This window comes from Saccharopolyspora sp. 6M, from assembly GCF_020176775.1.
In the GTDB taxonomy this organism is placed as follows: Bacteria; Actinomycetota; Actinomycetes; order Mycobacteriales; family Pseudonocardiaceae; genus Saccharopolyspora_C; species Saccharopolyspora_C gregorii.
The window spans coordinates 1-50,692 of record NZ_JAIUJZ010000043.1 but is presented as its reverse complement, the minus strand read 5'-3'; the positions used below and the strand labels follow the sequence as shown (position 1 = coordinate 50,692).

At 72.0% G+C, this 50,692-nt stretch carries 46 protein-coding genes and 3 tRNA genes; 38 read left to right on the top strand and 11 right to left on the bottom strand.

Annotation, left to right across the window (positions count from 1 at the left end):
• Positions 1 to 276 precede the first annotated feature (276 nt).
• Positions 277 to 1,200, bottom strand: coding sequence for a 1,4-dihydroxy-2-naphthoyl-CoA synthase (locus tag LCD31_RS07895; RefSeq protein WP_224956957.1), 924 nt, complete (start codon positions 1,198 to 1,200; stop codon positions 277 to 279).
• Between the two features lie 171 nt (positions 1,201 to 1,371).
• Here LCD31_RS07895 and menD point away from each other — a divergent pair, with 171 nt between their 5' ends.
• Complete coding sequence (menD, locus tag LCD31_RS07890) at positions 1,372 to 3,048, top strand: 2-succinyl-5-enolpyruvyl-6-hydroxy-3-cyclohexene-1-carboxylic-acid synthase (RefSeq protein ID WP_224956956.1); 1,677 nt, start codon at positions 1,372 to 1,374, stop codon at positions 3,046 to 3,048.
• Between the two features lie 483 nt (positions 3,049 to 3,531).
• A complete protein-coding gene (locus tag LCD31_RS07885; protein WP_224956955.1) occupies positions 3,532 to 5,034 on the top strand; it encodes a M1 family metallopeptidase in 1,503 nt (500 codons plus the stop codon).
• A gap of 81 nt (positions 5,035 to 5,115) precedes the next feature.
• Here the strand turns inward: LCD31_RS07885 and LCD31_RS07880 are convergent, their stop codons facing one another.
• Positions 5,116 to 6,405 carry an isochorismate synthase MenF gene (locus LCD31_RS07880; RefSeq protein ID WP_224956954.1) on the bottom strand — a complete coding sequence of 430 codons (1,290 nt, stop codon included), beginning with the start codon at positions 6,403 to 6,405 and terminating at the stop codon, positions 5,116 to 5,118.
• A 61-nt stretch (positions 6,406 to 6,466) separates the two neighbouring features.
• Between LCD31_RS07880 and LCD31_RS07875 the strand changes: the two genes are divergently transcribed.
• The 3 genes from LCD31_RS07875 to LCD31_RS07865 all read left to right on the top strand — a co-directional run bounded on the left by LCD31_RS07875 (position 6,467) and on the right by LCD31_RS07865 (position 8,842).
• Positions 6,467 to 6,955 (top strand): DUF3592 domain-containing protein, encoded by a 489-nt coding sequence (locus tag LCD31_RS07875; RefSeq protein WP_224956953.1) that lies wholly within the window; start codon positions 6,467 to 6,469, stop codon positions 6,953 to 6,955.
• Between the two features lie 150 nt (positions 6,956 to 7,105).
• Entirely contained in the window at positions 7,106 to 8,068 is a 963-nt protein-coding gene (gene paaC / locus LCD31_RS07870; RefSeq protein WP_224956952.1) for a 1,2-phenylacetyl-CoA epoxidase subunit PaaC, read from the top strand.
• A 69-nt stretch (positions 8,069 to 8,137) separates the two neighbouring features.
• Complete coding sequence (locus LCD31_RS07865) at positions 8,138 to 8,842, top strand: hypothetical protein (RefSeq protein ID WP_224956950.1); 705 nt, start codon at positions 8,138 to 8,140, stop codon at positions 8,840 to 8,842.
• A gap of 38 nt (positions 8,843 to 8,880) precedes the next feature.
• On the opposite strand, the gene LCD31_RS07860 is transcribed toward LCD31_RS07865, so the two are convergent.
• A complete protein-coding gene (locus LCD31_RS07860; protein ID WP_224956949.1) occupies positions 8,881 to 9,747 on the bottom strand; it encodes an inositol monophosphatase family protein in 867 nt (288 codons plus the stop codon).
• A gap of 203 nt (positions 9,748 to 9,950) precedes the next feature.
• Here LCD31_RS07860 and LCD31_RS07855 point away from each other — a divergent pair, with 203 nt between their 5' ends.
• From LCD31_RS07855 to LCD31_RS07765, 19 genes are all read left to right on the top strand, one after another.
• Positions 9,951 to 11,066 carry a glycosyltransferase family 1 protein gene (locus tag LCD31_RS07855; RefSeq protein WP_308011214.1) on the top strand — a complete coding sequence of 372 codons (1,116 nt, stop codon included), beginning with the start codon at positions 9,951 to 9,953 and terminating at the stop codon, positions 11,064 to 11,066.
• Between the two features lie 26 nt (positions 11,067 to 11,092).
• Entirely contained in the window at positions 11,093 to 11,779 is a 687-nt protein-coding gene (locus LCD31_RS07850) for a demethylmenaquinone methyltransferase (RefSeq protein WP_224956947.1), read from the top strand.
• Positions 11,780 to 12,456: 677 nt separating this feature from the next.
• Positions 12,457 to 13,755 carry a geranylgeranyl reductase family protein gene (locus LCD31_RS07845; RefSeq protein WP_224956946.1) on the top strand — a complete coding sequence of 433 codons (1,299 nt, stop codon included), beginning with the start codon at positions 12,457 to 12,459 and terminating at the stop codon, positions 13,753 to 13,755.
• 158 nt (positions 13,756 to 13,913) lie between these two features.
• Positions 13,914 to 14,303: an NADH-quinone oxidoreductase subunit A gene (locus tag LCD31_RS07840; RefSeq protein WP_224956945.1), complete on the top strand. Its 390-nt coding sequence runs from the start codon at positions 13,914 to 13,916 to the stop codon at positions 14,301 to 14,303.
• A gap of 70 nt (positions 14,304 to 14,373) precedes the next feature.
• On the top strand, positions 14,374 to 15,054 hold the full coding sequence (locus LCD31_RS07835; RefSeq protein WP_224956944.1) for an NADH-quinone oxidoreductase subunit B family protein: 681 nt from the start codon (positions 14,374 to 14,376) through the stop codon (positions 15,052 to 15,054).
• Positions 15,055 to 15,059: 5 nt separating this feature from the next.
• The gene (locus tag LCD31_RS07830; protein WP_224956943.1) at positions 15,060 to 15,836 is read left to right on the top strand and encodes an NADH-quinone oxidoreductase subunit C; all 777 of its coding nucleotides are present in this window, start codon (positions 15,060 to 15,062) and stop codon (positions 15,834 to 15,836) included.
• Positions 15,837 to 15,888: 52 nt separating this feature from the next.
• The gene (locus LCD31_RS07825) at positions 15,889 to 17,232 is read left to right on the top strand and encodes an NADH-quinone oxidoreductase subunit D (RefSeq protein ID WP_224956941.1); all 1,344 of its coding nucleotides are present in this window, start codon (positions 15,889 to 15,891) and stop codon (positions 17,230 to 17,232) included.
• The gene (gene nuoE / locus LCD31_RS07820) at positions 17,229 to 17,996 is read left to right on the top strand and encodes an NADH-quinone oxidoreductase subunit NuoE (RefSeq protein WP_224956940.1); all 768 of its coding nucleotides are present in this window, start codon (positions 17,229 to 17,231) and stop codon (positions 17,994 to 17,996) included. The genes LCD31_RS07825 and nuoE overlap by 4 nt, the downstream gene beginning before the upstream one ends.
• 6 nt (positions 17,997 to 18,002) lie before the next feature.
• Positions 18,003 to 19,325: an NADH-quinone oxidoreductase subunit NuoF gene (nuoF, locus tag LCD31_RS07815; protein ID WP_224956938.1), complete on the top strand. Its 1,323-nt coding sequence runs from the start codon at positions 18,003 to 18,005 to the stop codon at positions 19,323 to 19,325.
• Complete coding sequence (locus LCD31_RS07810) at positions 19,322 to 21,892, top strand: NADH-quinone oxidoreductase subunit G (RefSeq protein ID WP_224956936.1); 2,571 nt, start codon at positions 19,322 to 19,324, stop codon at positions 21,890 to 21,892. The genes nuoF and LCD31_RS07810 overlap by 4 nt, the downstream gene beginning before the upstream one ends.
• Entirely contained in the window at positions 21,889 to 23,181 is a 1,293-nt protein-coding gene (nuoH, locus tag LCD31_RS07805; RefSeq protein WP_224956934.1) for an NADH-quinone oxidoreductase subunit NuoH, read from the top strand. The genes LCD31_RS07810 and nuoH overlap by 4 nt, the downstream gene beginning before the upstream one ends.
• Positions 23,174 to 23,734, top strand: coding sequence for an NADH-quinone oxidoreductase subunit NuoI (nuoI, locus tag LCD31_RS07800; protein ID WP_224956932.1), 561 nt, complete (start codon positions 23,174 to 23,176; stop codon positions 23,732 to 23,734). Before nuoH ends, nuoI begins: the two co-directional genes overlap by 8 nt.
• Positions 23,734 to 24,687 carry an NADH-quinone oxidoreductase subunit J gene (locus tag LCD31_RS07795; RefSeq protein ID WP_224956931.1) on the top strand — a complete coding sequence of 318 codons (954 nt, stop codon included), beginning with the start codon at positions 23,734 to 23,736 and terminating at the stop codon, positions 24,685 to 24,687. The genes nuoI and LCD31_RS07795 overlap by 1 nt, the downstream gene beginning before the upstream one ends.
• Entirely contained in the window at positions 24,684 to 24,983 is a 300-nt protein-coding gene (gene nuoK / locus LCD31_RS07790) for an NADH-quinone oxidoreductase subunit NuoK (RefSeq protein ID WP_184476123.1), read from the top strand. The genes LCD31_RS07795 and nuoK overlap by 4 nt, the downstream gene beginning before the upstream one ends.
• A 135-nt stretch (positions 24,984 to 25,118) precedes the next feature.
• A complete protein-coding gene (gene nuoL, locus LCD31_RS07785; RefSeq protein WP_224956964.1) occupies positions 25,119 to 27,050 on the top strand; it encodes an NADH-quinone oxidoreductase subunit L in 1,932 nt (643 codons plus the stop codon).
• A gap of 49 nt (positions 27,051 to 27,099) precedes the next feature.
• Positions 27,100 to 28,677, top strand: a complete 1,578-nt coding sequence (locus LCD31_RS07780) for a NuoM family protein (protein WP_224956930.1) — start codon at positions 27,100 to 27,102, stop codon at positions 28,675 to 28,677.
• 3 nt (positions 28,678 to 28,680) lie between these two features.
• Positions 28,681 to 30,243: an NADH-quinone oxidoreductase subunit NuoN gene (gene nuoN, locus LCD31_RS07775; RefSeq protein WP_224956929.1), complete on the top strand. Its 1,563-nt coding sequence runs from the start codon at positions 28,681 to 28,683 to the stop codon at positions 30,241 to 30,243.
• A gap of 49 nt (positions 30,244 to 30,292) precedes the next feature.
• Positions 30,293 to 31,324, top strand: a complete 1,032-nt coding sequence (locus tag LCD31_RS07770) for a polyprenyl synthetase family protein (protein WP_373689989.1) — start codon at positions 30,293 to 30,295, stop codon at positions 31,322 to 31,324.
• Between the two features lie 211 nt (positions 31,325 to 31,535).
• Positions 31,536 to 33,110, top strand: a complete 1,575-nt coding sequence (locus tag LCD31_RS07765; protein WP_224956928.1) for a hypothetical protein — start codon at positions 31,536 to 31,538, stop codon at positions 33,108 to 33,110.
• A 54-nt stretch (positions 33,111 to 33,164) separates the two neighbouring features.
• Here LCD31_RS07765 and LCD31_RS07760 read toward each other — a convergent pair whose 3' ends face one another.
• Positions 33,165 to 33,605, bottom strand: a complete 441-nt coding sequence (locus LCD31_RS07760) for an Lrp/AsnC family transcriptional regulator (protein ID WP_224956927.1) — start codon at positions 33,603 to 33,605, stop codon at positions 33,165 to 33,167.
• A 74-nt stretch (positions 33,606 to 33,679) separates the two neighbouring features.
• Between LCD31_RS07760 and ddaH the strand changes: the two genes are divergently transcribed.
• Entirely contained in the window at positions 33,680 to 34,540 is an 861-nt protein-coding gene (ddaH, locus tag LCD31_RS07755) for a dimethylargininase (RefSeq protein WP_224956925.1), read from the top strand.
• A gap of 55 nt (positions 34,541 to 34,595) precedes the next feature.
• On the opposite strand, the gene LCD31_RS07750 is transcribed toward ddaH, so the two are convergent.
• Complete coding sequence (locus LCD31_RS07750) at positions 34,596 to 35,504, bottom strand: YceI family protein (protein WP_224956923.1); 909 nt, start codon at positions 35,502 to 35,504, stop codon at positions 34,596 to 34,598.
• Positions 35,505 to 35,837: 333 nt separating this feature from the next.
• Here LCD31_RS07750 and htpX point away from each other — a divergent pair, with 333 nt between their 5' ends.
• Complete coding sequence (htpX, locus tag LCD31_RS07745; protein WP_224956922.1) at positions 35,838 to 36,707, top strand: zinc metalloprotease HtpX; 870 nt, start codon at positions 35,838 to 35,840, stop codon at positions 36,705 to 36,707.
• A 4-nt stretch (positions 36,708 to 36,711) separates the two neighbouring features.
• Here the strand turns inward: htpX and rfbA are convergent, their stop codons facing one another.
• Entirely contained in the window at positions 36,712 to 37,593 is an 882-nt protein-coding gene (gene rfbA, locus LCD31_RS07740) for a glucose-1-phosphate thymidylyltransferase RfbA (RefSeq protein WP_224956921.1), read from the bottom strand.
• Positions 37,594 to 37,915: 322 nt separating this feature from the next.
• The gene (locus LCD31_RS07735) at positions 37,916 to 38,407 is read right to left on the bottom strand and encodes a YajQ family cyclic di-GMP-binding protein (RefSeq protein ID WP_224956920.1); all 492 of its coding nucleotides are present in this window, start codon (positions 38,405 to 38,407) and stop codon (positions 37,916 to 37,918) included.
• A 125-nt stretch (positions 38,408 to 38,532) separates the two neighbouring features.
• Here LCD31_RS07735 and LCD31_RS07730 point away from each other — a divergent pair.
• Together LCD31_RS07730 and LCD31_RS07725 are read left to right on the top strand one after the other, a co-directional pair.
• A tRNA-Tyr gene (locus LCD31_RS07730) sits at positions 38,533 to 38,613 on the top strand.
• A gap of 397 nt (positions 38,614 to 39,010) precedes the next feature.
• On the top strand, positions 39,011 to 39,436 hold the full coding sequence (locus LCD31_RS07725; RefSeq protein WP_224956919.1) for an SH3 domain-containing protein: 426 nt from the start codon (positions 39,011 to 39,013) through the stop codon (positions 39,434 to 39,436).
• Positions 39,437 to 39,938: 502 nt separating this feature from the next.
• On the opposite strand, the gene LCD31_RS07720 is transcribed toward LCD31_RS07725, so the two are convergent.
• Entirely contained in the window at positions 39,939 to 40,763 is an 825-nt protein-coding gene (locus LCD31_RS07720) for an SAM-dependent methyltransferase (RefSeq protein ID WP_224956918.1), read from the bottom strand.
• 75 nt (positions 40,764 to 40,838) lie between these two features.
• Between LCD31_RS07720 and LCD31_RS07715 the strand changes: the two genes are divergently transcribed.
• Entirely contained in the window at positions 40,839 to 41,396 is a 558-nt protein-coding gene (locus LCD31_RS07715) for an alpha/beta fold hydrolase (RefSeq protein ID WP_224956959.1), read from the top strand.
• A 125-nt stretch (positions 41,397 to 41,521) separates the two neighbouring features.
• Here LCD31_RS07715 and LCD31_RS07710 read toward each other — a convergent pair whose 3' ends face one another.
• The gene (locus tag LCD31_RS07710; protein WP_224956917.1) at positions 41,522 to 41,842 is read right to left on the bottom strand and encodes a hypothetical protein; all 321 of its coding nucleotides are present in this window, start codon (positions 41,840 to 41,842) and stop codon (positions 41,522 to 41,524) included.
• A gap of 451 nt (positions 41,843 to 42,293) precedes the next feature.
• Positions 42,294 to 42,584 carry a hypothetical protein gene (locus tag LCD31_RS07705; RefSeq protein ID WP_224956916.1) on the bottom strand — a complete coding sequence of 97 codons (291 nt, stop codon included), beginning with the start codon at positions 42,582 to 42,584 and terminating at the stop codon, positions 42,294 to 42,296.
• 165 nt (positions 42,585 to 42,749) lie between these two features.
• Here LCD31_RS07705 and LCD31_RS07700 point away from each other — a divergent pair, with 165 nt between their 5' ends.
• Positions 42,750 to 43,250 (top strand): sigma-70 family RNA polymerase sigma factor, encoded by a 501-nt coding sequence (locus tag LCD31_RS07700; RefSeq protein ID WP_255614190.1) that lies wholly within the window; start codon positions 42,750 to 42,752, stop codon positions 43,248 to 43,250.
• Positions 43,247 to 44,191, top strand: a complete 945-nt coding sequence (locus tag LCD31_RS07695; protein ID WP_224956912.1) for a VOC family protein — start codon at positions 43,247 to 43,249, stop codon at positions 44,189 to 44,191. Before LCD31_RS07700 ends, LCD31_RS07695 begins: the two co-directional genes overlap by 4 nt.
• A gap of 269 nt (positions 44,192 to 44,460) precedes the next feature.
• Here LCD31_RS07695 and LCD31_RS07690 read toward each other — a convergent pair whose 3' ends face one another.
• Complete coding sequence (locus tag LCD31_RS07690; protein WP_224956958.1) at positions 44,461 to 44,892, bottom strand: TIGR03668 family PPOX class F420-dependent oxidoreductase; 432 nt, start codon at positions 44,890 to 44,892, stop codon at positions 44,461 to 44,463.
• Between the two features lie 28 nt (positions 44,893 to 44,920).
• Here LCD31_RS07690 and LCD31_RS07685 point away from each other — a divergent pair, with 28 nt between their 5' ends.
• The 7 genes from LCD31_RS07685 (at position 44,921) to LCD31_RS07655 (ending at position 50,583) form a co-directional block, all read left to right on the top strand.
• On the top strand, positions 44,921 to 46,018 hold the full coding sequence (locus tag LCD31_RS07685; RefSeq protein ID WP_224956911.1) for an alpha/beta hydrolase: 1,098 nt from the start codon (positions 44,921 to 44,923) through the stop codon (positions 46,016 to 46,018).
• Positions 46,019 to 46,357: 339 nt separating this feature from the next.
• Positions 46,358 to 48,988: a bifunctional diguanylate cyclase/phosphodiesterase gene (locus tag LCD31_RS07680; protein ID WP_224956910.1), complete on the top strand. Its 2,631-nt coding sequence runs from the start codon at positions 46,358 to 46,360 to the stop codon at positions 48,986 to 48,988.
• Between the two features lie 133 nt (positions 48,989 to 49,121).
• Positions 49,122 to 49,194: transfer RNA gene (locus LCD31_RS07675), tRNA-Thr, on the top strand.
• 88 nt (positions 49,195 to 49,282) lie between these two features.
• Positions 49,283 to 49,358, top strand: a tRNA-Met gene (locus LCD31_RS07670).
• A gap of 67 nt (positions 49,359 to 49,425) precedes the next feature.
• Positions 49,426 to 49,590 carry a 50S ribosomal protein L33 gene (gene rpmG, locus LCD31_RS07665; RefSeq protein ID WP_224956909.1) on the top strand — a complete coding sequence of 55 codons (165 nt, stop codon included), beginning with the start codon at positions 49,426 to 49,428 and terminating at the stop codon, positions 49,588 to 49,590.
• 106 nt (positions 49,591 to 49,696) lie between these two features.
• Entirely contained in the window at positions 49,697 to 50,161 is a 465-nt protein-coding gene (locus LCD31_RS07660) for a MaoC family dehydratase N-terminal domain-containing protein (protein ID WP_224956908.1), read from the top strand.
• The gene (locus tag LCD31_RS07655; protein ID WP_224956907.1) at positions 50,158 to 50,583 is read left to right on the top strand and encodes a MaoC family dehydratase; all 426 of its coding nucleotides are present in this window, start codon (positions 50,158 to 50,160) and stop codon (positions 50,581 to 50,583) included. Before LCD31_RS07660 ends, LCD31_RS07655 begins: the two co-directional genes overlap by 4 nt.
• The last annotated feature ends 109 nt before the right edge of the window (positions 50,584 to 50,692 follow it).

Below are 50,692 nucleotides of genomic sequence, written 5' to 3'. Positions count from 1 at the left end.
GGGCCCCACGGGGGGCCCCGGCGCGCGGGGGTCCCGGGCCGGGGGCGGGTTTCCGGGGGGGGGGGGCCCCCCCCCCATCGGCCCCCCCCCCCCGCGGGGGGGGGGGGGGGGGGGGGCGGCGGAGTGCGATCGCTCACCAGTTCGGATGAGATCGCTCAACTGTTCGACTGCCGGGGTCGATGTTGGGGGAGTAGCGACCTGCGAGCGAAGGCGGTGCGGACGATGAACTCCTGCGGTTTCCCGATCGGCGGGCGGACCACGGCGGCCCGGGGCCGGTCAGTAGTACCAGGGGAACGGCGTCCAGTCCGGGTCCCGGCGCTCCAGGAACGAGTCCCTGCCCTCGACGGCCTCGTCGGTCATGTAGGCCAGCCGGGTGGTCTCACCGGCGAACAACTGCTGTCCGACCAGGCCGTCGTCGATCGCGTTGAACGCGTACTTCAGCATGCGCTGCGCGGTGGGCGACTTGCCGTTGATCTCCCGTGCCCACTGCAGGGCGGTCGCCTCCAGTTCCGCGTGCGGCACGACCTCGTTGACCATCCCCATCCGGTGCGCCTGCTCGGCGTCGTAGGCGCGGCCGAGGGCGAAGATCTCGCGGGCGAACTTCTGCCCGACCTGCCGGGCGAGGTAGGCGCTGCCGAAGCCGCCGTCGAAGCTGCCGACGTCGGCGTCGGTCTGCTTGAAGCGGGCGTGCTCGGCGCTGGCGAGGGTGAGGTCGCACACCACGTGCAGGCTGTGCCCGCCCCCGGCGGCCCAGCCCGGCACGACCGCGACCACCAGCTTCGGCATGAACCGGATCAGCCGCTGCACCTCGAGGATGTGCAGCCGGCCGGCCCGCGCGGGGTCCACGGTCTCGGCGGTCTCACCGGCGGCGTACTGGTAGCCGGAACGGCCGCGGATCCGCTGGTCCCCGCCGGAGCAGAACGCCCAGCCGCCGTCCTTCGGCGAGGGCCCGTTCCCGGTCAGCAGGACGCAGCCGACATCGCTGCTCATCCGGGCGTGGTCGAGCGCGCGGTACAGCTCGTCGACGGTGTGCGGGCGGAAGGCGTTGCGCACCTCGGGGCGGTCGAAGGCGACGCGCACGGTGCCGCGCCCGGGACCGTCCTCCACGCACCGGTGGTACGTGATGTCGGTGAAGTCGAACCCGCTGACGGGTTCCCACGCGGCCGGGTCGAACAGCTCGGAGACAGGCGAGTTCAGCACGCCTGGGACAATAGGTGCCGCCTCGGCGTGATGAACACCAGGAGGGCGCCGACCGGTGTGAGCGGCTGCACTTCGCTCGTCCGGGGGGCCACCGGGTCGAAGGGGCTCGGCGGTTGCGGCGACACTGGAAGCGGTCGGCAGGCAGCGTGCGAGGGAGTCCGGGGTGATGGGTTGAATCCGTCCACGGCACAGGCCGAGGTCATTGTCGACGAGCTGATCCGCAACCAGGTCCGGCACGTGGTGCTCTCCCCGGGGTCGCGCAACGCGCCGCTCTCGTTCGCGCTGCACCGCGCCGCGCAGGAGCGCCGGATCCGGTTGCACGTCCGCATCGACGAGCGCAGCGCCGGATTCCTGGCCCTGGGGATCGCGGCGCGCAGCGGTCGGCCGGTGGTGGTGGCCGGGACCTCGGGCACCGCTGCGGCGAACCTGCACCCGGCGGTCAGCGAGGCGGCGCAGGCGGGCATCCCGCTGATCGTGCTCACCGCGGACCGCCCGCCGGAGCTGCGCGCGGCCGGGGCCAACCAGACCATCGACCAGCACCGGATGTTCGGACCGCAGGTGCGGATGTTCGACGAGCTCGGCGTGGCCGAGAACCGGCCCGGGCAGCAGGCGTACTGGCGCAGCCAGGTCTGCCGCGCCTGGCACGCCTCGCTCGGGTCGGCCCGCTCCGGACCGGTGCACCTGAACCTGCCGTTCCGCGAACCGCTGGTGCCCACCGGGGACACCACGTGGTGCGAGCCGCTGTCCGGGCGCGACGACGGGGCGCCGTGGATCGAGATCTGCGGCGACGGCGCCCACCCGAGCAGCCTGCACGCGCCGGCCGCCCGGCGGGGACTGGTGCTCGCCGCGGACGGCAGCGCCGACGCCGCGGGGGAGTGGGGCGAGCGGTACGGCTGGCCCGTCGTCTCCGAGACCGGCGGGGTCGGGCTCGCCGGTGGTGCGGCCATCAGCACCGGGATGTGGTTGCTGAACCAGCCCGAGTTCGTGCGCGAGCACCGCCCCGAGCAGGTGCTCTGCGTCGGCAGGCCGACCGTGTTCCGCCAGGTGCAGTCGCTGCTGACCGACGCCGGGGTGGAGGTGCTGCTGGCGCACGGCGGGGACGTGGACTGGCCGTCGCCGGGGCACGCGGTGCGCGAGATCGCGCACACCTTCGGCGCCGGGCCCGTCCGCGAGGCCGACCCGCACTGGCTCACCGCCTGGCAGCAGGCCGACCACAAGGTCGCCGCCGCGCTGCACGCGGCGCTGGACCTGGAGCGCTGGCCGAACGGGCCGGTGCTCGCCCGCGACCTGGTCGACGAACTGCCGGAGCGGTCGTTGCTGGTGCTCGGTTCGTCGAACCCGAGCCGGGACGTGGCGCTGGCCGCACGACACCGGCCGGACGTGGCGGTGCACCGCAACCGCGGGGTGGCGGGGATCGACGGCACGGTGTCCACCGCGATCGGCGCGGCGCTGGCGCACGACGGACCGACCTACGCGCTGCTGGGCGACCTCACGTTCCTGCACGACGGCAACGGCCTGCTGCTGGGGCCGCAGGAGCAGCGCCCGGACCTCACCATCGTGGTGCTCAACGACGACGGCGGCGGCATCTTCTCGCTGCTGGAGCAGGGCGGCCCGGAGCACCGCGACTCGTTCGAGCGGGTCTTCGGCACCCCGCACGGCACCGACCTCGCGCAGCTGTGCGCGGCGCACGGCGTGGAGCACGTGCGGGTGCGGCAGCGCTCGGAGTTCCCGGCGGCGCTGCACGGGCCACCGGGGCTGCGGGTGGTGGAGATCCAGGCCGACCGCTCGCAGACCAGGAGCCTGCACGCGCGGTTGCAGGCCGCGGTGCACTCGGCGCTGATCGGCTGACCCGTTCGGGGCCGTTCGCGGTCCGATATCCGTTCCGGAACCGGTGCCCGGTCGCGATCCGTACACCCGCGATCCGGTGTCTCCCGGCCCGGTACCCGCTGCGGTCCCGTGCCCCTGCGGGTCCCGTGCCCGCTGTGGGCGCGACACCCCCCCGGCCTCGCACGGGCACTTCTGGACCGGTTCCTCCCACCTGGTGAGAGGGCGCGGGAGTGCTTCCGGCCACCGGTCGACCGCGCGGAACCTGCCGGGTCTCGGGCCCGGGCTCGGCTGCTCGCCGAACACTCGCACCCCCGATGAGCTGGGCGGGAGCCGCGCGGGCGGGGTCCGGCCACCACCCGTCGGGCGGGCGGCTGGGACGAAAGCCGGCGCCGGCTGCGCGCCGTTCACCCAGAACTGGTGAAAAGCCCCGCGTTCGGGTGCTCGCGCCGCCCTGATCACGTTCGTACGCTGCTGGAAAACAGCTGATCTTGCCGGAGGTGCTCTGTGTTCAAGCGAACCGGTCTGCGGGCGGCGGTGGCCGCGTGCTGCGCGGCGGCCTTCGTGGCGACCCCCGCCTTCGCCGGAGCCGGCAGTCCCGGCGCGCCCGGCGCGGGCGACCCGTACTTCCCCGAGTACGGCAACGGCGGCTACGACGTGGCGCACTACGACGTGCGGCTGCGCTACGAACCGAAGGACGACCACCTCGCCGGGACCACGACGATCGTGGCGAACCCGACCCAGGACCTCACCGCGTTCAACCTGGACTTCGCACTGCCGGTGAAGTCGATCCGGGTCAACGGCGCCCCGTCGACCTTCGAGCAGCGGGGCACCGAGCTCACCGTCACCCCGCCCGAGGAGCTGCCCGCCGGGCGCCAGTCCACGTTCGTCGTCGAGTACGAGGGCGTGCCGTCCGCCGTCGAGGTCGACGGCCTCAACCCGTGGATCCGCACCGCCGACGGCGCCCTCGCGGTCGGCGAACCGGAGATCTCCGCGTGGTGGTTCCCCGGCAACGACCACCCGCGGGACAAGGCCACCTTCGACATCGCCGTGGACGTGCCGGAAGGCACCGAGGTGCTGTCGAACGGCGTGAACACCGACACCTCCACGCTGGCCGGCCGGACCACCTGGAAGTGGCGGACCACCAAGCCGACCGCGACGTACCTGGCTTTCCTCGGCATCGGGCAGTACGAGATCAACACCAAGCCCGGCGCTTTCGGCCAGCCCTTCGTCACCGCCTACGCCGACGGGCTCGGCGACGTCGAAGGCGCGGCCAAGGCCAGCGTCGAACGCACCCCGGAAGTGCTGGAATTCCTCTCCGGGCTGCTCGGCGAGTACCCGTTCGAGGCCCAGGGCGGCGTGGTCCCGGCAGAAGGCCTCAGCTTCGCGCTGGAGAACCAGACCCGGCCGACCTACAGCCCCAAGTTCTTCGCGAAGGGCGCGAACACGTCCGTCGTCGTGCACGAGAACGCCCACCAGTGGTTCGGCGACTCCGTGTCCGTCGACACCTGGCGCGACATCTGGCTGAACGAGGGCTTCGCCAGCTACGCCGAGTGGCTGTGGTCGGAGCAGCAGGGCACCGGCACCGCGCAGGAGCTGTTCGACCACTACTACTCCTCGCTGCCCGCCGACGACCCGTTCTGGCAGATCGCCCCCGGTGAACCCGGGCCGGAGAACATCTTCAGCGACGCCGTCTACGACCGCGGGGCGCTCACCGTGCACGCGCTGAGCAACGTCATCGGCCCGGACGCGCTGCTCGACGTGGTGCGCACCTGGGTGCAGGACAACCGGTACTCCACCGGCACCGTGGAGGAGTTCATCGAGCTGGCCGAGCAGCGCTCCGGCCGACAGCTCGACGAGTTCTTCCAGAACTGGCTGTTCACCCCCGGCAAGCCCGCGGCCACCCCGGAGAACGGGATCCCGGCCTCGGCGACCAGGGCAGCGGTGGTGCCGCCGAAGTCGGTCGCCGAGATCGACGCGACCCACGCGCTCGTGCACGACCACCACTGATCGTGTGACGGCGCAGGCCGGCCGGGACGGGTCGGGCGGCGGAACCTAGCGGTCCGCCGCCCGAGCCACCCGGGCCGGCCGTCAGTCGTCGGCGAGCGCGTCTCGGATCGGCCGGAGCTTCGCCGCCGCCTCCAGCACCTCCGCGTCCGGATCGGACCCGGCGACGATGCCGCACCCGGCGAACAGCCGGGCCCGGCGGCCCCCGGTCGCGCCGTCCGCGGTCTCCAGCTGCGCGCAGCGCAGCGCGATGCCGAGCTCCCCGTTGCCGGCGCCGTCGACCCAGCCGACCGGGCCGCTGTAGCGGCCGCGGTCCATGGCCTCCAGGCGCTCGATCAGCCGCACCGCGGCGGGAGTCGGCGTGCCCCCGACGGCCGCGCTCGGGTGCACCGCGGCGGCCAGCCGCAGCAGCGCCGCGACCCCGTTGTCCGCGGCGTGCTCGTGCAATTCACCCGTGATGTGCGAGGCCAGGTGCAACACGTTGCGCAGCCGGAGCACCTCGGGGTGCTCCGGGACCGACAGGGCCGCGCAGAACGGGCGCAGTTCCGCGGCCAGCGACTCGGCGGCGAACGCGTGCTCGGAGAGGTCCTTCACCGAGGCCAGCAGGCCGGACGCCAGCTCGTCGGCGCCGACCCCGGGCCGCGGCCAGCTCGTCCCGGCCAGCACCCGGGACCGGACGTGCCGCCCGGTGCGCTCCAGCAGCAGCTCCGGCGTCGCCCCGACCAGCCCGTCCACCGCGAAGGTCCAGCACCCCGGGTAGCGCGCGGCGAGGTTGCGCAGCAGGTAGCGGGCGTCCAGCGGCTCCGCCGCGGTGGCGAGCAGGTCGTGCGCCAGCACCACCTTGCGCACCCCGTCCGGATCGCCGGCCCCGGCCGGTTCCAGGATCCGCACCGCCTCCGCCACCGACCGCCGGTAGTCCGCCGCCGACACCGCGCCCGGCTCGTACCGCACCGCGCCGGGCTCGCGAACCGGCCGGACCGGTTGCCGGGCCGGATCGCCGACGGTGGTGATCCAGCGGACGCCGTCCCGGCAGCCCACCACGACCTCCGGCACCACCACGACCGAGTCCCCCGGCCGGTCCGCGAACGCGAAGCTGGTGAACGCGACCGGGCCGCTGCCCGGCAGCCGCACCTCGTCCCGCACGTCCGCGGCCGCGCACAGCGCGTGCCACCACTCGTCGGCGGCGGCGAACCGCTCCGGCCCGGACGTCGTCAACCGCGCCGCGCAGCCCCAGCCGACCAGACCCGCCCCGTCGCGCACCCAGCTCAGCGGGGCCTCGTCCGGCAGCAGCTCCAGCAGCGGCGCGGTGCGCCGGGGGTCGTCGTCGGGGAGCACCGAGGTGCGGACGGTCAGCGGAGTCGGGGAGGGCGCCACGCGACGAGCCTAGGTGCGGCGGCCCGTGGTGGTCACCGCGCGGCTCCTACAATCGGCGATCGTGGCGAGCGAACAGGAGTTCCCGGGCGAGTCCGAGCAGACCGCGGAGAGCGGTCCGGGCACCCGGTGGCCAGCGCGGCGCATCCGCCGCACCGCCGCCCGCGGCGTCCTGGTACTCGGCGTGCTGCTGACCGTGCTGGGCCTGTCCGTGATCGGCGCTTGCGCGATCGACGACCGGACCATCACCGAGTCCCGCGGCGACGGGGTGGCCGAAGTGGTCAGCACGTCGCTGACCCGCACCGTCATCCGCTTCACCACGCCCGAAGGCCGGGTGCACATCCCGCAGGACGGCGTGCTGTACCCCGGCGGCCTGCAGCAGGGCCAGTTCGTCCGCGTCGAGTACGACACCCGCAACCCCGACCTGGTCCGGGTGGCCGGGCGCGGCATGGTGCTGTCGCTGCTGCCGGTCGCGGCGTCCCTCGCCGGGACGTGGCTGGTCCTCGGCGCCGCGCACTGGTTGCTGCGCCGGGAGCGCCCGGCCGCGGCCTGAACCGGGAATTCCGCCCCTTCCGCTCCGCCCGGCACCGCGGTCACAGTGGGCCCGGGTGATCCCGCCGCGGCGGGTGGTCCCACGAGTGGTCTCGCGACCAGCGGTCCAGCCCGCACTCCGGTGCGGCCCCCGCGAGGTGGGTGAGCGCGTATGGGCACGGTGAACTTCGGAACCGGCGGGCGACCGCCGCGTCCTTCCGCAGGTGGTCCCGAGTGGTGGCCCGCGGCGGCGGTCGAGCCGGGAGGACCGGGCCGGTCGGCGCCGGAGTCGTACCGGCCGGACTGGGTCCTCGCGGCTCCCGTCACCGCGGCGGTGACCCGGACCGTCCCGGCCGGGGCGGATCCGGCCGATCTCGCCGGGTACTGCTTGATGCTGGGCGACGACGCGCTGCTGCTGGCGCACCGCCTGTCCGGCTGGGGGGTGCGCGGGCCGGACCTGGAGGAGGGCGCCGCGCTGGCCGCGATCACGGCGGACCTGCTCGGCCAGGCGCGGGCGCTGCTGGAGCGGGCCGCGGAGCTGGAGGGCGCGGGCCGGGACGCGGACCTGCTGGCCTACCACCGCGACAGCGGGGACTTCCGCAACGTGCGGCTCGCCGAGATCGATTGCGGGCCGGGGCCCGGTGGTGACTTCGCGACCAGCACGGCCCGGTTGCTGCTGTTCGCGGCCTGGCGGCACGCGGTGTTCGCCCGGCTCGCCGCGACCCGCGATCCGGTGCTCTCGGCGATCGCGGCGCGCACCTGGCGGGTGCTGCTGCGGCACCGCGAGCACGCCGAGCAGTGGATGATCCGGCTCGGGGACCGCGCTCCCGAGTCGCGGCTGCGGATGCAGGAGGCGTTGCACCGGGTGTGGCCGCTGTCGGGGGAGCTGTTCGCGGTGCACCCGGTGGAGCGCAGGCTCGCCGAGGCCGGGTGCGCGGTGCGTCCGGACGCGGTGCGCGGTGAGGTCGCCGCGGCGTTGGACGAGGCGGCGTCGGTCGCCCGGCTGGAGCTGCCGCCCCTCGGCGAAGCACCGCCGGAGGGCACCGGTGGGCGGTGGGGCGCGCACACCGAGTCGATGCCGTTCGTCGTCGCCGACATGCAGTACCTGGTGCGCGCCGACCCGGTCGAGCCGTGATCGTTCCGTTTCCGCGGTTGAGTACTTTCCCCGAGGCCCCGCGCCGACCCGGCGGGCAAGGTGGGTGTGATGCCGGGACGAACCCGGTGGGTCCGCCGGATCGCCTTGGGGGCGAGCGCTGGTCCGACGGGAACCGAGCGGAAGGCGCGGCTGGAGATGAACGGTTTCTGGTGGGCAGTGCTGGCGGGAACGGTCGCGGGATCCCTGGGCGCCGCGGTCACCCTGCTGGCGTGGGCCGGGCCGTGGACGCGACGTGCTCGCCCCGAGGTGCCGGAGCCCGCACCGGCGGCTCCGCAGGAGCGGACGGCGCCGCCGCGGGGGTTCGGCGAACCGGGCCACGTGGACGGCTGGGTGCGCGACCTGCACCGCTGCGAGCAGGCGGTGGCGCGCGCCCGGCGCGCGGTGGAGTCGGTGTCCTCGGCGCGGGCGCGGGAGGCGCTGCTGGTGGTGGTCCGCCGGATGGACGCGGAGCTGCCGAGCGTGCAGGCGCTCGTCGAGGTGGGCCGCGGCTCGGACCTGGATCCGAGGTCGGCGGACCGGCGGGACCAGGAGGTGCTGCGGCGGGTGCGGGACCAGGTCGCCGAGGCCGCCGCGCGCTTCGCATCGATCACCGAGGACGTGCTGCACGTGGTGGTCGACCTGGTCGCGGCGCCGGATCTGCCGCGGGTGCACCACGAGGTGGCGGTCCTGCGCGACCGGTTCCCGCTGCTGCACCCGATGTCCGAGGTGTTCGCCCGCGAGGACGCCCCGCCGCCCGCGCTCGCCGCTCCCTGACAGCGCGACCCGCGCCGCGGGTGACCGCGCCCGGCCGGTCACGGCGTCGCTCGGCGCCACCAGTCGAGGACGTCCCCGGCGACGGCGGGTCCGGCCACGAGCAGCCCGCCGACGGGCAGCGTCGCCGGGCGCCCACCGCGGTCCAGCACCGCGGCCCCCGATTCGACGGCCAGCGCCAGCGCACCCGCGACGTCCCACTCCTCGTACGAGTCCAGCACGGCCGCGATGGCGTGCCCCAGCGCGACCTGCGCGATCGCCAGCGCCGGTGATCCCAGCAGCCGCACGCCCACCTGCGCCCGGGCCGCGTTGCTGATGAACCGGTCCATGCCGGGCCACGGGCCGCTGCGGGTCAGCTCGGTGCAGACGATTCCGGCGCGGGTCTCGGCCTGGTCGGCGAGCCGCACCGGCACCCCGTTGGCGCGCATCCCGCGGTCCCGGGCCGCCGCGTAGATCTGGGACCGGTACGGGTCGGCGACGACGCCGACCAGCGGCCCGCGTTCGTCGAGCATCGCGAGGCTGTAGGCGCACCACGGCAGCCCGGCCACGTAGTTCGCGGTGCCGTCCACCGGGTCCACCGACCAGCGGAACCGGGACGAACCGGAGCGGGCGGTGAGCTGGTCGGCGACGGAGGTGGACCAGCCGGGAGCGGAGTCGAACTCCTCGCCGAACACCGGCACTCCCGGGAACTCGTCGCCGAGCACCCGCCGGGTGTGCCGTTCCAGGGTGCGCCCGGTGTCGGTCACCCAGTCGAAGGGCGATTCGGTGGCCGCCGGGCGGGCCCCGCGTCCCGCGGTGGCGGTGATGACGTCGGCGGCGTCGTTCGCGAGCCGCCCGGCCACTTCCAGCGCGCGGGAGACCAAGCCGGGTTCGATGTGGTGCGAGGGCTCCGAGGGAAGGACCGTCATGCCGCTCCAGGGTCGACACCCGCGGTGTATGCGGGGCTGCGCCCAGGTGGACACCAGACGAGCGGCGGTCGTCCGGGCGGGGTCGGGCGGCGCCGCACGGGGCAGTTGGGGTGCTCTTCGGCGGCTGTTCCGGGATGCGTCACGTGGGGGTCGTCTGGGCGCCGGAGCGGGGCGGGACGGTGTCGCTCGTGCGGATCGCCATCGTGTCGGAGAGTTTCCTGCCGCAGGTCAACGGGGTCACGAACTCGGTGCTGCGGGTGCTGGAGCACCTGCGCCGCCGCGGTGACCAGGCACTCGTGATCGCCCCGGGCGCGGGTCCCGACGAGCACGAGGGCACGCCGGTGGTGCGGCTGCCCGCCGTGGACATCCCGGTGGTGTCCTCGCTGCCGATCGGGTTCCCCACCCGCCGGTTGCTGCAGGGCTTGGCGGACTTCGGGCCGGACGTGGTGCACCTGGCCTCGCCGTTCGTGGTGGGGGCGCGGGGGCTGGCGGCGGCGCGGAAGCTGGGCGTGCCGACGGTCGCGGTGTACCAGACGGACGTGGCCGGGTTCGCGGAGTCGTACGGGCTGGGGTTGACCGCGCGCGCCGCGTGGCGCTGGACGCGGCGGCTGCACAGCGCCGCCGACCGCACGCTGGCCCCGTCCACCTGGGCGGCGGAAGCGCTGCGCGAGCACGGCATCCCGCGGGTGCACCGCTGGGGCCGCGGGGTGGACACGGCCCGGTTCCACCCGGGGAAGCGGGACGAGCGGCTGCGCGCCGAGCTCGCCCCGGGCGGGGAGCTGCTGATCGGGTACGTCGGCAGGCTCGCCCCGGAGAAGCACGTGGAGCGCCTCGCGGCGCTGGACGGCGTGCCCGGGGTGCGGGTGGTGGTGGTCGGCGACGGCCCGCAGCGGGAGCAGCTGGCCGCGCAGCTGCCGGGCGCCGCGTTCCTCGGCCTGCGCACCGGCGAGGAGCTCGCCCGGATCTACGCGAGCCTGGACGTGTTCGTGCACACCGGCCCGTACGAGACGTTCTGCCAGTCCGTGCAGGAGGCGATGGCCAGCGGGGTCCCCGCGCTCGCCCCGGACGCGGGCGGCCCGCGGGACCTGGTGCTGCCGGGCCGCACCGGCCACCTGCTGCCGCCGCACGACGCGGACGCGCACGCCCGGCGGCTGCGCGCGGCGGTGGCGGAGCTGCGGGACCCGGCGCTGCGGGCGAGGTTCGGCGCGGCCGCCCGCGACTCGGTGGCCCAGCGCACCTGGCCCGCCCTGTGCGAGCAGTTGATCGGCCACTACGCGGAGGTCATCGGCCGCCCGCAGGACGACCGGCTGGCCGCCTGAGCGCCCGCTGCACGTAAGCTGCCGACGTGTCTCGCGCCGGTTTGGACAAGGATCCGCACGCGGTCGCCGCGATGTTCGACGGCGTCGCGAAGCGCTACGACCTGACGAACACCGTGATGTCGTTCGGGCAGGACCGGCGCTGGCGGCAGATCACCCGGCAGGCGCTGGACCCGCGGCCGCACGAGCGCATCCTGGACCTGGCCGCGGGCAGCGGCGTGTCCACCGCGGAGCTGGCGAAGTCCGGCGCGTGGTGCGTGGCCGCGGACTTCTCGCTGGGCATGCTGTCGGTGGGCCGGGACCGCGGGCTCCCGATGGTGGCGGCCGACGCGCTGCGGCTGCCGTTCGCGGACGCCTCCTTCGACGCGGCGACGATCTCGTTCGGGCTGCGCAACGTGGTGGACACGGTGGCGGGCCTGCGCGAGATGGCGCGGGTGGTGCGCCCCGGCGGGCGGCTCGTGGTGTGCGAGTTCTCCACCCCCACCTGGGAGCCGTTCCGCATCGTCTACATGAACTACGTGATGCGCGCGCTGCCGCCGATCGCCCGCGCGGTGTCCTCGAACCCGGACGCGTACGTGTACCTGGCGGAGTCGATCCGCTCCTGGCCGGACCAGCGGGCGCTGGCCGCGAAGATCGGCGAGGCCGGCTGGTCGAAGGTGGCGTGGCGCGACCTGATGGGCGGCGCCGTCGCCGTGCACCGCGCTTTCAAGGCCTGAGTCCGGCGCTCCCTTCGAGCTGCGCTCGGGTGGCGGAACCTCAGCTGGCCCCTCGCTGCGGGATCGATTTCACCGGTGGCTCCGCCACAGGAGAAATCGTTGTCCTCGCGAGGAAGCAGCTGAGAACCCGCGGGTGGCCCGGTTGCTCTGGTGGTCGGCAGCTCATCGGCTTCGCCGCTGACAGGCAACGGCCAAGACCCGCTGGGCGGGTAGTGGGCCTTCGCGTGTTCTGAACCTCCGGAGCGCGCATCCTCCGCGTTCGGTGCGTTGCCCGGGAGCCGCGTCCTGGCCCGTCGTGCTGCGAGCACCCGACCGCCGCCGTCCATCGCGCCCGCCCCCTGCGCCTGCGGGCGCCGCTGAGGCCCGGGCGTGGAACCGTTCCGCACCCGGTGATCCTGGCGGCGCTGCGGCGTGCGGGTGGCCCGGTGCCCTCCGGCGCCCCGGAGATACGCCTCACCTGCGAGGACGGTCACCCGAGCGGCCTATCTCGCGGGGTCGATCGAGTGCTTCCGCAGGCCTAGACTCGGCGGAGATAGTGAACTCGTTCACAAGCGGGCGGGTTCACCGGGTCACGGCGGAACCGCTCGGGTGCGCGGCACCGGAGCGGGTGCCGGGTGCGGTCCGCGTGCCTGGCGCCGTGGCTCGACACCGCAACTGCACGGCTATCAAGGAGTGTCATGACCAGCGCCACCCCCCGACGCCGACCGAACGACGACGCCGACGTGATCGTCGTCGGTGCCGGGCCGGCCGGTTCGACGGCGGCGACGTACCTGGCTCGCGCGGGCCTCGACGTGCTGCTGCTGGAGAAGAGCGTCTTCCCCAGGGAGAAGGTGTGCGGCGACGGCATCACGCCGCGCGGCGTCAAGCAGCTGATCGACCTCGGCATCGACACCCGGGAGGAGGCCGGCTGGCTGCACAACCGGGGTCTGCGCGTGGTCGGCGGCGGCGTGAACATCGAGCTGGACTGGCCGGAGCTCGCCGACTTCCCGCCCTACGGCGTGGTCCGTCCGCGCAACGACTTCGACGATCTGCTCGCCCGCGGGGCGGAACGCGCGGGCGCCCGGATGGTGCAGCAGACCACGGTGACCGGAGCCGTCCGGAATGAGCGGACCGGCCGCATCGACGGGGTCGCCGCGAAGACCGGCCCGGACCGCCAGCCGGTGACCTACCGGGCGCCGCTGGTGCTCGGGTGCGACGGCGTGTCGGCCCGCCTGGCGTTGTCGATGGGCATCGAGAAGCGCGAGGACCGCCCGATGGGCGTGGCGGTGCGCCGCTACTACGACAGCCCGCGCAGCAAGGACGACTTCCTGGAGTCGCACCTGGAGCTGTGGGACCGGTCGACGCCCGCCGAGCCGAAGCTGATGCCGGGCTACGGCTGGATCTTCGGCATGGGCGACGGGACGGTGAACGTGGGGCTGGGCGTGCTGTCGACGTCGAAGTCCTACGGCAAGACCGACTACCGCCAGCTGTTGCGCTCCTGGCTGGACGGGACCCCGGAGGAGTGGGGTTTCCGGGAGGAGAACGCCACCGGCAAGATCGGCGGCGCCGCGCTGCCGATGGGCTTCAACCGCACGCCGCACTACCGGGACGGGCTGCTGCTCGTCGGGGACGCCGGCGGCATGGTCAACCCGTTCAACGGCGAGGGCATCGCGTACGCCATGGAATCCGCCCGGTTGGCGGCGGAGTGCGTGGTCCACGCGTACGCACGACCGGCGGGCCCTTCGCGGGAGCACGCGCTGCTCCGGTACCCGGGTGCGGTGTCCGACGCGATGGGCGGCTACTTCCGGCTCGGGAACATCTTCAGCAAGTTGATTGGCAATCCGACGGTGATGCGGATGGCCACCAAGCACGGCTTGCCGCGGCCGTTGCTGATGCGTTTCGTGTTGAAGCTGCTGGCAAATCTGTACGACGTGCGCGATGGGGACACGATGGACCGTGTGATCAGCGCCACTACTCGGCTCACCCCTAGCGTCTGACTGCTGGAGTCTGGTCAGATGGTCACGTGATTGTGTGAGAAGTCATAAAGTTAGGTTCGCCTCACTGCGGAGCGGTTACGTCCGACCGCATAGAGTGCGCACCTGACGCCGCAGACGTGACGTTCGTCTCGGCGGGGGCAGCGAAGGAGGGCGGTGCCATGGGCGAGGCAGGCGCTTCGGGCGTGCTGGACCCGTACATCCCGCTGGTGCTGATGTTCGCGCTGGCGCTGGGATTCGCGGTGTTCTCGGTGAGCATCGCGCCACTGGTCGGCCCCCGCCGCTACAACAGGGCGAAGCTCGATGCCTACGAGTGCGGGATCGAGCCTTCCCCGCAGCCGGTGATGGGCGGCGGCCGGATGCCGGTCGCCTACTACCTCACGGCGATGCTGTTCATCCTCTTCGACATCGAAATGGTCTTCCTCTACCCGTTCGCGGTCTCCGCGGACTCCCTCGGGCTGTTCGGCGTGGCCGAGGTCGTGCTGTTCATCGCGACCGTCGGATTCGCCTACGTCTACGTGTGGCGGCGCGGAGGCCTCGACTGGAACTAGGCGCCCGGGCCCGGGCGGGCCTGAGCGAGCACTGACCGTTCTCAATGGCGACAGCGGAAGGAGTGCCGAGATGGGCCTCGAAGAGCAGCTGCCCAACGGCATCCTGTTGGCCAACGTGGAGAAGCTCGTCAACTGGACCCGGAAGACCTCGATGTGGCCGGCGACCTTCGGGTTGGCCTGCTGCGCGATCGAGATGATGACGGTCGGCGGTTCCCGCTACGACATCGCCCGGTTCGGCATGGAGCGCTTCTCCGCCACCCCGCGGCAGGCCGATCTGATGATCGTCGCCGGTCGGGTGACCAACAAGATGGCCCCGGTCCTGCGGCAGATCTACGACCAGATGCCGGAGCCGCGCTGGGTGCTGGCGATGGGCGTGTGCGCTTCCACCGGGGGCATGTTCAACAACTACGCCGTGGTGCAGGGCGTGGACCACGTGGTGCCGGTGGACATGTACCTGCCGGGTTGTCCGCCGCGGCCGGAGATGCTGCTCGACGCGATCCTCAAACTGCACGCCAAGATCATGGACGAGCCGATCAACGCCAAGCGCGCCGCGCTGCGCGCCGAGACCGGGGCTCGCACCGAACTCATCGCCTCCTCCGAGCGCTACGCGCCGAAGAACCGCTCGCAGCGCAAGCGCGCTGAGCGGCAGCAGCTGGCGCAGCGCCAGGAGATGGGCGCGGAAGGCCCGCTCGCCGTCGAGACCGACGCGCAGCGGGAGCAGACGCAGCGGCAACTCGGCGCGGGCAGGTGAGCGGCATGACCGACTCGAAGCGGACCACCCCGGACCCCGGCGAGAAGGGTTCCAGCGCGGACCGGCCCGGCGAGGGCCTCGAACCGGTGCGTTCCGGTTCGGGCGCGATCGCCGAGCCGCGGGAACCGATCGTCGCGGGACGCGAGCGGCAGGGCATGTTCGGCGTGCGCGGCAGCGGCGACACCTCCGGCTACGGCGGGCTGCGGTTGCCCGCGCACCTGCCCGCCCCGGCCGAGCGGCCGTTCGGCGGTTGGTTCGACGAGGTGGCGGACGCGCTGCTGGATTCGCTGCGCGGCAAGGGGATCGACTCGGCGGTGCAGCAGGTGACCGTGGACCGCGGGGAGATCACCTTCTACGTGGACCGCGAGCACCTGGTGGCCACCTGCTCCTCGCTGCGCGACGACCCGGCGCTGCGCTTCGAGCTGTGCAGCTCGGTGTCCGGCGTGGACTACGGGCCGGAGGTGCCGCAGCGGCTGCACTCGGTCTACCACCTGACCTCGATGACCTACCGCCGCCGCATCCGGCTGGAGGTGGCCGTCGACGTCGACGACCCGCACCTGCCGTCGGTCGTGTCCGTGTACCCGACGGCGGACTTCCAGGAGCGCGAGGCCTGGGACATGTTCGGCCTGGTCTACGACGGGCACCCCGCGCTCACCCGGATCTTGATGCCGGACGACTGGGACGGGCACCCGCAGCGCAAGGACTACCCGCTCGGCGGCATCCCCGTCGAGTACAAGGGCGCCGAGATACCGCCGCCCGACCAGCGGCGGGCCTACTCATGAGGTTCCGCGGACCGCACGGCCACGGCAGGCAGCACGCGGAGAGGTGCTGAACATGACCACCGAACCACTGACCGATCCCACCACGGACCCCGGCAGGCACGCGGCGTCGCGCGAGACGACGGAAGGCCGCGTCTACACCGTCACCGGCGGCGACTGGGACGAGTTCATCGACGAGGCGGCGGATTCCGAGCGCGTCGTCATCAACCTCGGCCCGCAGCACCCGTCCACGCACGGGGTGCTGCGGCTGGTGCTGGAACTCGAAGGCGAGACCGTCACCCAGGCCCGCTCGGTGATCGGCTACCTGCACACCGGGATCGAGAAGAACACCGAGTACCGCACCTGGACCCAGGGCGTCACCTTCGTCACGCGGATGGACTACCTGGCGCCGCTGTACAACGAGGCGGCGTACTGCCTGGGCGTGGAGAAGCTGCTCGGGGTCGAGGCGCCGACGCGGGCGCAGACCTTCCGGATCATGCTGATGGAGCTGAACCGGATCTCCTCGCACCTGGTGTTCATGGCGACCGGCGCGATGGAGCTGGGCTCCACCACCGGCATGACCTTCGGGTTCCGCGATCGCGAGGAAGTGCTGCACCTGCTGGAGTTCCTCACCGGGCTGCGGATGAACCACGCGTTCATCCGGCCGGGCGGGGTGGCCCAGGACCTCCCGGAGAACTACCGGGAGAAGGTGCTGGAGTTCATCAAGGTCATGGACAAGCGGCTGCCGGACTACGCGAAGCTGTTCTCCGGCCAGCCGATCTGGAAGCAGCGGCTCAAGGACGTCGGGTACCTGCCGCTGGACGGCTGCCTGCAGCTGGGCGTGACCGGGCCGCTGCTGCGCTCGGCGGGCATCGCCTGGGACCTGCGCAAGATCGAGCCGTACTGCGGTTACGAGAACTTCGAGTTCGAGGTGCCGACGAGCACCGACGCGGACTGCTTCGCCCGGTTCCTGCTGCGGCTGGAGGAGATCCACCAGTCGCTGAAGATCATCCGGCAGTGCCTGGACGCCTTCGAGCCCGGCCCGGTGATGGTGGACGACCCGAAGATCGCGTGGCCGGCGAAGCTGAGCATCGGGCCGGACGGCATGGGCAACTCCCTGGAGCACGTCCGCAAGATCATGGGCCAGTCGATGGAATCGCTGATCCACCACTTCAAGCTGGTCACCGAGGGCTTCGACGTGCCCCCGGGGCAGGTGTACTCGCCGGTGGAGTCGCCGCGCGGCGAGCTGGGTTACCACTTGGTCTCCGACGGCGGCACCCGGCCGATGCGGGTGCACGTGCGGGAACCGAGCTTCGTGAACCTCCAGGCGTTCCCGGCGATGGCCGAGGGCGGCCTGGTCGCGGACGTGATCGCGGCAGTGGCCTCGATCGACCCGGTGATGGGCGGGGTGGACCGATGACCGAGCAGTTCGATTTCACCACCACCGAGCACGTGCTGAGCCCGCCGGGCGCGCCGGTGTTCGGCGAGGACGTGCGCGCCGACGCGAAGCGCATCGTCGAGCGCTACCCGGAGGCGCGGTCGGCGCTGCTGCCGATGCTGCACCTCGTGCAGTCCGAGCAGGGCCACGTCAGCACCGAGGGCATCGAGTTCTGCGCCGAGCAGCTGGCGCTGTCCGCCGCCGAGGTCAGCGCGGTCGCCACCTTCTACACGATGTACAAGCGCAAGCCGTGCGGCGAGCACCTGGTCAGCGTGTGCACCAACACGCTGTGCGCCGCCCTGGGCGGCGACGCCATCTACGCGAAGGTGTCCGAGCACCTCGGCGTCGGCCACGACGAGACCTCCGGCACGCCGGGCGAACCGGGCTCGCTGACGCTGGAGCACGCCGAATGTCTCGCGGCCTGCGACCACGCCCCGGTGCTGCAGGTCGACTACGAGTACTACGACAAGCAGAGCCCGGAAGCGGCGCTGGAACTGGTGAAGTCCTTGCAGCGCGGGGAGAAGCCGGACCCGACGCGCGGCGCACCGCTCACCGACTTCCGCCGCACCGAGCGCCAGCTCGCCGGGTTCTTCGACCGGCCCGGCGCCCGGCTGGAGGACACCGTGGACGGCCCCTCGGCCGCCCCCGAGACGGTCCGCGGCGCGCACCTGGCGCAGCAGCGCGGCTGGACCGCGCCGCCGATGCCGGACGACGCGCAGATCCCGCCGCTGCCGGAGAAGGAGTGAGTGGACATGACCGACGCGAACTCCCCGAAGCCCGACGACCTCACCCCGGTGCTGACCAAGCGGTGGTTGTCGCCGACCTCCTGGAGCCTCCGCACCTACGAGCAGCTGGAGGGCTACACCGCGCTGCGCAAGGCGTTGCGCGCCACGCCCGACGAGCTGGTCGAACTGGTGAAGGCCGCGGGCCTGCGCGGCCGTGGCGGCGCCGGGTTCCCGGCGGGCGTGAAGTGGAGCTTCATGCCGAAGGAACCGGTGAAGCCGCACTACCTCGTGGTCAACGCCGACGAGGGCGAACCGGGCACCTGCAAGGACATCCCGCTGATGATGGCCGACCCGCACTCGCTGGTGGAGGGCGTGATCATCGCCTGCTACGCGATGCGCTCGCACTTCTCGGCGATCTACGTGCGCGGTGAGGCGCTGCACTGCATCCGCCGGTTGAACAACGCCGTGCAGGAGGCCTACGCCGCGGGCTACCTGGGCAAGGACATCCTCGGCTCCGGTTTCGACTGCGACATCGTGGTGCACGCCGGGGCCGGCGCCTACATCTGCGGCGAGGAGACGGCGCTGCTCGATTCGCTGGAGGGCAAGCGCGGGCAGCCGCGGCTGAAACCGCCGTTCCCCGCCGCCGCCGGGCTCTACGCGTGCCCGACCACGGTGAACAACGTGGAGACCATCGCCTCGGTGCCGTTCATCGTCAACGGCGGCTCCGACTGGTTCCGCAGCATGGGACGGGAGAAGTCGCCCGGCCCGAAGATCTACTCGCTGTCCGGGCACGTCGAGAACCCCGGCCAGTACGAGGCCCCGCTGGGCACCACGCTGCGGCAGCTGCTGGAGCTGGCGGGCGGCATGAAGGACGGGGTCCCGCTCAAGTTCTGGACCCCTGGCGGCTCGTCCACCCCGCTGTTCACCGCCGAGCACCTGGACGTGCCGCTGGACTTCGAGGGCGCCGCCGAAGCGGGCTCGATGCTGGGCACCACGGCGCTGATGGTGTTCAACGAGACCGTGTCCGTGCCGTGGGCGGTGATGAAGTGGACGCAGTTCTACGAGCACGAGTCCTGCGGCAAGTGCACCCCCTGCCGGGAGGGCACCTTCTGGCTCGCCCAGGTCCTGGAGCGCATGGTCGAGGGGCACGGCACCGAAGAGGACATCGACACCCTGCTCGACGTCTGCGACAACATCTTCGGCCGCTCCTTCTGCGCCCTCGGTGACGGTGCGGTCAGCCCGATCACCAGCGGCATCAAGTACTTCCGCGAGGAATTCCTCGCGCTGTGTCAGCAGAACCGGCCCGGCGCGGAGCCGGGCGAGCCCGCACTGGCAGGAGCGGCCCGATGACGGTGGCATCCGAGCGTGAGACCAAGCCGGTCCCCGAGGGGCACGTCCGGCTGACGATCGACGGCGTCGAAGTCGACGCCCCCAAGGGCGAGCTGCTGATCCGCACCGCGGAGCGGATGGGCATCGTCATCCCCCGGTTCTGCGACCACCCGCTGCTCGACCCGGCGGGCGCGTGCAGGCAGTGCCTGGTGGAAGTGGAGATGAACGGCCGGGCGATGCCCAAGCCGCAGGCCTCCTGCACGATGACCGTCGCCGACGGCATGGTGGTGAAGACGCAGCAGACCTCGCCGGTCGCCGACAAGGCGCAGCAGGGCGTGATGGAGCTGCTGCTGATCAACCACCCGCTGGACTGCCCGATCTGCGACAAGGGCGGCGAGTGCCCGCTGCAGAACCAGGCGCTCAAGCACGGCCGCGCCGAATCCCGGTTCCACGACACCAAGCGGACCTTCGCGAAGCCGGTGCCGATCTCCACCCAGGTGCTGCTGGACCGGGAGCGCTGCGTGCTGTGCCAGCGCTGCACCCGGTTCTCCAAGCAGATCGCGGGCGACCCGTTCATCGAACTGCTGGAGCGCGGGGCGGTGCAGCAGATCGGCATCGCCGAGCAGCAGCCGTTCCAGTCGTACTTCTCCGGCAACACCATCCAGATCTGCCCGGTGGGCGCGCTGACCAGCGCCGCCTACCGGTTCCGCTCCCGGCCGTTCGACCTGGTGTCCACGCCGGGCGTGTGCGAGCACTGCTCGTCGGGCTGTGCGACGCGCACCGACTGGCGGCGCGGCAAGGTGATGCGGCGGCTCGCCGGGGACGACCCGGAGGTCAACGAGGAGTGGCTCTGCGACAAGGGCCGGTTCGCGTTCCGCTACGCCACCGCCGCGGACCGCTTCCTGCGGCCGATGGTGCGCGAGGGCGGTGAGCTGCGGACCGCGTCCTGGACGGAGGCGCTGCGCGTCGCCGCCGACGGGCTGCTGCGGGCGCGCGACGACCGCGGCGTCGGGGTGCTGCCCGGCGGCCGGTTGACCGAGGAGGACGCCTACGCCTACGCGAAGTTCGCGCGGATCGCGTTGCGCACCAACGACGTCGACGCTCGCGCCAGGGCGCACTCGGACGAGGAGCTCGCGTTCCTGGAGTCCGCCGTCGTCGGCACCGGGCCCGGTGCGGGCGCGGTGACCTTCGCCGACCTGGAGGCCGCGCCCGCCGTGCTGTGCGTCGCCTTCGAACCGGAGGAGGAGTCGCCGAGCGTGTTCCTGCGGCTGCGCAAGGCGGCCCGCAAGGGGAGCACGAAGGTCTTCCACCTCGGGCAGTGGAACTCGCCGGGCGTGGAGAAGACGACGCGGATCATGAGCGGTGGCGGTCCGGTGCGCACCGGCGCGCTGCTGCCGTGCCCGCCCGGCGGGGAGGCCGCCGCGCTGGCCGAGCTCCCGTCCGAAGTGGACGAAGCGCTGCGGGCCGGGGGAGCGGTGCTCGTCGTCGGCGAGCGGGCCGCGCAGATCCCCGGACTGCTCTCCGAGGTCACCCGCACCGCGGCCCGCACCGGCGCGCGGGTCGCGTGGATCCCGCGCCGCGCGGGCGAACGCGGCGCCGTCGAAGCCGGCGCGCTGCCCACGCTGCTGCCCGGCGGCCGCGCCGTCGGCGACCTCACCGCCTGCGCCGAGGTCGCCCAGACCTGGGGCGTGGACGCCGACAGCCTGCCCGGCGCGCCCGGGCGGGATACCGAGGGCATCCTGCGCGCCGCCGCGCGCGGCGACCTCGCCGGACTGCTCGTCGGCGGCGTCGACCCGGACGACCTGCCCGACCCGGAACTGGCTCGGCAGGCCTTGGACCGCGCCGACTTCGTGGTGAGCCTCGAACTGCGTCCCAGCGCAGTCACCGAACGCGCCGACGTGGTGCTGCCCATCGCGCCGAGCTCGGAGAAGTCCGGCACCTACCTGAACTGGGAGGGCCGCCGCCGCGAATTCCGCATCACCATCGAAGGAACCGGCGCGCTGCCGGACTGCCGGGTGCTGGACACCCTCGCGGTCGAGATGGACGCCGACCTGTTCACCCAGAGCCCCGCCGCGGTCCGCGCCGAACTGGACCGGCTCGGCACCGGCGGGCGCGCCCGGCCACCCGCCCCGGACGAGCAGGTGCGGCCCGTCGCGCCACCCGGGCCGGGCCGCGTGCTGCTGGCCACCTGGCGGCGGCTGCTGGACGACGGCTCGCTGCAGGACGACGAACCGAACCTCGCGGGCACCCGGCGGGACACCGTGGCGATGCTGTCCCCGGCCACCGCGCGGCGGCTCGGGCTGCTGGAGCGCCAGCAGGTCGAAGTCCGCGGCGACCGCGGGTCGATCACGCTCGAAGCGCGGTTCACCGACATGCCCGACGACGTGGTGTGGCTGCCGATGGACTCCGGACCGTCGAAGGTGAACCGGCTGCTGGGCGTCGGGCACGGCGCGCCCGTCGCGCTCGCCCCCGCCGGGCCGCTCGCGAACGGGCACGGCGGCAACGGGCACGGGACCAACGGGCACGGTGCGAACGGCCACGGCGGCACCGGGCTCGGCTTCGGCGGCCCCGAGAGGAGCCGGTCATGACGCGCACCGCCGAACTGCTCGCCGACGACCCGATCTGGCTGATCCTGATCAAGGTCGTGGCGATCTTCGCCTTCCTGGTGCTGATGACGCTGCTGACGATCTGGGCCGAGCGCCGCGTCATCGGCCGCATGCAGCACCGTCCCGGACCGAACCGCGCCGGACCGTTCGGCATCCTGCAATCCCTGGCCGACGGGCTGAAGCTCGCGTTCAAGGAGGACATCCGGCCGGTGCTGGCCGACAAGTGGGTGTACTTCCTCGCCCCGGTGATCTCCGCGACGCCCGCGCTGGTGTCGTTCTCGGTGATCCCGATCGGCCCGGAGGTCACGATCTTCGGCGAGCGCACCGCGCTGCAGCTGGTGGAACTGCCGGTGGGGCTGCTCGTGGTGCTGGCCAGCGCCTCCATCGGCGTCTACGGCATCGTGCTCGCCGGCTGGTCCTCCGGATCGCCGTACCCGCTGCTGGGCTCGCTGCGCTCCGCCGCGCAGGTCATCTCCTACGAGATCGCGATGGGCCTCTCGTTCGTCGCCGTGATCATGTACGCGGGCACGCTGTCCACCGCGGGCATCGTCGAAGCGCAGACCAGCGGCTGGTTCGCACTCGTGCTGCCGTTCAGCTTCCTGGTCTACGTGGTGGCGATGGTCGGCGAGACCAACCGCGCCCCGTTCGACCTGCCGGAAGCCGAATCCGAACTGGTCGGCGGCTTCCACACCGAGTACTCCTCGCTGAAGTTCGCGCTGTTCTTCCTCGCCGAGTACATCAACATGGTCACCGTCTCCGCCCTCGCCACCACGCTGTTCCTCGGCGGCTGGCACGCGCCGTGGCCGCTGAGCCTGATCGGCGGCGGGGTGCTCAACACCGGATGGTGGCCGGTGCTGTGGTTCCTCGGGAAGACGCTGGCGTTCCTGTTCGTGTTCGTGTGGCTGCGCGCCACGCTGCCGCGGCTGCGCTACGACCAGTTCATGAACCTCGGCTGGAAGGTCCTCGTCCCGCTGAGCCTGGTGTGGATCGTGGTGGTCACCGTGATCCGCGCGGTCCGCAACGAGCAGGGCGTCGACTCGACGACGTTCCGGGTCGTCGGCGGCGCGGCGCTGGTGGTGCTCACCGCCGCGGCCTTCCTCGTCCCGGACCGCAAGCGGCCCGAACCGGAAGAACCGGAAGCGCCCATGGCGGGCAGCGGGTTCCCCGTCCCGCCGCTGGACCTGCAAGTGCCCCCGACCCCACCGCGGCGCACCCCGGTGCCGCCGTCCGGGGCCGACGACGCCTCGAAGGAGGGAGCGGGCCGTGTTTGATCCGCTGAAAGGTTTCGGCGTCACTTTCTCGACGATGTTCAAGAAGGTCGTCACCGAGGAGTACCCCGAGGTCAAGAAGGTCACCGCACCCCGGTTCCACGGCCGCCACCAGCTCAACCGGCACCCGGACGGGCTGGAGAAGTGCGTGGGCTGCGAGCTGTGCGCCTGGGCCTGCCCCGCGGACGCGATCTTCGTCGAGGGCGGGGACAACACCGAGGACGAGCGCTACTCGCCGGGGGAGCGCTACGGGGCCGACTACCAGATCAACTACCTGCGGTGCATCGGCTGCGGCCTGTGCATCGAGGCGTGCCCGACCCGCTCGCTGACCATGACGAACGAGTACGAGACCGCCGACGACGACCGGCAGCACCTCATCTACACCAAGGAGGACCTGCTGGCCCCGCTGCTGCCCGGCATGGAGCAGCCGCCGCACCCGATGCGGCTCGGCGAGGACGAGCAGGACTACTACGTGCGCGGGCCCGAGCTCGCGCGGCGCAGCGGCGTGCCCGAAGGCGAAACCGTGGAGACCGGGCACGAGGAGGCGCGGCGGTGATGCTCACGGCAACTGCGGTGCTCGCCCAGCAGCAGGCCGCGGACGTGGTCGGCGCGGGCGAGGCCGCGGCGTTCTGGATCCTCGGGCCGCTGGCCCTGGTCGGGGCGCTGGGCATGGTGTTCTCGCGCGGCGCGGTGCACTCCGCGCTGTTCCTGGTGCTGACCATGCTGAGCCTCGGCGTGCTGTACATGGCGCAGAGCGCGCCCTTCCTCGGCTTCACCCAGATCATCGTCTACACCGGCGCGATCATGATGCTGTTCCTGTTCGTGCTGATGATGGTGGGCCGCGACTCCTCGGACTCGGTGGTGGAGGTGCTGCGCGGGCAGCGGCTGTGGGCCGCCGTCGCCGGGGTCGCGTTCGCGCTGCTGCTGGTGACCGGGCTGGCCAGGGCGCTCACCGACGTGCCGGTCGCCGCACCGCTGGACCCGTGGTCCGCGCGCGGCGGCGGTGCGGGCGGGCTCGGCGCGCTGATCTTCACCGACTACCTGTTCCCGTTCGAGCTGACCTCGGCGCTGCTGATCACCGCCGCGCTGGGCGCGATGGTGCTCGCCTACGGCGGCAAGGGACGCGCCGCGCGGATCAGCCAGCGGGAACGCGTCGAAGCGCGGCTGCGCGGCGACCGGTCCTCGCCGTTGCCCGGCCCCGGCGTGTACGCCACCGCGAACTCGGTGGCGACCCCGGCGCTGCTGCCGGACGGCTCGGTGGCGCCCGAGTCGCTGTCCGAGATCCTCGACAACCTGCCGGTCGAACGGCTCACCGCCGAACGCGACGCCATCGCGGGCAAGGACGGCGGAGCCGATCCGCACGCGCTCACCGATCGGCCCCGCGACCCCGGGGAACCGGCACCCGACCTCGACGCGCCGGAGCCCGGGGCCCCGGACGACCGCGGCGAGGACGGCAGCAACGGCCGCTCCGGCTCCGGCCACGCGTCCCCCGAGGAGGTCCGGCGATGACCCCCACCTACTACCTGCTGCTGTCCGCGCTGCTGTTCAGCATCGGCGCCGTCGGCGTGCTGGTGCGGCGCAACGCCATCGTCGTGTTCATGTGCATCGAGCTGATGCTCAACGCGGTGAACCTGACGCTGGTCACCTTCGCCCGCATCGAGGGCTCGGTGCACGGGCAGGTGATGGCGTTCTTCGTGATGGTCGTCGCCGCCGCGGAAGTCGTGGTCGGCCTCGCGATCATCATGTCGATCTTCCGGACCCGCCGCTCGGCCTCGGTCGACGACGCCAACCTCCTCAAGTACTAGCGCCATGCCCGCCCCCGCGGCCGGCGCGCCGCGCACCCGAACCCCCGTTCGCACTCACAGTAGGGAGAGCCTGGCGTGACGACGACGTTCCCGGCCAGTCCCGATCTCCTCGCCGTGCAGGCCGCGCAAGGTCCCGTGCAGGGCGGCGCCTGGCTGCTCATCGCACTGCCGCTGCTCGGCGCGGCCGTGCTGCTGATCGCGGGCCGCCGCGCCGACGGGTGGGGCCACCTGCTGGGCAGCGCCACCGTGATCGCGGCGTTCGCCTACGGGGTGGCGCTGTTCACGAGCATCGCGGGCGACGCGCAACCGGTGCGCGAGCTGCACGTGTTCTCCTGGATCCCGGTCGAGGCGCTGCAGGTCGACTTCGGGCTGCGGCTGGACCCGCTGTCGATGGTGTTCGTGCTGCTGATCACCGGGGTGGGCGCGCTGATCCACCTCTACTCGATCGGCTACATGGCCCACGACCAGGAAGGCCGCACCGGCAGGCACAACACCGAGCGGCGGCGGTTCTTCGCCTACCTGAACCTGTTCGTCGCGGCCATGCTGGTGCTGGTGCTGGGCAACAGCTTCGTGACGCTGTACCTCGGCTGGGAGGGCGTCGGCCTGGCGTCCTACCTGCTGATCGGGTTCTGGCAGCAGCGGCCCTCGGCGGCCGCGGCCGCGACCAAGGCGTTCGTGATGAACCGGGTCGGCGACGTCGGGCTCGCCCTCGCGATCTTCCTGCTGTTCGCGAAGCTCGGCACCACCCAGTACACCGAGGTCTTCGCCCGCGCCGGGGAGCTGACCCCGGGCGTGCTGCTGGCGATCACGCTGCTGCTGCTGCTCGGGGCGTGCGGCAAGTCCGGCCAGGTCCCGCTGCAGGCGTGGCTGCCGGACGCGATGGAAGGCCCTACCCCGGTGTCCGCGCTGATCCACGCGGCGACCATGGTCACCGCCGGCGTCTACCTGATCGCCCGCGCCAACCCGCTGTACACGCTGTCCCCGGACGGCCGGCTGGTCGTCACCATCATCGGCGCGGTGACGCTGCTGGTCGGCTGCGTCATCGGCTGCGCCTACGACGACATCAAGAAGGTGCTGGCCTACTCCACGGTCAGCCAGATCGGCTACATGATCCTCGCCGTCGGGCTCGGGCCGGCCGGGTACGCGCTCGGCATCATGCACCTGCTCACCCACGGGTTCTTCAAGGCCGGGCTGTTCCTCGGCGCCGGGTCGGTGATGCACGCGATGCGCGACGAGGTGAACATGCGCCGGTTCGGCGGGCTCGCCAAGCACCTGCCGATCACCTTCGCCACCTTCGCGCTCGGTTACCTGGCGCTGATCGGGTTCCCGTTCCTGTCCGGCTACTACTCGAAGGACGCGATCATCGAGGCCGCGTTCGGCCAGGACGGCTGGCGGGGCTGGGTGTTCGGCGGCGCGGCGCTGCTGGGTGCCGCGCTCACCGCGTTCTACATGACGCGGCTGGTGCTGATGACCTTCTTCGGCGAGAAGCGCTGGCAGGACCTCAAGACCGCGGACGGGCAGGGCTACCACCCGCACGAATCCCCGGCGATCATGACCGGGCCGATGATCGTGTTGGCCGTCGGCTCGGTCGGGGCGGGCATGTTCCTCGCCTCCGGGGACCGGCTGGTCACCTTCCTCGCGCCGTCGCTCGGCGCGCTGGAGGAATCGCACGGCGGGGCGCTGCCGCACTCGGTGATCCCGGTGCTGACCGTGGTGCTCTCCGCGCTCGGCGCGCTCGCCGCCTGGCTGCTCGTCGGCCGGAAACCGGTGCCGGTCACCCGGCCCGAGCGGGTGTCGCCGGTGGTGCGCGCCGCGCGCGCCGACCTCGGCGGCAACGCGCTCAACGACGCCGTCGCCGTCAAACCCACCGCCGGGCTCACCCGCGGCCTGGTCGCCTTCGACCGCGCCGCCGTGGACGGAGCCGTCACCGGTCTCGCCGGTGCGCTGCAGCTCGGCTCCGGCTGGGCGCGGCGCAGGCAGAACGGGTTCGTCCGCTCCTACGCGCTGTCCATGCTCTGCGGCGGCGTGCTGCTGATCGGGGCGCTGCTGGTGGTGGGCACGCCGTGACCGACCGCACCCGAACCCAGCCGAACCTCCCGGGGGAAGAGGAGATCCGATGACCCTGCTCCTCGTGCTCGTCCTGCTGCCGCTGGCGGGCGCCGTCGCCGTCGGGCTGCTGCGCCGCAACGCGCCGGTGGCGAAGTGGACCGCGCTCGCCGTGTCGCTGGCCGAGTTCGCCGTCGCGATCGCCGCCTGGGCCGCCTACGACCCGGCCGGGCCACGGCTGCAACTGGCCAGCTCCGTCGAGTGGATCCCGGCGTTCGACATCCGGGTGTCCTTCGCCGTCGACGGCATCGCGCTCGTCATGATCGCCGTGATCGCGCTGCTGATGCCGCTGGTGCTCGGCTTCAGCTGGGGCGAGCGGCTGCCGGCGGGGCGCAGCCACGGCGGGTTCTTCTCGCTGCTGCTGGTCGAGCAGTCGCTGACGGTGGCCGTGTTCGCGGCGACCGACGTGTTCCTGTTCTACGTGCTGTTCGAGATCATGCTGATCCCGATGTACTTCCTCATCGGCGGCTACGGCGGCGAACGCGGCCGGTACGCGGCGGTGAAGTTCTTCCTGTACTCGTTCCTCGGCGGCCTGATCATGCTGGCCGCCGCGATCGGCGCCTACGCCTACGCGCTGCAGGCCACCGGCGAAGGCACCTTCGACTGGGCGCGGCTGGTGCCGATCCTGGCCGACGCGCCGATCGCCGTGCAGGTGTGGATCTTCCTGGGCTTCTTCACCGCGTTCGCGATCAAGGCACCGCTGGTGCCGCTGCACACCTGGCTGCCGGACGCCGCCGAGCAGGCCCCGATCGGCGTCGCGGTGATCGTCGTCGGCGTGCTGGACAAGGTCGGCACCTTCGGCTTCCTGCGCTACAGCCTGCCGCTCACGCCGGACGCCTCCCAGCTGCTGGCGCCGCTGGTGCTGGTGCTGGCGGTGCTCGGCGTGCTCTACGGCTCGCTGCAGGCGTTCGGGCAGACCGACCTCAAGCGGTTCATCGCCTACGTGTCCATCGCGCACTTCGGGTTCATCGCGCTCGGGATCTTCGCCTACACCTCGCAGGCCCAGGTGGGCGCGGTGTCGTACATGCTCAACCACAGCCTGGCGACCGGACTGCTGATCCTGGTCATCGGCATGATCATCGCGCGCGGCGGGTCGACCCGGATCGCCGACTACGGCGGGATGGCGAAGATCACCCCGCTGCTGGCCGGGACGTTGCTCATCGCCGGGCTCAGCACCCTGTCGCTGCCGGGCACCAACTCGTTCATCAGCGAGTTCCTGGTGCTGCTGGGCGCTTTCCCGACGCAGCCGGTGTACACGGTGCTCGCCACCATCGGCATGGTCCTCGCCGCCGTCTACGTGCTGCGGCTCTACCAGCGGATCATGCAGGGGCCGGTGCGCGGCGACGCCCTCGTCGGCACCGCGGGCGGTCCGGGCGCCGTCACCGACCCGAACCGGCCCGGCGCGCACCGGGCGCGGGTGCTGGACCTGCGCCCGCGGGAGATCGCCGTGCTGACCCCGCTGATCGTGCTGGTGCTCGCGCTCGGGGTGTATCCGAAACCGGTGCTGGACGTGATCACCCCGTCGGTCGGGGCGACCATGAGCGAGGTCGGCGTCACCGACCCCGTGACCTCGCAAGGAGGGAACTGAACAGTGGGTGCCACTCAGGTCGCGGTCCACGCGCAGCAGATTCCGATCCCGCCGATCGACTACGCCGCCATCACACCGGTGCTGGTCGTGCTCGGCGCCGCCTGCATCAGCGTGCTCGTCGAGGCGTTCGTGCCCCGCCGGTCCCGCTGGACCACCCAGGTCGCGCTGAGCCTGCTGGCCCTCGTCGCCGCCGGGATCGCCCTCGGGCTGCACGCCCGCTCCGGCGGCACCGGCGTCACCACGCTGTCCGACGCGCTGGCCGTGGACGCGCCCACGCTGTTCTTGTGGGGGACGCTGCTCGGCCTCGGCATCGCGGCGATCCTGCTCATCGCGGACCGCTCGGTGGAACCCGGTGGCGCGTTCGTCGCCGAGACCGCCGCCGAAGCCGAACAGGACCCCGGCAACCGCGGCGGGGGCACCGGGATGCGCACCGAGGTGTTCCCGCTCGCCCTGTTCTCGCTCGGCGGCATGATGGTGTTCTGCGCCGCGAACGACCTGCTCACCATGTTCATCGCGCTGGAAGTGCTGAGCCTGCCGCTGTACCTGATGTGCGGGCTCGCGAAGCGCCGCAGGCTGCTCTCGCAGGAAGCGGCGGTGAAGTACTTCCTGCTCGGCGCGTTCGCCTCCGCGTTCTTCCTGTACGGGCTGGCGCTGCTCTACGGCTACGCCGGTTCGGTGCGGCTCGCCGACATCGCCGAGGCCACCTCCACCAGCGACCGCTCCGAGACGCTGCTGTTCGCCGGGATCGGGCTGCTCGTCGTCGGTCTGCTGTTCAAGGCCTCCGTCGGCCCGTTCCACACCTGGACGCCGGACGTCTACCAGGGCGCGCCCACCGCGGTCACCGGGTTCATGGCGGCCTGCACCAAGGTCGCCGCGTTCGGCGCGATCCTGCGGGTGCTGCAGGTCGCGTTGCAGGCGTCCAGCTGGGAGTGGCGCGGCGTGATGTGGGCGGTCGCGATCGTGTCCATGGTGATCGGCGTGGTCCTCGGGCTCACCCAGAACGACATCAAGCGGATGATCGCCTACTCGTCCATCGCGCACGCGGGGTTCCTGCTCATCGGGTCGATCTCCCTCACCGAGCGCGGCCTGTCGGGCACGATGTTCTACCTGCTGGCCTACGGCTTCACCACGGTCGCCGTGTTCGGTGTGATCAGCCTCGTGCGCACCGCGGAGGGTGAGGCTACTCACCTTTCCGACTGGGCCGGGTTGGCGAAGCGTTCACCGGTGCTCGCCGCCGTGTTCACGTTCCTGCTGTTCGCCCTCGCCGGAATCCCGCTGACGAGCGGTTTCATCGGGAAGTTCGTGGTGTTCGAGGCCGCGCTGTCGGACGGGATGGCCCCGCTGGTGGTGGTGGCCCTGGTGGCCAGTGCGGTTGCGGCGTTCTTCTACCTTCGTGTCATCGTGCTGATGTACTTCAGCGAGCCGGCCGCGGACGGGCCCACCGTCAGCGTGCCGGGTGCGTTCACAACCGCGGCGATCACGTTGGGCGTGGTCGTGACGCTGTTGCTGGGCGTGCTGCCCACGGTGGCCCTGGACTGGGCCGGTGTGGGTGGTTTCGTGTCGTAGAGTGCCCGCCCGTAGGGCGACTCGGTGGGGGAGCGAAGGCGACGGTGACGTGAGCAGCCCATCTGGTGAACCGGTCAGGAACGTGGCTGGCAGTACTGCTGCGAGCGGGTTCGACATCGACGATCCGGCGCTGGCCGAGTCGATCTCCGCGGGCATGGCCCGGGTCGAAGCGCTGCTGCACGAGTCGGTGCGCAGCGAGTTCGACTTCGCGACCCGCACTTCGCTGCACCTGGTGGACGCGGGAGGAAAGCGGTTCCGGCCGCTGTTCGCGCTGCTGGCGGCGCACTTCGCGGACCCGTCGCCGGACGAGGTGATCACCTCGGCGGCGGTGGTGGAGATGGTGCACCTCGCGACGCTGTACCACGACGACGTGATGGACGAGGCCACGATGCGCCGCGGCGCGGCCAGCGCGAACGTGCGCTGGGACAACTCGGTGGCGATCCTCACCGGCGACTTCCTGATGGCGCACGCCTCCCGGATGGTCGCCGACCTCGGCGCCGACGCGGTGCGCCGGATGGCGACCACCTTCGAAGCGCTGGTCACCGGGCAGCTGCGCGAGACGATCGGCGCGGGTGAGGGCCAGGACCTGGAGGAGCACTACCTCCAGGTGATCTACGAGAAGACCGGTTCGCTGATCGCGACCTCCGGCCGGTTCGGCGCGACCGCGGCGGGTGCGACCCCGGAGCAGGTCGCGGCGCTGGAGTCGTTCGGCAAGAGCATCGGCATCGCCTTCCAGATCTCCGACGACGTGATCGACATCGCCTCGCCCGCGGCGGACTCCGGCAAGACGCCCGGGACCGACCTGCGCGAGGGCGTGCTCACGCTGCCGATGATCTACGCCAGGGACGCGGCGGACACCGATCCGCGGCTGCTGGAGCTGCTGGGCGAACCGCTGCACGCGGACGAGGACGTGGCGGAGGCGTTGAAGCTGCTGCGCGAGTCCAGCGGCTTGCGGCGGGCCCGCGCCACGCTCGACGAGTACGCGCAGGAGGCGCGGGCGGTGCTGGCGGAGCTCCCGGACTGCTCCGCGCGGACCGCGCTGGAGGCTCTGGTCCACTACGTGGTGGCACGGACCCGCTGACGGCCCGGGCGCGGCCGTCGGGGACCGCTCGGAGCTCGGCACGTCTGCGGTGTCGGACAGTGAACGCTCGGCGCGGGTGAGTCACTCCACCGGGGCTGATCTTGGTCCCGGTCGGGTGGAGTGTTGCGTCGAGGTACGGGGTGGAGCGTGCGCGGAGTAGCCTGTCCACGCTCACGGTGCCCCACGTGGCCTTTGAGGGAGGGCGTCGCCGGTGGTGTGGCTGTTTACGCAGGTGTGGTTGTGGAGTGTCGCCGCGTTCCTGCTCGGTTCTGTGATCACCTGGTTGCTGTTCGTGCTGCCGCTGCGGCGCCGGCTGCGGAAGGTGACCTCCGAGTTCACCGAGTACGTGGAGCACCAGGACGCGCGCCACGACCGGCAGATCTGGCGCAGCCACCAGCCCTCGCCCCCGCTGGGCGTGGAGCGCACCGCGGTGCAGCCGCGCTGGGAGCAGGACGCCGGGCAGCTCGCCGAGCCGGACGAGGACGACGAGCCGCGCACCGCGCGGTTGCCGGAGCCGGAGCGGCCCACGGCGCCGGCCGCGCAGACCTCGGCTGCTCGCACCCCGGCAGCTCAGCCCGCGGCTGAACCCGCGCCCACCGCCACCACCGACGCGCGCGCCGAGGTCTCGGTGCGCGGCGGTTCCCAGGTCGCCGACCTGGTGGTGGACGACGGCGCCACCTGCGCGCACGAGCCCGCCGAGCCGCCCGCCCGCACCCCCGGCGATCCGTCCCTCCCGGTCCGGAACCCGGGCGCCTGGAAGGACGACAGCCCCTACGCGGGCCGGTCCAGCGGTGGCTGGTGGCCCAGCCGCGTCCGCGAGGACGAGGACAGCGGTCCGCGGCCGGAAACGGCCCAGCGTCCCGAGCAGTCCCCACGTCCTGAGCAGGATCAGCGCCCCGAGCAGCCCCAGCGCTCCGACGCCGCGCAGTCGAGCCGCCAGCCCGCCGGAGCGCCGTGGACCATCCCGAACGACCAGGACGGCGGCGAGGACGCCGAACGCCCCACCTCCGCGGACATCGGCCAAGCGCTCGGGCGCGGCGCGAACACCGACCCGGTGGCCGACCGGCCCGCCGAATCGGCCAGCACCTGGTTCCAGAAGAACGCCGCCGCCGACGAGTCCGAGATCGCCCGCCCCGCCCGGTCGGCCGCGCCGACCGGCGACGGGACCGAGATCTTCACCCGGCCCGAGACCCCGCTGCGCCCGGGCCCGCCCGGGCTCTCCGGCGCCGCCGAGCTGTCCGCCGCGCTGGGCCTGTCGGATCTGTCGGATGCGCCGCGGCCCGCCTCGGAGGCCCCGCGCGACGCCGAACCGGCCCGCGAACCGGAAGCCGAACCGACCTGGACCGAACCGGCCCGGGCCGGGGACGATCACGGCTTCGCGGGGAACCTGCGCGCGCTGGTGGAGAGCCGGGCGCACGAGTTCACCGACCAGGCCGCGCCCGAGCAGGACTCGGACGTCCCGGTGATCGCCGAGTCCGAGCAGACCCCGCTGCCGCGCCGCACTCCCGGCGCCGGCCCGCGCCCCGGCATGCAGCAGCGCCCCGGCCGGTCGCAGGCGGCCTGGCACGCCGATCCGCAGGCGCAGGCGAACCGCAGGCGCGAGTCGCTGGCCGCGCCGCAGGAGCCGTCGCAGCAGGACGGCCACATGGTCAAGGGCGATTTCGCTTCGCGCCGCTACCACGCCCCGGACTCGCCGCACTACGACCGCGTCGTCGCCGAGGTGTGGTTCCGGACGGAGGCCGACGCGGAGGAAGCGGGCTTCCAGCACTGGAACTCCGGCTCCTGACGTGACCCGAAGCCGCCTCCGCCACGTCGCGGGGGCGGCTTCGTCGTGCGCGCCTCAGGGCTGCGGCGGGCGCTCCAGCAGCCGGGACAGCACGACCGTGGACACGGTCCGGCTGATGAACTCGACGCCGCGCAGCCGTTCCAGCGCCGTCTCCAGGTGGTGGATGTCGGCGGCCCGCAGGTGCACGATCGCGTCCGCGGGCCCGGACACCGTGTAGGCGGCGACGACTTCGGGCAGCGGTTCGAGCCCGCTGCGGATGCGGTGGGTCGGCACGTTCCCGTGGCAGTGCACTTCGACGAAGGCCTCGGTCCCCCAGCCCAGCGCCTCGGGGTCCACGACTGCGGTGAAGCCGCGCAGCACGCCCTGGTCCAGCAGCTTGTCCACCCGCCGCTTCACCGCGGGCGCGGACAGACCCACCACGGCGCCGATCTCGGCGTAGCTCGCGCGGGCGTCCGTCACCAGCTGCGAAACGATTCGCTGATCCAAGGTGTCCATGCGCAACATACTGCCGCATTTCGCGCAATGGAGCGTTGTTGAAGGTCGCCGGAGGCGGGATTAGATTTCGTATCATGACGACCGCCCTTGTGGATCCGCGCGCCGAGACCCGGACCGGATCCCGCACGCCGACGCCGCGCGACTACGTGATGTGCCCGCCGGAGCACTTCGCCGTGGAGTACGTGATCAACCCGTGGATGGACCCGGACCGCCCGGTGGACGTCGAGCTCGCGCTGCGCCAGTGGGAGGAGCTGAAGCGCACCTACGAGCGGCTGGGCCACTCGGTGTCGGTGGTGCCCGCGCAGCCGGGGCTGCCGGACATGGTGTTCGCGGCGAACTCGGGCACGGTCATCGGCGGCCGGGTGCTGGGATCCCGGTTCCGCGCCGAGCAGCGCGCCGCGGAGGCCGAGCACTTCCGCCGCTGGTTCGCCGGGAACGGGTACCGCGAGATCGTGATGCCGTCGCGGATCAACGAGGCGGAGGGCGACTTCGCGTGGACCGGCGGCCTGCTGCTGGCGGGCACCGGCTTCCGCACCGACCCGGAGGCGCACGCGGAGGCGCAGGAGGCGCTGGGCGTGCCGGTGGTGTCGTTGCGCCTGGTCGACGCCCGCTTCTACCACCTGGACACGGCGCTGTTCGTGCTCTCGCAGGGTGAGCACCCGCAGATCGCCTACTACCCGGAGGCGTTCTCGGCGGGTTCGCGGCGGGTGCTGGAGCGGCTGTTCCCGGACGCGGTGGTCGCGGACGCCGCCGACGCGGAGTGCCTGGGGCTGAACGGCGTGTCCGACGGGCGGCACGTGGTGCTGCCGCTGGAGGCGACGGGCTTGGCCGCGAAGCTGCGCGACCGCGGTTACGAGCCGATCCACGTGGACGTCTCGGAGCTGCGCAAGTCCGGTGGCGGACCGAAGTGCTGCACGATGGAGCTGCACGGCTGACCGGCCGCGCGGACGGGGGCGCCGACGGTTCCCCGCAACCGCCGGCGCGGAACGATCACTGCTCCAGCACTGCCTGCACGCCGAGTTCGATCTCGATGGTCGGACCGACGACGGCGATGCCCTTGGCGAGGGTGGCCTGCCAGTTCACCGCGTAGTCCTCGCGGCGCAGCGTGGTGGTGGCGCGGCAGGCGGCCCGCCGGTCGCTCTCGAACCCGGGGCCCTGCCAGGTCCGCTGCCCGAGGTAGGCGGTGTCGAGCTGCACGTTGCTGCTGGTGCCGCGGAGCGTGAACGCGCCGTCGATGAGCCAGCGGTCGCCGCGGACCTGGTGGAACTTGGTGCTGCTGAAGTACAGCTTCGGGTAGTTCTCCACGTCGAGGAAGTCCGCGGACTTCAGGTGGGTGTCCCGCATGTTGACGCCGGTGTCGATGCTGTCCGCGTCGATGACGACGTCGATCCGGGAGTCCTCGAAGCGCCGCGCGACCTGGATCTGGCCTTCGAAGGAGTTGAACCGGCCGCGGATCTTCGACATGCCGACGTGCTGCGCGACGAAGTGGATCTCGGTGTGGGTGGGGTCGAAGGTCCAGGTGCCGGGCTGCGGCAGCGCCAGCGAGTTGTCCGACTCCAGCCGCACGCCGCCGAGCGAGGTGTGCTGGTTGACGCGGACCTCGATGCGAGCGCTCTTGCGCTTGAAGCCACCCGCGTTGATCGAGATCTTGTGCATGCCCGGTTGCACCGTTGCGAGGAACGAGCCGTAGCTGTCCGTGTCGGCCTGTGCGATCTGCTGGTTCAGCCGGTCGGTGATGGTGACCGTGGCACCCGGCAGCAGCTTGCCCATCTCGTCGTGCACCTGGCAGCTGATGACGCCGCCATCGAGGGGGGTTTCCGGCAGGTAGCCGGCGTTCCCGGCGCCGGGCCGTGGTGCGGCGCCGGTGTTCCCGCGGCGCCTGCGCAGTTTGGCGAACATCTTGGATCCTTTCCGCTCTCCCGCCACCCCCTGTGCGGGAAAGTCGTTCTTTCGGTGGCGCGGGTCATGCTAGGCCGAAACGATCTCGGCGTCCCGGTCCCGTGCACACTGATCCAAACTGTGCAGGTCATCGTTGCACAACGGTCGAACCGGTCTGGACCTCTCGGGTGGTGCGCGGCACTCCGCGGCAGCGGAACTTCACCCGCGCGCCGCGCGTTTTCCCAGTGGATCCCGACCGGGACGGCGCAACGATTCCGCAGGTCGGGGGCGATCCCAGGAAGGTCCGGAGGCGAACGAGCGGTGAGCGGCGACAGGCACGGAGGGCACAGCGCGGTGGGTGGGCACTTCAACGGACTCAAGACCGCGCTGCTGCTGGGCGGGATGAGCGCCCTGGTCCTTCTGGTGGGCTCCTTGTTCGGCCGGCTGGGCCTGGTCGTGGCGCTGGTCGTGGCGCTCGGCATGAACGGCTACGCCTATTTCAATTCGGCAAAGCTGGCGTTGCGTTCCATGCACGCACGACCCGTCTCGGAGGCGGAGCAGCCCGCGATGTACCGCATCGTGCGGGAGCTGGCGACCTCCGCGCGGCAGCCGATGCCCGCGCTCTACATCAGCCCCACCCGGGCGCCGAACGCGTTCGCCACCGGCCGCAACCCGCGCAACGCCGCGGTCTGCTGCACGACCGGCATCCTCGAACTGCTCGACGAGCGCGAGCTGCGCGCCGTGCTCGGGCACGAGCTGTCCCACGTGTACAACCGGGACATCCTGATCTCCAGCGTGGCCGGGGCGTTGGCCAGCGTGGTCACCTTCCTGGCGAACTTCGGCATGCTGTTCGGCATGTTCGGCGGGCGCGACGAGGACCGGCCGAGCCCGGTCGCGATGCTGCTGATCGCGCTGCTGGGGCCGGTCGCGGCCGCGGTGGTGCAGATGGCGGTGAGCCGGTCCCGCGAGTACCAGGCCGATGCCTCCGGCGCGGAGCTCACCGGCGACCCGCTGGCGCTCGCCTCCGCGCTGCGCAAGCTGGAGCGCGGCACCCAGCAGGCGCCGCTCGCCCCCGAACCGCAGCTGGTCTCGCAGTCCCACCTGATGATCGCGAACCCGTTCCGGCCGGGGGAGCGGATGGCCCGCCTGTTCTCCACCCACCCGCCGATCAGCGATCGGGTGCAGCGGCTCGAAGGGATGGCCGGCCGCAGGCTGCTGCCCTGACGCGTCAGGTCCCGGCGCCCGCCGAGCGGGCGACCTCCATGACGTACTCGCCGTAGGCGGACTTCGCGAGTTTGCTGCCGAGCGCATGGCACTGGTCGGCGGAGATGAACCCCATCCGCAGCGCGATCTCCTCCAGGCAGGCGATCCGGACGCCCTGCCGGTGCTCCAGCACCTGCACGAACTGCCCGGCCTCCAGCAGCGAGTCGTGCGTGCCCGTGTCCAGCCACGCGTAGCCGCGCCCCAGCTCGGTGAGGTGGGCGCGACCCTGCCGCAGGTAGGCCATGTTGACGTCGGTGATCTCCAGCTCGCCGCGGGGTGAGGGCGCCAGGCCGCGGGCGATCTCCACCACGTCGTTGTCGTAGAAGTACAGGCCGGTGATGGCCTTGTTCGACCGCGGCCGCTCCGGCTTCTCCACGATGGAGACGAGCTTGCCGTCCGCGTCGACCTCGCCCACCCCGTAGCGGTGCGGGTCGCGGACCGGGTAGCCGAACAGCGTGCAGCCGTGCAGGTCCCGGGTGGACTGCTGCAGCACTCGCGAGAAGCCCTGGCCGTAGAAGATGTTGTCCCCCAGCACCAGCGCCACCGGGTCGCCGCCGATGAAGTCGGCGCCGATCACGAACGCCTCGGCGAGCCCGTTCGGCTGCGGTTGCTCCGCGTACTCGATGTTCAACCCGAGCTGCGAGCCGTCCCCGAGCAGGCGCTGGAACAGCGGCAGGTCCACCGGGGTGGAGATCAGCAGCACGTCCCGGATCCCGGCGAGCATCAGCACCGACAGCGGGTAGTACACCATCGGCTTGTCGTAGACGGGGAGCAGCTGCTTGGACACGCCCTGCGTCAGCGGGTGCAGCCGGGTGCCGCTGCCTCCTGCGAGCACGATTCCTCTCACCCGGCATCCCTCCAGAGCCCGTGGGTCGGTCCCCACGGTAGTCGACCGGATTCGGGGATCCGTGCGGTTTCCCGGCGGCAGTGGGCCGCCGCACTGCCGCATCGCGCTGGGCGGGCCAGGTGATGGGCCTCCTGGGCCGCCGGGCGCTGAACCTTCCTGGATCGTCTTCTCCGCGGCCCCGATGCCCGCGTCGCCCCCGTTCGGGCGACTGCGGCGATCGTGGGCGGTGCTGCGGGTGCGTTCCGACATCCCGGACCGGGTGCTGCCTCCCCGTGATGGCACCCGGCCCGGCCGCGCCGGTCCGCGTCGGGGCGTCCGACGATCAGCGGAAGTTCTCGAACTGCAGCGCCACGTCGAAGTCGGTGGCCTTCAGCAGCTGGATGACGTTCTGCAGGTCGTCCTTCTTCTTGCCGGAGATCCGCAGCTGGTCGCCCTGAATCTGCGCCTGCACGCCCTTCGGGCCCTCGTCGCGGATCTTCTTCGAGATCTTCTTCGCGACGTCCTGCTCGATGCCCTGCACCACCTTGCCGCTGACCCGGTAGATCTGCCCCGAGCTGGCGGGCTCACCCACGTCGAAGGCCTTCAGCGAGATGCCCCGCTTGATCAACTTCTCCTTGAAGACCTCGACCGCGGCCCGGCACCGCTCCTCGGTCTCGGACTCCAGCACGATCCCCTCCTGGCCGGACCACTGGATCTTCGTGCCGGTGCCGCGGAAGTCGAACCGGTTGGCGAGCTCCTTCGCCGCCTGGTTCAGCGCGTTGTCCACTTCCTGCCGGTCCACCTTGCTCACCACGTCGAACGACGGGTCTGCCACCTCGCGCACCTCCTGTTGAAACGGGCCCTGTCGCCCGGACACGCTACCGGCCCCACCCCCTCGGGAAGCGGTCGCCGCGAGTCTGTATCCTTGTTCCCGCAAGCCAGCGCGAGCCGGCTAGCGACGCCAGGTTGCCCGAGCGGCCAAAGGGAGCTGACTGTAAATCAGCCGCGCAAGCTTCGGAGGTTCGAATCCTCCACCTGGCACACCAGCCGAAACGGCCCGGTGACCTGCAAGAACAGGGTCACCGGGCCGTTTGCTGTTGTACGGCTGTGTACGGCCGCTACCGGCTCTGTACGGCTAGTTCTGGCCAATCCCTGGCCACGGCCCGAGGGCCGCGCCGACCCGATCACGGGCGGCCTGCTCGCCCCCGTCGAGGCACTTCGCGTACACCCGCAGGACAGCAGCGTTCGAGCCTGCACCGGATTCGCCACCGACTGCGAATCGACCTGGCGGAGACGCGCGGTAGGCCGCTTCCCCTTGACCGCTTCCAACGGGTTGTCCGTCAGAGCCGTCTTTGCCCAGACCGTGCCCGAACTTCCCGAACCACCACCGAGACAGCCGTGTTTTCCGTAGGATCATCTCCGCATTGACCTTGATCCGGTGGGCGGACCTGCACAGATCATCAAAGTTCAGCTGGGGGATGACATGACTGGAACAACGGGCAAGAGGGCCCGGATGGCGATCCTGACTTGCGCGGTGGCCGGGACGGTCGGCCTGATCGGGTCGACAGCGCAAGCCGCTGCGCCCGAAGAGGCAACGGCTCCCGCGTCACAGGCGCACGCGTACGGTGGCTGGTACGTGGCGGTCGATGACAATGTGAACGTCCGCAGTGCTCCCAGCCTCGGCGCTCCGGTGACCGGCAAGCTGAACAGGGGAGACCGGGTTGTGATGCCGCAGCAGGGCGTGCACGGCGATACCTTCGGCCCAGTCTGCGGGCATGCCGTACCCAACAATGTCTGGTGGCCGATCGAATATTTCGGCGGGATCCACTACGTGGCGGCTCCCTGCCTGACACAGGGCGAGTGAGTTCACGCGGTCACCTCTGAGTGGCGACATGAAATGGGATCGGTCTTCGCGTGGACGCATGATGGAGCACCCGGTCAATCAATGGTCACATTGACCCGCGCCACAAAGTCTCCGCACGTCAGAGCTTTACAGGCGCCACTCTGCAAATCGGCCGCGCAAGCTTCGGAGGTTCGAATCCTCCACCTGGCACACCAGCCACAACGGCCCGGTGACCTGCAAGAACAGGGTTACCGGGCCGTTCTGCGTTGTCCGGTCGCCTGACGACGACCCCGCGTCGGCTGGGTTTGGGCGTTCTCTGGCAGTCGAGCCGCTCCGAAACCGTCACGTGCGGCTTGTCCGTCGCGGCTGAGGCACTTCGCGTCCGCCCGTAGGGCGTGAAACTCCGTACCGGCTCAGGTCGTGATCCGACAGGGCTCCGTGGGGAGTGGAGTCAAGTGGAATCGTGACGTGCGGGGGTGTTCCACCTCCGAAGGGAGATGTCAGACGGGCGCCTTCCTGCCGCTCATCGCAGGATGCCGACGACGGCCCAGGTGTTGGCGACGGGTGATGCCGGGTCGGGTTCGGAGTCCGGCCGCCAGTTCGTGACGAGCGTGGCGCCCGGTTCCAGGACCTCGTATCCCCCCAGCAGCCCGGGGGCTTCCGCGATGGGGCGCGGGAAAACCGGGGTGGAGGTGCGCTGGTAGATCGCCAATCCTTCGTCCACAGTGGACCGAGCGAGGCTTTCGGCGGTGGTGTGCGAGATGGCCAGGAAGCTGCCGGGGACGCAGGCGTCGCGGTAGGTGGCGAGGATTCCCGCCGGGTCCTGGTCGTCGCGCACGAAGTGCAGCACGCTGATCGCGAGGACCGCGACCGGCTTGCTGAAGTCCAGCAGGTTCGCCACGCCGGGCGCGGACAGCACTTTCTCGGGTTCGGTCAGGTCGGCCTGGGTGACGGACACCCGTTCGTCGCCGCGCAGCAACCGGCGGCTGTGCGCCACCGCGATCGGTTCCCGGTCCACGTAGGCGATGCGGGCTTCCGGGTCGATCTGGTGGGCGATCTCGTGCACGTTGCCGACGGTGGGCACGCCGGAACCCAGGTCGAGGAACTGGTTCACCCCGGCGTCCAGGCACATCCGCACGGCGCGGCCGAGGAAGGCGCGGTTCGCGCGCGCGGTGGAGGCCACGCTCGGCAGCACCGCGATCTGCTCGTCGGCCGTGGCGCGGTCCACCGCGAAGTTCGCCGAGCCGCCCAGGTAGTAGTCGTACATCCGGGCCGCGTTCGGACCGCTCGTGTCCGGGCTACCGGTGATGCCGGACAGGTCGGGCGCGGACTGCCGTTCCGGGTGCACCGGAACCTCCTCTGCTGAGACGGTGAGCAACGGGAAGTATGCGCGGTCGGCCGGTGCGAACGACAGAGCGAATCTCTGGCGGCGGACGTCGAACTGCTGCGCCGCCACCTCGGTGTCGACCGGTGGATGGTCTTCGGCGGGGCGTGGGGTTCCACGCTGGGGCTCGCGTACGCGGAACTGCACCCGGAGCGGGTCACCGAACTCGTGCTGTTCAGCGTCGGCACTACCACGCACCGCGAAGTCGAGTGGATCACGCAGGACATGCGGCGCGTGTTCCCCGAGCAGTGGGAGCGGTTCCGCGCCGGCGTCCCCGCGGCCGACCGGGACGGCAGGCTCGTCGACGCCTACAGCCGGTCGCTGCACGACCCGGACCCCACCGTGCGGGCGAGGGCCGCGCTGGACTGGTGCCGCTGGGAGGAAGCGCACGTGGCGGTGGGCCACGCCCGCCCCGATCCTCGCTACGCCGACCCGGAGTTCCGGCTCGCGTTCGCGCGGCTGGTCACGCACTACTGGCGGCACGACGCGTGGTTCGCGGACGGTGAACTGCTGCGGAACGCGGTGCGGCTCAACAGGATCCCGGGGGCGCTGGTGCACGGCCGGAGCGACGTGAGCACGCCGCCGGACACCGCGTGACACCTGGCGCAGGTGCGGACCGACGCGGAACTGCGCCTGGTCGACGACCAGGGGCACGGCGGGCGCGCTGCCGTGGCGGACGTGCTGGTCGAGGTGACGGGCCGCTTCGCCGGGCGCTGATCCGGTCAGCCGCTGCTGGACGAGTGGGCCGACGACCAGGCGTCGCGCGCGGCGCGCTGCGTCCGCGTCACCTCCGCGAACGTCCCGCCTTCCTCGTGCTCGGCGAGCGCTTCGGCGATCCCGGTGAGCACGTCCGAGGTCTCCGCCGCCGCGCGGGCGAACGACGCGTGCAGCGGTTCCGGCACCGAGCTCGTCGGGCCCTCGTCGGGCCCCGCGTCCCGGTCGATCGCGACCGCGGCGTCCCAGGACGCGCTGACCTGGGCGAACGCGTCCAGCAGGTTGCGCCAGGCGGTGATCTGCTCGGTGGTCGGTTCCGGTGCGTTCATGGGTCTCCTTCCGCCGGTCTCCGCCGGAGGGTGCCCACCCCGGGACGCGATCACGCGTGGTGGTCGAGCTCGTCCCGCGGCACCGGACCGGCGCGCCGGGGCTCTGATTCGGAGTGGTCGTGCGCGGTGCCCCCGCGCCGCTCGCGGTCCCACCCCGGTAGTCGCGGCCCACCGTTCGAGCTGGTCGGTGGCCTGACTTCGATGCACCGCGCGACGCACGACCTCGACCGGTACGAGCCGTACCGCATCTCGCTGGCGATCAAGGCGAACCGGCTGGTGTTCGTCCCCGGTCAAGCGGGGATCGACGAGCACAGGCCGCACCGTCGGCGCGGGAGACCGGGCCCGCGCCGCCCGGGAGGGGCGATCGGTCCGGACCCGATCGGTCGATGCGCTGCTCAGGCCGCTCGCTGGCATCGAGGACGTCGAACTCGCCTGAGCGGCCGGGGCGCGGTCAGGTGTGGAAGACGAGTTCGTCCGCCTGCGCCAGCCCGTCCTCCAGGGCGGTGCGGTCCGCCGCGGCGAGGGTGTCGGGAAACCCGGGTCCGGCCGCCTTCACCAGCACCAGGAGCTTCTTGCCGATGCCGCGCGCCTGGGTGGTTCGGAGCAGCGGGGCGCTCAGCGCGCTCCGGGAATCGGTGATCAGCCGCCGGTAGCGGTGGTTGAGCTCGGCGTGCTCGTCGAGGACGGCCAGCGCCGCCGCGAGGCGGGACAGCTCGGGGGAGGGGACCAGCTCTTCCGACACGCACCGCAGGTTAGAGGTCGCGGTCGAGCCCGCCCTGCGCGGTGCCTACCTCGCATCACCCGAACGGAGGGCGGTCGAGGGCGTCGGAGCACCGCACTCCCGAACGACTATGGGGATGTGAAGCGACCGCAGGTGCAACCGGACCCGGCGGCGGCGTTGCTCGAGATGTACGACGAGGCGCTGCCGCACGTGTACGGCTACCTGCTCGGTCGTTCCGGGGATCACGCGTTGAGCGAGGACCTGACCGCGGACACGTTCCTCGCGGCGGTGCAGGCCGCCCGGAAACGGTCGGGGAGTCCCCCCACGGTGGCGTGGCTGGTCGGCATCGCCCGGCACAAGCTCGCCGACCACTGGCGCGCGATCGGCCGGGAACGACGCGGGCTGGAACGGCTGGAACAGCAGGAACCACGGGACGACGAGGACCTGTGGGACGTCCGGTTGGACGTGTTGCGGGCACGGGAGGTGCTGGCGAGGTTGGGCGAGCACCATCGCGCGGCGTTGACGCTGCGCTACCTCGACGGGCTGCCCGTGCCCGAGGTCGCCGAGCACCTCGACCGGACCGTGCACGCCACCGAGGCGCTGCTGGTCCGGGCCAGAGCGGCATTCCGCCGCGAGTACGAAGCAACCAGCGACGCATCGGGCACCGGAGGAGGGCGACGGCGATGACCGACCCGTTCGACGCTCTTCGCGAGCCGATCGTGCCCGCCGAGCCGTCTCCGCAGTTCGCCGGACGACTGCGGGACCGGCTGGAGCGCGCGCTGCTCGACGACCGAGGAGTGACCATGACCGACACCGAATCCACCCGCACCGGCGCCGCCCGCGAGCAGCGGGTGGACCTGTCCGACCGGGTGGCCATGACGTTGACGCCGTACCTCGCCGTGTCGGACGCGCAGCGGGCGATCGACTGGTACGGCGCGGTGCTGGGTGCCCGGCTGCGCGCCGAGCCGTACGCGATGGCCGACGGCAGGCTCGGGCACGTGGAGCTCGACGTCGGTGGCAGCGCGCTGTTCCTGGCCGACGAGTTCCCCGAGATCGACATGCTCGCGCCGGTGCACCGCGGCGGCGCCAGCACGACCCTGCACGTCGAGGTTCCCGACGTGGACGCCGTCGTGCAGCGCGCGCGGGAGCACGGCGCGACCGTGGTGGGCGACGTCGAGGAGCACCCCTACGGCCGCTCCGGCCGGTTCGACGACCCGTTCGGCCACCGGTGGATGATCATGACCCCACCCGGGCGGGCCGAGGTGAGCTCCGAACCGGCGGCGCCGCGGCCACCGCGGCACGGGGACATCGACTACATCACCATCGCCACGCCGGACACCGCGCTCGCGAAGGAGTTCTACGGCGCCGTCCTCGGCTGGCGGTTCGGTCCCGGCAACGTCGAGGACGGCTGGCAGATCGAGGACGTGCAGCCGATGGCGGGGATGCACGGCAGCGACACCGGCGAGGTGACGCTGTGCTTCCGCGCGGACGACCTGGACGCCACGCTCGCCGAGGTGCGGGCGCACGGCGGGAACGCGGAGGAGCCCGCGGACATGCCCTACGGACGGCTCGCGACCTGCACCGACAACCAGGGGCGGACGTTCTACCTGCTGGGGGCCGCCGAGTGATCCGCAGGAACCGAACATCCGAATCCGACTTCCCGCGGCCGGCCACCCGGACCTGAGATCTCAGGGCCGAGCGCGCCCGATAGCCGGGCACGCAGGTCTCTCCACCCAGATCCGAAAAGCCGGCCCCGGGGAATCGGCCCGGAGGCCACAGGCCCGAGGGGCCGAGCCGAACCAGCGGGCCGACAGCGGGCCCCGCACCACCGCCACGAGCAGTCCGACGGGACTCGCCACCCGACCTGGCGAGGCGAGGAACCGACGACAGGAGGGGTTCAGCCGTGAGAGCGATCACCAGCCGCACGCCAGCCGCTCCACCGCGACACCCGCACGACGATCAACGTCAGGTGCGGTGGTCGCTGCCGGTACTGCTCGTACTTCGCCGCGAGCGCCGCCACCAGGTGCGGGTGCTGTTCCGCCTCGGCGAGTTCGGCGAGCCCGTCGGCCCGTGCCCACCACAGCCGCTCCCAGTCCTCGGCGTAGTGGTCCACCAGCAGGGCGACCTGCGGATTCCGCTCGATGTTGCGCAGGCGCCGCAGGGAGGTCGTCGACTTCGGCTTGTGGTCGACGGCGGTGACCAGCAGGTCGCCGTCGACCGCGAACGTGACCGGGACGAGGTGCGGCAGGCCCGCCGGGTCGGCGGTCGCCAGCCGGGCCACCCGGGACTCCCGGAACCAGTGGCGAGCCTGCTCGTGGCCGATGCGCATCGTGGAGCCCACTCCGTACCTTCGTGGTGTGCGAGCAGTTTCCGAACCAGGATCCGACACCGCGGTCGGTCCCAGCTACGCGGAGCACCGGCACTGGCTCCGCTACCAGGAGTTCTTCCCCAGCGGGCTCAGCCTGGAACCCGAGCCGGACGCGGAACCGCGCGGCTCGGCGAGCCGACGCCTGGCCGGCCGGGGCCTGCCGGCCGAGGCACTGCCGAACACGGCGGTGCAGCCCGAGGCACCGGCCCCGGGCATGCCGGTCGAGGAGTGGTGGTCCTGGCGCGGCAGACGCGTGCACCTGGACCGGATCGCGCGCCTGGACGCGCCGGCGAAGGTCATCGCGCTGCACGGGATCGGCGGCTACGGGCGGATGCTCACGCCCTACGGGCGGCTGCCCGCGCTCGCCGACCTGGAGTTCCTCGCGCCCGACCTGCCGGGGTTCGGCCTGACCTCCAGCGGACTGCGCAACGTCACCTACGCCGGTTGGCTGCGGTGCGTCACCGACCTGGTCGCGGCCGAGCGGCGAACGGACCAGCGGCCCGTGGTCCTGATGGGTGTGGGATCGGCTGGGCGGTTGGCCTACGACGTGGCGGCGCGCGCGGGAGCCGGTGGTTCGGTCGCCGGAGTGCTGGTGACGGGGCTCGCGGATCCGCGTCGCGACGAGGTGCGCCGCATGCTGGCGACCACGCCCGAGGTGGGCCGGTGGTCCGGACTCCTCGGGCTGCTGCCCGGTTCGGTGCCGATGCCGCTGCCTCCGGCGTGGGCTCCGGTGCGGTGGCTGGTGAACATCGCCGCGATGTCGAACCACGCCCAGTTCGCGCACGCCATCTGGGCCGACCCGCTCGCGGGCGGGAACTGGATGTCGCTGGGCTTCCTGCGCAGCTACCTCGTCGCCGCGCCCGCGGTGGAGCCGGAGGACTACGCGGGTCCGCCGGTGCTGCTGGCGCACCCGGCCGAAGACCGGTGGAGCCCGCCGCGGTTGTCCCAGGAGTTCTTCGACCGGCTCGGCGCGCGGGGGCGGTTCGCCGAGCTGAACGGGGCGGGACACCTGCCGACCGAGGAATCGGGGCTGGCTGATCTCGATCGAGCGGTCCGTGATTACGTAGACGAACTAGGCTTGACCTGACCGTTGCTCCGATTGACGGAACTGCGGTCACTCGCCGTGTTTCGTGGATACTCTCCGCATGGTCACTGATCGGTTGCTGCGGCCTTTTTCACATCGCCCGCTGCCGGGTCGTCGGGACGTGGCGGCACCGCAGCGGCCAGGATGGTACTGGTCGAAGCCGCTGGTCAGTTCGATGTCTGCGCAGGTGGTCCGAGCGCGCACCGCGCGCCGGTCGCCCGGAAAACGGATCTTGACGGCGCTCGGCGGGCCGCTCGGCCCTGGCCAACCGTGCCCGTCGTGAGTCACGATCGGCTCGGCAATCCGGTGCGACATTCGTGTCGCCGGGCAGGAGGAGGGTGGATGATCGAGAGTCACCACACCCTCGATCCGGAGGCGACGCTGGACACCCCGCGTCCGCCGGTGCGGGCCGAGGTCGATCCGGCGCGTCGGCGGGTGTTCACCGCGTTCTCCGCGGTCACGCTCCTGGTCGGACTGCTCGTCTCCGGTCTGACGTCCTCCGCGCTGGAGTTCCGCTACGACGCCAGCCTGCTCTACATCGGGCCGCTGCTGGCCATCGGCTTCCTCGTCGCCGAGCAGCTCACCATCGACGTCGACGTCAAGCGCGTCGGCTGGACCATCTCCTTCACCGAGATCCCGCTGATCCTCGGCCTGCTGACCGCGCCGTTCGAAGTGGTGCTGGCGGCCAACCTGCTCGCGGGGCTCGGCGCCCAGGTCGGGCGGCGCGCCGCCACCCACGTCGTCTACAACGCGGGCGTGCTGTGCCTGGAGATCGCGGTCCCCTTCGCGGTCGCCACGGCCGTGCAGCGCTCCCTGCCGGAGACCGCCCCGGACTGGTTCGGCCCGGTCGTCGGCACCCTCACCTCTCCGCTGATCAGCTGCGCCTTCGCGCTCGCCGCGCTGCACGTGCTCGGCGGGGCGATGCGGGTCAGCGCCGCCGGGCGGTTGTCCGTGCGCACCCTCGCGGTCGGCCTGCTCAACACCTCGGTCGGACTGATCGGTTACGAGGTCGCCAAGAGCACCCGCTGGGGTTGGCTGCTGGTGGCGCTGGTCGCGGTCGCCGTCGTCGGGCTCTACCGCGCCTACTCCGGGCTGCTGCGCGAGCAGCGCGACCTGGAGGCGCTGAGCGACGTGAGCCTCAGCGTCGCCAGATCCGGCCAGGCCGCCGTGCGCAACCCCTCCGAACCGGAGGACGACACCACCTCCGTCACCGAGTGGGAACCGGTCGCGGAACGCATCCGCGAACAGCTCAACGCCACCCGCGTGGTGCTGCGACTGCGGCTGGACCCGCGCGGCGAGGTGAGCACCCTCGTCGCGGGCGAACCGCTCCCCGAAGCCGCCCGGATCGCGGGGCCGCACGCGCTGCGCGACGACCCGCTGCTGCAGCTGCCGGGCAGCCACGTGCGGTCCTTCCGCACCCTCGAAGCGCCCGACGAAGTGCGCCGCGCGCTGCGGATGCGCGGCGCTTACGAATCGCTGGTGGTGCCGCTGCGCGGCGCGAACCAGCTGCTCGGCGCGGTGGAGGCGCACGACCGGGTCAGCCGGTGGCGCGGGTTCGGCCGCGCCGACGTGCGGTTGCTGCACACCCTCGCCAGCCACCTGGCGACCGCGATGGACAACCGGCGGCTGCTGGCGCGGTTGCGCCACGACGCCTACCACGACCTGCTCACCGGGCTGCTGAACCGCGCGGGCTTCCGCGAGATGGCGGCAGAAGAGCTGCGCGCCGGGCGGACCGCGGTGGTGCTGCGGGTGGACCTGGACCTGCTGACCACGGTCAGCGAAGCGCTCGGCTACACCTGGGGCGACCGGATCGTGGTCGCCGCCGGGCAGCGGATGCTCGGCGAGCTCGGGCCGGAGGTGCCGCTGGCCCGGTTGGAGGCCAACTCGTTCTCGGTGCTGCTCATCGACCACACCGAGGAGCAGGCGCACGCGGTCGGTACCCGGCTCTGCGAGGTCATCGGGGAGTCGTACCCGCTGGACCGGCTCGTCGTGGAGGCGGGTGGCGTCGCGGGCTTCTCCTCCTCGGCTCCGGCCGACGCGGAGGCCGAGAACGACATCGACACGCTGCTGCAGCACGCCGACGTGGCGGTGCGCGCGGCGCGCAACGCCAAGGACGTGGTCCGCGGCTACGCCCCGGCCATGGGCCAGGTGTTCCTGCGCCGCTTCCAGCTGGTCACCCAGTTCCGGCAGGCGCTGGACACCGGCCAGGTCGAAGTGCACTACCAGCCGAAGGTCGCGCTGCCCGGCAGGCAGGTCGTCGGCGCCGAAGCGCTGGTGCGCTGGTGGCACCCGGAGTACGGCCGGCTCGACCCGGACGAGTTCGTGCCGGTGGTCGAGGCCACCGGGTTGGTCGACGCGCTGACGTCCTTCGTGATGGAACGCGCGCTGATCAAGGTGCGGGAGTGGATGGACCGGGACCTGCGGATGTCGGTCGCGGTGAACCTGTCCGTGCGCAACCTCAACGACGAGTCCTTCCCGGACCGGGTCGCGGAGGCGCTGCGCCGCCACGACGTGCCGCCGGAACTGCTCACCTTCGAGCTCACCGAGTCCTCCGTGATGGAGGAGCCGGAGCGCTCCATGCCGGTGTTGCGGCGGCTGCACGCGCTCGGCGTGGTGCTGGCCGTGGACGACTTCGGCACCGGCTACTCCTCGCTGGCGTACCTGCGGACGTTGCCCGTCGACGAGGTGAAGATCGACAAGAGCTTCGTGCTCGGCATGGGCACCGATCTCAGCGACATGGCCGTGGTGCGCACCATCGTGGAACTCGGGCACTCGCTGGACCTGGTCGTGGTCGCCGAGGGCGTGGAGGACGACGCCGCCCGGGACCAGCTCGTCGGGATGCGCTGCGACATCGCGCAGGGCTACTTGATCTCGCGGCCGCTGCCGGAGGACCGGCTGGAGGCGTGGCTGCAGGCCCGGACGGTGAAGGCCCGCGGCGCCAAGTCCGAGACGGTGCTCACACTGGTGCACTGATCGTCCGCGGTGGCCGGATCCCGGCTCCTGCGGTCGAGAAGTGCCCGCTGAGCTGGGACTACCCCGAAAGAGGACCCCCGTCGCAAGGCCGGTTCGGCGGGTGTGTAGAGTTCTAATCGCTCCGCAAGGACATGCCCCAATAGCTCAGTCGGCAGAGCGTCTCCATGGTAAGGAGAAGGTCTACGGTTCGATTCCGTATTGGGGCTCGGAAAACAGTCGCGGTGCTCGGGTATCTGGGTGCTGCGGCTGTTTTGCATGAGGTAACCTCGGTGAAGAACCTGTCAGGTTGTCCTCGGCGGTGTAGCTCAGTCGGTAGAGCAAGCGGCTCATAATCGCTGTGTCGTCGGTTCAAGTCCGGCCACCGCTACCACTTCGGTTCGCCCACGCCTGTCGAGCGAGCCTCCTAGGACGCAGTACGAGAGAGGAAGGGCACCTCCGTGGCCGCCACCGACGTTCGCCCCAAGATCACCTTGGCCTGCGAGGAGTGCAAGAACCGCAACTACATCACCAACAAGAACCGGCGCAACGACCCGGACCGCTTGGCGATGAAGAAGTTCTGCCCCCACTGCGGTACGCACCGCACCCACAAGGAGACTCGCTGACCACAGCGCTCCCGACGGACTCGGAGAACCCGCCCGGCCTGCTGGCCGCGGCGGGTTCTTCGCGTCTGGTGCCGGAGTCCGGTGGTGCGGTCGGTAGCCTGCGCTGGTGCCGCTAGACCAGTCATTCATCGGACGTGAATACCCGCCCACGGAGCCCTACGAGGTCGGCCGCGAGAAGATCCGCGAGTTCGCCGACGCCATCAAGGACTCCTCGCCGCTGCACCGCGACGCCGCGGCCGCGCAGGCCGCCGGACATCCGGACGTGATCGCCCCGCCGACGTTCGCGGTGATCCTCTCGATGCGCGCGCACGACGCGGTGGTGGCCGACTCCGCGCTCGGGCTGGACTACAGCAAGGTCGTGCACGGCAACCAGCGCTTCACCCACCACCGCCCGATCCGGGCCGGGGATGTGCTGCGCACCTCCGTGGTCGTGGACGACATCAAGGCCCGCGCGGGCAACGACTTCCTCACGGTGCGCGCCGAGATCGCCACCGCGGACGGCGAACCGGTGTGCACGGCGATCTCGACGCTGGTGGCGCGCGGTACGGCGGAGCAGGGGGAACAGGCATGACGGTGCGGCTGTCCGAGGTGTCCAAGGGCGACGAGCTGCCCGCGCTGAGCGTCGCGGTGACCCGCGAGGACCTGGTGCGGTACGCGGGCGCGTCCGGGGACTTCAACCGGATCCACTGGAACGAGCGGTTCGCCACCGAGGTGGGCCTGCCCGACGTGATCGCGCACGGGATGTTCACGATGGCGCTGGCCGGTCGGCTGGTGTCGGAGTGGACCGGCGACCCGGCGGCGATCGTGGACTGCTCGGTGCGGTTCACCCGCCCCGTGGTGGTCCCGGACGACGGGGTCGGGGCGCGGGTGGAGCTGAGCGGCAAGGTGTCCGCGGTGAACGAGGACGGCACCGCGAAGGTGCTCATCACGGCCCGCAGCGACGACCAGTCGGTCCTCGGCGGCGCCAACGCCGTCGTGCGGCTGCCGGAATAGCGGCTGATCGGCTCCGAGCGGCGTCATGGGCGCGGCCCGGCAGTCCGGAGAGGATCACGGCCCGCGCGCGGCCCTGGGTGCGGTTCAGCCCTCGGAACGGGCCGCGCGC

Bases quoted from the DNA above. Each gene is read 5' to 3' on its own strand.
- paaC (WP_224956952.1), top strand. From the start codon at position 7,106: ATGGGCACGGTGAACTTCGGAACCGGCGGGCGACCGCCGCGTCCTTCC.
- LCD31_RS07865 (WP_224956950.1), top strand. From the start codon at position 8,138: ATGCCGGGACGAACCCGGTGGGTCCGCCGGATCGCCTTGGGGGCGAGC.
- LCD31_RS07860 (WP_224956949.1), bottom strand. From the start codon at position 9,747: ATGACGGTCCTTCCCTCGGAGCCCTCGCACCACATCGAACCCGGCTTG.
- LCD31_RS07845 (WP_224956946.1), top strand. From the start codon at position 12,457: ATGACCAGCGCCACCCCCCGACGCCGACCGAACGACGACGCCGACGTG.
- LCD31_RS07840 (WP_224956945.1), top strand. From the start codon at position 13,914: ATGGGCGAGGCAGGCGCTTCGGGCGTGCTGGACCCGTACATCCCGCTG.
- LCD31_RS07835 (WP_224956944.1), top strand. From the start codon at position 14,374: ATGGGCCTCGAAGAGCAGCTGCCCAACGGCATCCTGTTGGCCAACGTG.
- LCD31_RS07830 (WP_224956943.1), top strand. From the start codon at position 15,060: ATGACCGACTCGAAGCGGACCACCCCGGACCCCGGCGAGAAGGGTTCC.
- LCD31_RS07825 (WP_224956941.1), top strand. From the start codon at position 15,889: ATGACCACCGAACCACTGACCGATCCCACCACGGACCCCGGCAGGCAC.
- nuoE (WP_224956940.1), top strand. From the start codon at position 17,229: ATGACCGAGCAGTTCGATTTCACCACCACCGAGCACGTGCTGAGCCCG.
- nuoF (WP_224956938.1), top strand. From the start codon at position 18,003: ATGACCGACGCGAACTCCCCGAAGCCCGACGACCTCACCCCGGTGCTG.
- LCD31_RS07810 (WP_224956936.1), top strand. From the start codon at position 19,322: ATGACGGTGGCATCCGAGCGTGAGACCAAGCCGGTCCCCGAGGGGCAC.
- nuoH (WP_224956934.1), top strand. From the start codon at position 21,889: ATGACGCGCACCGCCGAACTGCTCGCCGACGACCCGATCTGGCTGATC.
- LCD31_RS07795 (WP_224956931.1), top strand. From the start codon at position 23,734: ATGCTCACGGCAACTGCGGTGCTCGCCCAGCAGCAGGCCGCGGACGTG.
- nuoK (WP_184476123.1), top strand. From the start codon at position 24,684: ATGACCCCCACCTACTACCTGCTGCTGTCCGCGCTGCTGTTCAGCATC.
- LCD31_RS07780 (WP_224956930.1), top strand. From the start codon at position 27,100: ATGACCCTGCTCCTCGTGCTCGTCCTGCTGCCGCTGGCGGGCGCCGTC.
- LCD31_RS07760 (WP_224956927.1), bottom strand. From the start codon at position 33,605: ATGGACACCTTGGATCAGCGAATCGTTTCGCAGCTGGTGACGGACGCC.
- ddaH (WP_224956925.1), top strand. From the start codon at position 33,680: ATGACGACCGCCCTTGTGGATCCGCGCGCCGAGACCCGGACCGGATCC.
- LCD31_RS07750 (WP_224956923.1), bottom strand. From the start codon at position 35,504: ATGTTCGCCAAACTGCGCAGGCGCCGCGGGAACACCGGCGCCGCACCA.
- LCD31_RS07710 (WP_224956917.1), bottom strand. From the start codon at position 41,842: ATGAACGCACCGGAACCGACCACCGAGCAGATCACCGCCTGGCGCAAC.
- LCD31_RS07700 (WP_255614190.1), top strand. From the start codon at position 42,750: ATGTACGACGAGGCGCTGCCGCACGTGTACGGCTACCTGCTCGGTCGT.
- LCD31_RS07695 (WP_224956912.1), top strand. From the start codon at position 43,247: ATGACCGACCCGTTCGACGCTCTTCGCGAGCCGATCGTGCCCGCCGAG.
- LCD31_RS07690 (WP_224956958.1), bottom strand. From the start codon at position 44,892: ATGCGCATCGGCCACGAGCAGGCTCGCCACTGGTTCCGGGAGTCCCGG.
- LCD31_RS07680 (WP_224956910.1), top strand. From the start codon at position 46,358: ATGATCGAGAGTCACCACACCCTCGATCCGGAGGCGACGCTGGACACC.
- LCD31_RS07655 (WP_224956907.1), top strand. From the start codon at position 50,158: ATGACGGTGCGGCTGTCCGAGGTGTCCAAGGGCGACGAGCTGCCCGCG.